This is a genomic window from Pantoea dispersa (assembly GCF_035783935.1).
Lineage (GTDB): Bacteria > Pseudomonadota > Gammaproteobacteria > Enterobacterales > Enterobacteriaceae > Pantoea > Pantoea dispersa_C.
In genome coordinates this window covers 57672-115342 of the sequence record NZ_JALKOV010000011.1, presented here as the reverse complement: position 1 = coordinate 115342, position 57671 = coordinate 57672, and the positions used below count along the sequence as shown (strand labels likewise).

Genomic DNA, 57671 nt, shown 5'->3' with positions numbered 1-57671 from the left:
CGGATCCGGCACGCGGCCGCTGATGGCGCAGGTCTGATCCGGGCTGATGCCCCAGGTGACCTTCGGTTCCAGATCGCTGCAGTCAATGGTCAGACGCCGGTCAAATTCTGCATCGTCGTCGCTGCGCAACGTGCGCCATTCGGCCAGCGCCTGCTGCCACAGTTCACCCACCGGCATTTGTGGTTTGCCGGCAATGTAAGCGTAGACCTTCTCATCCGGCGCGATAATCGCCCCGCGCGCGCCGGCTTCCACTGCCATGTTGCACAGCGTCATGCGCCCTTCCATACTCAGCGCATCGATGGCGCTGCCGACGAACTCGATGGCGTAACCGGTTGCGCCAGATGCGCCAATCTGTTCGATCAACGCCAGCACGATATCTTTGGCGGCGCAGCCAAACGGCAGCTCGCCGGTGACTTCAACGCGCAGGGTTTTCAGCGTGCGATAAATCAACGTCTGCGTCGCCAGCAGATGCTCGATTTCCGAGGTGCCGATGCCGAATCCCAGCGCGCCAAACGCACCGTAGGTCGTGGTATGGCTGTCGCCAGCCGCAATCACCATGCCCGGCATCACCAGCCCCTGCTCGTGCGCCACCACATGTTCGATGCCCTGTCGCGGGTCGAGCACGTCAAACAGCTCAATGCCAAAGTGCTCCGCATTTTTGCGGAAGTAATCCACCTGCAGCTGGCCGCCGGCATCGGTCATCGCCGCATCGCGCGCCGGCCGCGTCGGATTGACGTGATCGACATTGAGCAAAATGGTGGCGGGATGGCGCACGCGGCGCTGGCGGTCACGCAGACCGCTGAATGCCTGCGGACTGGTGTATTCGTTGAGGATTGACCGGTCGATGTAGAGCAGCACGTGCCCCTCATCGTCGAGGTGACGTACCACATGCTGTTCGATCAGCTTTTCATACAGGGTTTTGCCCGCCATGCTCATGTCCACGCGAAAGTTAAACAAGTCATCAGAGACCGTAGGGTAAACCAGTTCGCGGGCAGATCATCAACACGCTCCGTGCAGTGATAATGCATGATTTGGCATCACGGCAGCGGATTTAATTTGACCTAAGTCGTGCCCGTCGTTATAAATAATAACCGCGCTTCGCCAGCGGATATATTGTTGCTTTTTCCCGCACTGCTGCCCTTTTCCTGTCGTTTATTTCGCCACCTTTCTTTTATAAAAGTTAATTAATTACCCTCAATACTTATTTAACTAAAAACAAGTTAATCTTTTCGTAACAATCTTTTAATTTGCCATCCGAATTTTTAACGTTACCTGCACTGAAATAAAACAGGACTGGCATGACTCAGACCAAAAAACTTGTGACCGCGCTTTCGCTGACGGCACTGCTTGTCTCTTCAGCGGTTCACGCTGAAAACACACCAGAAAAAACCGACGTGCTGCTGATTGGCGGCGGTATCATGAGCGCCTCGCTCGGTACCTGGCTGCAGGAGCTGCAACCGGGCTGGAAACAGCTGATGGTTGAGCGTCTCGATGGCGTCGCGCTGGAATCCTCGAACGGCTGGAATAACGCCGGTACCGGTCACTCCGCTAACATGGAGCTGAACTATACGCCAGAGCGTAAAGACGGTTCTATCGACGTGAGCAAAGCGCTGGAAATCAATGAATCGTTCATGATTACCCGCCAGTTCCTCACCAGCCAGGTACAGCGCGGCGTGCTGCACGATCCGCGTTCGTTCATCAATTCCACCCCGCACATGAGCTTTGTCTGGGGCGACAAAAATGTCGAATACCTGACCAAACGTTACGCGGCACTGCAGAAAACCACCCTGTTCCAGGGCATGAAGTTCTCTACCGATCACAAGCAGATCGAGCAGTGGGCACCGCTGGTGATGGAAGGTCGCGATCCGAATCAGAAAGTGGCCGCCACCTGGACGCCAGTGGGCACCGACGTCAACTACGGTGAAATCACCCGTCAGCTGATCGGCAGCCTGCAGAAAGATCAGAACTTCAAGCTGGAAACCTCCTCTGAAGTCACTGATTTCAAACGCAACAGCGACAACTCATGGCACGTCACCATCAAAGACGTGAAGAGCGGCGCAAACCGTGAAGTGGATGCGAAATACGTATTCATCGGCGCGGGCGGTGCGGCAATTAAGCTGCTGCAAAAAACCGGCATTCCTGAAGCCGATAACTACGGCGGCTTCCCGGTGGGCGGTTCGTTCCTGATGACCGAAAACCCGGAAGTCACCAGCCGTCACCTGGAGAAAGTGTACGGTCAGGCATCGGTCGGTGCACCGCCGATGTCGGTACCGCACATCGATGCCCGTAACCTCGACGGTAAAAAAGTGGTGCTGTTTGGGCCGTTCGCCACGTTCTCGACTAAGTACCTGAAAAACGGTTCGCTGTTCGATCTGCTGAGCGCCACCACCACCAGCAACTTCATGCCGATGACGCACGTGGGCATCGATAACTTTGACCTGGTGAAATACCTGATTGGTCAGGTGATGCTGAATGATGACGATCGCTTTGCCGCGCTGAAAGAGTACTACCCGAACGCGCGTAAAGAGGACTGGAAACTGATTCAGGCCGGCCAGCGTGTGCAGATCATCAAGAAAGATGCTGAGAAAGGCGGCGTGCTGAAGCTGGGTACCGAAATCGTGACCGATCAGCAGAAAACCGTGGCGGCCCTGCTTGGTGCTTCACCGGGTGCATCTACCGCGGCACCGATCACCCTGAACGTGATGCAGAAGCTGTTCCCACAGCAGTTCGCGTCACCGGAGTGGCAGCAGAAGATCCGCGCTATCGTGCCAAGCTTCGGCCAGAAGCTGAACGGCAACACCGCGCTGACCCAGCAGGTATGGGATAACACCGCATCCGTGCTGCAGCTGACCAAACCGCCAGTGATTAACATGGACGATCAACAGTCGGCACCTGCGCAGGCCAAACCGCGCGAAGAGTCTGCGAAGCAGGATATGGCGCTGTAATACGCTCCCGCTGAGTAAACTGAACTGATGCCGGTGCGCGAGCAATCGCCCACCGGCATTTTTTGTCTGGAATCTGCTGATTGTTATGTCAGGTTGCGCAATAAATTGCGCCGCTACGGTTGGTGCGCGCTGTGATTACTGCACCTTCCAGCCGCACCTGGCGTAGCGGCACGATTTATCGTGCTAGTTGTCCGCCACGCTGATGCCCGATGCGCAATAAATTGCGCCGCTACGGTTGGTGCACGTTGCTATTACTGCACCTTCCAGCCGCATCTGGCGTAGCGGCACGATTTATCGTGCTATTTGTCCACCGCACTGCTGCCCGATGCGCAATAAATTGCGCCGCTACGGTTGGTGCGCGTTGTTATTACTGCACCTTCCAGCCGCACCTTGTGTAGCGGCACGATTTATCGTGCTATTTATCCTCCACGCTGCTGCCCGATGCGCAATAAATTGCGCCGCTAAGGTTGGTGCGGGCTGTTATTACTACACCTTCCAGCCGCACCTGGCGTAGCGGCACGATTTATCGTGCTATTTGTCCACCGCACTGCTGCCCAATGCGCAATAAATTGCGCCGCGACGGTTGGTGCGCGTTGTTATTACTGCACCTTCCAGCCGCACCTGGTGTAGCGGCACGATTTATCGTGCTAATTCAATCGTTGCAAGAAAGCGGTATGTGCGGTCATTGTCGATCTTCCGTAGGGTGCGCATTGATGCGCACCAGGAATAATAATTACGACTTCACGTAATCCGTATAGGCATTTTGCAGCGCGATGTGGTCGGCAATATATTTCGCATCGTGCCACACGCCGTAAATAAACGACGACGCCCGGTTGACCAGATTGGGCAGGCCAAGGAAATAAATACCGCGCTCGGCAGAAATACCGCGCTTGTGGAATGGCAGGCCCTGTTCATCGAAGGCATCCACCTGCAGCCAGCTGAAATCGAACTTAAACCCGGTGGCCCAGATGATAGTGCTGATGCCCGCCGCCTGCACATCCAGCTGCATCAGCGGATGTAGCAGGCAGTCGGGATCCGGCAACAGCTCCCATGCCTGCGGCTCGGCGGGTAAATCCAGCCCGTTGCGCTCAATGTACGCATCCGCATCGCGCAGCACCTCGAAATAAGCTCTGTCGCCTTCGGCGATATTCTCTGCCAGCCCCGGCGCAAAGCGCAGCACGCCGTTGTCCCAGCGCTCGGTGATACCGACCAGCGTAATCCCCATGTGAGCCAGCCGGCGGAAATCCACGGTTTTCCCCCCTTCATAACCGCTGACGGCAAAGGCCACGTGCTGTTTCTTCGGTTTGATTTTCACTTCGTCCCACAGCCCCAGCGCGCCCAGCCACCAGCAGTAATCGCGGTCACGATAGGCGCGCGGCGGGCGGTAGTGCTCGCCGACCGACAGAAAGACCTCGCGGCCGGCCTGACGCAGCTCCTCGGCGATCTGGGTACCGGACGCGCCGGCACCGACCACCAGCACCGCACCGGGCGCCAGCTGCTGCGGATTTTTATAGGCCGATGAGTGGATCTGCTGCGGCACCGCGCCTTCAGGCACGATGGCCGGGAACGCCGGCTTCTGGAACGGGCCGGTGGCAGCCACCACATTGTCCGCTTCAAACTCCCCCACCGAGGTCACTACCCGGAAGCCGCTGCGTCCGGGCAGCCGCGTCACCTGCTGGACCTCGACGCCGGTACGCACCGGCGCGTTCAGCATCTTCACGTAATCTTCAAAATACTGCGCCATGCGCTCTTTTGGCGGAAACGCCTCCTGCGAAATGTTATCAAACTTCAGCGAAGGAAAGCGGTCGTGCCACGCCGGGCCGTTAGCCACCAGCGAATCCCAGCGTTCAGAGCGCCAACGCTCGGCAATACGGCTGCGCTCCAGCACCACGTGCGGGATCTGCATCTGCGCCAGATGTTCGCTCATGGCGATACCCGCCTGACCCGCTCCGACAATCACGGTATTGATTTTTTCTACTGACATAGGTCATCCCCAAATAGTTTGCATGCCACCCGCGCGGCGAAATAGTGCGCCGCTGGCGATTAACACCCGGTTTTACTGTCTGACGGCGGCCTGAAGGCGCAGCGGAATTAATGCCCGCTATCGACGTTCAATATTTTCCCCAGCCCGAAAAATTTATTGGCGATAATTAACATCGTTGCGGTCACCGCAATATAAATAACCGACAGCGCTGCCAGCGTTGGATCGGCGAATTCGCGCACGTAGTTGTACATCGCCACCGGCAGCGTCTGTGTCGCCTGAGTGGTAATAAACAGCGAGGCGGTGAATTCATTGAACGAGAGAATCGCCGCGAACAGCCAGCCGCCAAACAGGCCCGGCAGAATCAGCGGCACGGTAATGGTCCACACTACGCGCAGCTGCGATGCGCCGAGGCTGGCCGCCGCCAGTTCTATCCGCTGCTCGAGATTTTTCAGCGACACATAGACACTGCGCAGCACGAACGGCAGCACCAGCACCACGTGGCAGAAAATCACCAGCGCGTAACCGCGTCCCAGATTGAGCTGCGACACCAGCATCAGCAGGCCGAGGCCAATGGTGAAATGCGGAATAAACAGCGGCGACAGCAGAATGCTTTCGAGCACTTGCTTGCAGGGAAAGCGATAGCGTTCGATGGCAATCGCCAGCGTGGCACCGATAATCACCGCCAGGGTTGACGCCCATGCCGTGACAATCAGTCCGGACCAGAAGCCGTGACGGAAATCGTCATAGCTCAGCGCCCGCTCAAACCAGCGCAGCGACCAGCCTTTCGGCGGGAAGAACAGCACAGAGGTGCTGCTGAACGACGAGATAAACACCACGACAGTGGGCAGCATGACAAACGCCAGAATAGCGATCACCAGCAGTTTGCCCAGCAGCGCGATCAGTTTGTCATTGTGCGAACGGGTCATATCAGTGCCCTCCCATGGCGTGCAGGAAGCGCGTCATGCGCTTCAGCGCCAGCAGCAGCAGAATGGTCAGTAGCAGGCCGGCAATGCTCAGCGCTGCGGCAAACGGGAAGTTCATCGAGGAGAAGCCCAGCTGATACACCAGCGTGGCTACGGTGCTGACGCGTCCGCCGCCAATCAGTTGCGGCGTTGCGAAGGCACTGAAAGTCCAGGCAAACGCGGTGGTCAGACTGGCGATGATGCCGGGAATCGACAGCGGAATGGTCACCGTCAGCAGCGCGCGTACCGGCCCGGCACCGAGGCTGGTAGCCGCTTTTTCGTAGTCCGGATTGATGTGTGACAGCGCCGTGGCCAGCATCAGCACCATGATTGGCATGGTGACGTGCACCAGCGCCACCACCACGCCGGTCTGGGTAAACATAAACTGGATCGGCTGGCTGATAATGCCCAGCGCCAGCAGCAGGCTATTGAGAAAACCGCTGTTACCCAGCACGATAATCCACGAATAGGTGCGCACCACTTCGCCAAGAAACAGCGGCGTAATCGCGATGATCAGAATGGTGGATTTGATCCACGCGGTGCGGGTGCGGACTAGCGCATAGGCCAGCGGGTAGCTCATCAGCAACCCAAATAGCGCGGTTTTGGCGCTGAGCAGCACGGTATTGAGAAACGCATCGCCGTAGATGCGTTTAAACAGGCCGCTAAAATTGGCCAGCGTAAAGCCGCCGACATCCAGCGAGCCGGGAATGTACGCGCGCACGCTGAACTGCATCACCGCGAACATCGCGACGACCAGCCCCATCGCGGTCAGCGTGGCGGGAAGAATGAACCAGGGTAAAAATGTCGGTTTTTTCGTCATGGACGTTACTGCCTGCATAGGTGTTACCGGCTACGGCGAGGCATCAGCCCCGCCGCAGCACCAGGACAATCAGTGAGACATGATGTTTTCAGAGAACCACTGACGCCACTCAGCGGTTTTCTCCGCGCGCAGTTGCGGATCGGTGTTGATAGTGGCATTCCACTGCGCCGGCGTGGTCAGCATGCCCGGCAGCTTCGCCAGCTCCGGATCAATATGCGCGTTGGTTACCGTCGGGCTACCGCGATAGATCTTCGCCACCTGCTGCTGAATTTCCGGTTTCAGCGCGATGTTGATGAACTTGTACGCCAGATCGGCATGTTTGCTGCCTTTATTGATGCCGACGGTATCCACGCCGAGGATCGCGCCCTCTTTCGGAATCGCCAGCTTAATGTTGACCCCTTCAGCAATCATGCTGTAGGCGTTCATCGACAGCATCACCTGCACCGGCGTTTCTCCGGTGGAGATCAGCTGCTGGCTATTGGCATCATCGGTGTAGAACGATTTGATGTTGGGGATCAGCGCTTTCAGCTTCGCCTGGCCCTGCTGCCAGTGCGCGGCATCGCTGCCGGAGAGTTTGGCGGCCACCGCGATGATGTGGCTCGGATCCCAGTCGGGCAGCGCCAGCGTGCCTTTCAGTTCCGGCTTCCACAGGTCGTTCCAGCTGCTGAAGGTTTCCCCTTTCGGCACCAGATCCGGACGGTAGCCGATGGTGTAGACGTAGCCCCACACGCCAAGGTGATACGGGCTGACTTTCGCCTGCTGCACCAGATTGACCGCGTTAGGGATTTTGCTCATGTCGAGCTTCTCAAACAGGCCGCTGTTGGCATACAGATAGCCGACGTGCGCGGTGGTGAAGGTCACGTCAGTTTCCGGCGAACCGCCCGCCAGTTTGGCTTTGTTGAGGCGATCGATGGTGCCGCCGGTGACGAACTGGACGTCGACGCCGGTCTCTTTGGTGAACTCTTTGGCGATGGTTTGATCGATCAGATCTTTAAAGCTGCCGCCCCAGGTGCTGACAATCAGCTTGTCGGCGGCCATGGCATTCCCTGCGCTCAGAATTCCCGTGGTTAACAACGTTAAGGCACACATCTTACGCAACATATTTTTGTCCCCAGTGAATGAAAAGGCTGTTATCGCTGCTCTGAACCACCGTTGATTCGCCACGGCGCGCTGCGCCAAAACAGTGCGAAAGTGAAAAGCAGGTGTCACAGCGATTCTGCCGCTGGTCGCTGCTGCGGTAAAACAGCCTTTTCCTCGCCGTTGCATCGGAATTTCTGACGCTAAAAAAGTCGCTGCTTTGCAACGGATTTTCTTAACCCTTGGTGAGGCAGAAGCGAATGGGCGTAACCAGCCCGGCAGGTGATTATGCTGTTATTCGCTGTCCGGCATGATAAATGCATGGAAACAGGGGTAATTAGAAAAGCTGGCGCGACAAGATCGCGCTGGCGACACCAGGAGAATCTGCATGCTCAGTCGCATCACCCAGCGCCAGCTGGAATACTTCGTCGCGTCCGGCGAAGCCGGCAGCATTATTGGCGCATCCGAACGCATTCACGTGTCGTCGCCGTCAATTTCTGCCGCCATCACCCACATCGAATCCGAACTGGGGGTGCAACTGTTTGTGCGCCACCACGCGCAGGGCGTGTCGCTCACCGCGATTGGTCACCAGGTATTAAAAGAGGCGAAGCTGATTCTGGAGCAGATGTCGAATCTGTATACCATTGCCTCGGAGTCGCTGAATAACGTGCGCGGCCCGCTGCGCGTCGGCTGTCTCGACACGCTGGCGCCGATGCTGACGCCAGAACTGGTGTTTGGCTTTGGCCGCGCCTTTCCCGGCGTGCGCATCACGCTGGTCGAGGGCAATCATGAACAGCTGCTGAAACAGTTGCGCGCCGCCGATATCGATATTGCGCTGACCTACGATCTGGTGCCGGCCAGCGACATTGCGTTTCAGTCGCTGGCGCAGCTGCCGCCGTATGTGATGGTCGGCGAGCATCACCCGTTTGCCAGCCAGTCTGCGGTGACGATTCAGGACCTCGCTACCGTGCCGATGGTGCTGCTGGATATGCCGTGGAGCCGCGAATATTTTCTCAGCCTGTTTAGCGAAGCGGGCGTGACGCCGAACATTGTGATGCGTTCCGGTAATATGGAAGTGGTACGCGCAATGGTGGCCAACGGCGTCGGTTTTGGCATCGCCAATGTGCGGCCCAAAGCGAATCTGTCGCAGGATGGTAAGCGGGTGATCCGCGTGCGCCTCGCCGGCGTGAACCGGCCGATGTTGCTGGGATATGCCACGGTGGCCCACGTACAGCAGTCGATGGTGGTCAACGCCTTCGCCGAGCGCTGCCGCATGTTCATCTCCGATCAATACATTCCCGGCATGGCGGCACCAAGCTACTTCGATCCGCAGGTGGTACGCGTCGCCTGACGCGCTCAGTAACCGCGCGCGGGGAACACCTGGTTGCGCACCGGTTCGCCGCGCATCACCCGCTGGATGTTATCGGCGACCTGACGCGCCGCGCTGGCCGGGATCGCCACCGACGCCAGATGCGGCGTGATCAGCACATTCTCCATGCCCCACAGCGCATCGTCGGGCGGCAGCGGTTCGCGATCGAACACGTCTAATGTGGCGTGCGCGATCTGCCCGTTCTGCAGCGCCGCGGTGAGCGCGGGCTGATCGACAATCGCGCCGCGCGACACGTTGATCAGCGCGCAGCCCGGCGGCAACCGTGCCAGACGCTGCGCATTCAGCAATCCGTGGGTTTCCGGCGTGAGCGGCAGCATCACCACCAGAATGTCGCTGCTGGCGAGAAAGGCATCCAGCGCCTGCATGCCGCTGACGCAGTGAATGCCGTCCAGCGTTTTAGCCGAGCGCGACCAGCCGCGCACGTCAAAGCCCTGGCGGGCCAGCTCGCGCGCCGCATATGCGCCCAGTTCGCCCAGCCCCAATACGCCCACGCGAATCGACGCCGGCTCGCGCGGATGCAGGTAGTGCCAGCGATGTTCGCGCTGCGCGCGCTCAAACGCCGGTATGTCACGCGCGTAACGCAGCACGGCAAACAGCACATAACCGGCCATCATGCGCGCCATATCCGGGTCCGATAGCCGCACGATCGGGATGTCCGGCAAGTCGTCGCGCCCCACCAGCGAGTCGACGCCCGCGCCCAGATTCACCAGTAATTTCAGCTGGCGATACGGGGTAAAAAAGCCGCGCGGCGGCTTCCACGCCAGCGCAAACTGCACGCTATCGGCATCCTCAACCTGATCGGCACGGCAGATAGTGACGTCCGGTAATTGCGGAGCCAGTAACGCCGACCACGCCTCGAAGCTGTCGAACTCACTGTAAAACACCAGCGTCGTCATGCGCCCGGCTCCTGTAGCAGCGTCGCCAGCGCATCAATAGCCAGTTCATAGCCCAGCGCGCCCAGCCCGGCGATCACGCCGGTGGCGGCTTTCGACACCAGCGACTGATGGCGAAACGGCTCGCGCTGCCAGATGTTGCTCATGTGTGCTTCGATGATCGGGCCATCAAACATCAGCAGCGCATCCAGAATCGGTACCGATCGGTACGATAACCCGGCGGCGTTGATGATCAGCCCGTCCGCCTGCTGACGCGCTTCCTGAATCCAGTCCACCAGCACGCCTTCATGGTTGCTCTGACGAAACTGCAGCGCGAGGCCGTGCGCCTCCGCGCGGCGCTGACAGAGCTCGCCGATGCTGGCAAAACTGTCGCTGCCGTAGGTACCGTGACGATCCATGCCGTACAAATTGGCATTGGGTCCGTTAAGAAAGAAAATCTGCGACATGGCGGCTCCGTTACAGGTGCGGGCGCGTCGCGGCCATCGCCGGATGCGCGTCAAAGAGGGCAAACCAGGCGGCGCTCTGCGGATGCGTGGCGCGCCAGTTGAGTTCAGCAAAACGGAAGTCGAGGTAGCCCAATCCGCAGCCGATGGCGATCAACCCGAGATCGTCGGGCGTGCGGCTGAACTGCGCCGCCTGCTGCTCAATGGCCGCCAGCGCTGCCGCCACTTTGGTCAGCTGCGCGTCGCGCCACGCTGACCACTGCTTTTCCGGCGGGCGGGCGCTGGTTTCGTAGCGCGCCAGCAGCGCGGCGTCCAGCAGCCCATCGCCCAGCGCCTGACGCGTGAGGGTAATCCAGCGCACTTCGCCCTCTGCCGGCAGCAGCTGACCCGCGCCGCGCTGGTTAAGGTATTCGCAGATCACCCGGCTGTCATATAAACATAGCCCCTGTTCGGTGCGCAGCGCCGGCACTTTGGCCAGCGGATTAAACGCGGCAATGCGCGCATCGCGCTCGACAGGGTGTGCCGCCGACGCCAGCAGGGTGATCTCCTCCGCCAGACCCAGCAGCTGGGCGCACACCATCACTTTTCGCACGTAAGCCGAGGTGGACGCGTAATAGAGTTCCATCATGGCGTGGCCTCCGCGTCCGGCTGCAGCAGCACTTTGCCGATATTGGCATTGGCTTCAAGGATGCGGTGTGCCTGCGCGGCCGCGGTCAGCGGCAACCGCTGGTGTACCCGCGGCGTGATGCGCCCGGCGGCCAGCAGCGGTAGCAGATGGGCGCGCACGCACTGCGCCAGACGCGCTTTTTCCGCCGCGCTTTTCGGCCGCAGCGTCGATGAGGTCAGGCTTAAGCCTTTGCGCATGATCAGCTGCAAATCGATCTCCACCGTGGCGCGCTGCATAAAGGCGAGGCTGACGTGCCGCCCGCCCGCTGCCAGCACGCTGAGGTTGCGCGCAATGTAGTCGCCGCCGACGTTATCCAGCACCACATCCACGCCGCGTTCCCGGGTCAGGGTGTGGATCACCGCCACAAAATCTTCGCTATGGCGATCGATGGCGCGCCACACGCCCAGCTGCTGCAGCGCGGCAATTTTTTCCGCACCGCCGGCGGTGGCAATCACCCGCGCGCCACAGGCCTGGGCGCACTGGATCGCCAGCGTGCCCACCCCGCTGGCCGCGCCGTGAATCAGTACGCTGTCGCCCGGCATCAGACGGCCCAGCTCAAACAGGTTGTGCCAGACGGTAAACGCGGCTTCGGGAAAGCCCGCGGCGTGGCTGAGCGGCAGCGTGTCCGGCACCGGCAGGCACAGGTCAGCGCGTGCCACGCAGTATTGCGCATAACCACCGCCGCTGAGCAGCGCCATCACCGCCATGCCCGGCTGCAGTTCACTGACGCCTGCGCCGAGCGCAATGATGACGCCCGCCGCTTCCAGCCCGAGAATATCGCTGCAGCCTGGCGGCGGTGGCATGCCGTTGCGCTGCAGAATATCAGGCCGGTTAACCCCCGCGCTGACCACGCGCAGCAGCACTTCGCCCGGTCCCGGCTGTGGCACCGGGCGCTGCACCACAGTCAGTACGTCTGCGTCACCCGGCTGCGCGGCGATGATCGCCGTCATGGTTTCCGTTGCCATGCGTTATCCTTGTGCGTCACTGGCGAAGGCGCAAACGCCCTCATCATCAAACGTCAGCCCCACCACGCTGCCGACCGGCCAGCGCGTCAGCGCCTCCAGTCCGGACTGGCGGGCAAACAGCGACGCACTGCCGAGCGCCGGGATATCGAGGTGCACGTCAACGTGATCGCCCTGAAACACGTGGGTCAGCACCGTGGCGCTAAGCAGCGCCTGCGGACCGAGCGGCGCCAGCTGCACATTTTCCGGACGCACATACACATCCAGCCGGTCGCCGACGCTGGCCTGCACCCGTTTGGCCGGCAGGCGCAGCGTGTTGCCGCCCAGCTCCAGCAGCGCGCTGGTGTCGCGGCCAGCGTAGCGGCCCGGCAGAATATTGACGTCACCGACGAAGCCGGCGACAAACGGATCCTGCGGGCGGCGATAGATCTCATCCGGTGGGCCAATCTGGCGCACGTGACCGGCCGACATCACCACCACGCGGTCGCTCATGCTCAGCGCTTCGCCCTGATCGTGGGTGACGAAGACCGTGGTCACGCCGAGTTTGCGCTGAATCGCCTTTAGCTCGACCTGCATGGATAAACGCAGATTTTTATCCAGCGCGGAGAACGGCTCATCCAGCAGCAACACTTTCGGGCGAATCACCAGCGCGCGTGCCAGCGCCACGCGCTGCTGCTGACCGCCGGACAGTTCACGCGGTTTGCGCTGGCCGTAACCCGCCAGCTTCACCAGCGCCAGCGCCTGTTCGACCCGCTCGGCGATTTCCGCTTTCGGCACGCCGCGCATGCGCAGGCCGTAGCCAACGTTTTTCTCCACCGTCATGTGCGGAAACAGCGCGTAGTTCTGGAACACGATGCCGATCTCGCGCTGATAGGGTGGGATTTCCGTCACCAGATCGCCATCGATAAAAATCTCACCGCCGTCGGCTTCGGCAAAGCCGGCCATCAGGTTCAGCAGCGTGGTTTTGCCGCAGCCGGACGGGCCGAGCAGCGTAATGAACTCACCTTCATGAATGGTGAGGGAAATCTTATGCAGCGCGATGGCATCACCAAAGCGCTTCAGGACGCCATCCAGCTGCACCGCCACGTTGGCCATGTGCGGCATTGACGACGGCGGCTGCGGAAACGGGGTTACTTCTGCACTGACCATACAATCTCCGGATTCGGACGGGGTGGCTCGTCGCGGGTTCATTCGCACATCCAGGCCGCCAGCCGGCGTAACAGGCTGTCACAGGCGTCCAGCTGTGCGAGGGTGATAAATTCGTCGGGCTTATGGCCCTGCTCCATACTGCCGGGACCGCACACCACGCAGGGGATGCCTGCGGCGGCAAACAGTCCGCCTTCGGTGCCGAACGCCACGGTGCTAAAGCTATCGCTGCCGCACAGGCGGGCAATCAGCTGTGCTGCAGCACTGTGCGCGGCGGTATCCAGCCCGGGATAGGCGCTGAGCGGGTAAAAGCGGATGGCGCTGGCGGGCTGCACCGCGCGCATCTGCGGCTCCAGCGTCTGCTGCGCATACGCCACCAGTTCATCCGCCACCTGCTGTGCATCCTCCTGCGGCAGGGTGCGCACTTCAAAATCAAAACTGCAGGCGTCAGGCACGATATTCAGCGCCCGCCCGCCGTGGATCACCCCGGTTTGCACGGTGGTAAACGGCGGATCGAAGCGCGCATCCTGCCGATCCGCCGCCGCCAGACGTTCACCGATCACGGTTAAGCGCTGGATCAGCTTCGCGGCGTATTCAATGGCGTTAACACCCTGCGGCGCGTACGCCGAGTGGCAGGCCGCGCCCTGCACGTCGCAACGCATCGCCAGCTTGCCTTTGTGACCCAGCACCGGACGCAGCTCTGTCGGTTCGCCAATCAGGCACATCGCCGGTCGATCGCTGCGCTGCGCCAGCGCCTGCAGCAGTGAACGCACGCCGAGGCAGCCCACCTCTTCGTCATAGGAGATGGCCAGATGCAGCGGCTGCCGCAGCGGCTGGGCGAGAAAATGCGGCACCGCGGCCAGCATGCAGGCGAGAAAGCCTTTCATGTCTGCCGTGCCGCGTCCGTACAGCTGGCCGTCGCGTTCGGTCAGCGCAAACGGCGGCACCGTCCACGCCTGCCCATCGACCGGCACCACATCGCTGTGGCCCGACAGCATCACCCCGCCGCTGCCGGCTGGCCCGAGCCGCGCATAGAGATTGGCTTTGCTGCGTTCTGCGTTGTGCATCAGTTCACAGGTCACGCCCAGCCCGCTGAGGTAGCGCCAGCAGAAATCGATCAGCGCCAGGTTGGATTCGCGGCTGGTGGTGTCAAAAGCCACCAAATGTTCGAGCAGGTTACGGCTGGTCAGCATCGCGTCTCCTCACGCTTATTCATCACCCGGCACGCCGTAACGGGGTGCCAGCGTGGGATTGAGCGCGCGCGTCAGGTAATCCTGCATTTGCGGCTGATAGGCCAGCCACAGCTGATCCAGTTCCGCGATAGGATCGCCTTCCGTCCAGTCAACGCGCAGATCAACCAGCGGCCACGGCTGTTCGCCGACCACCGCCAGCGCCGCCGAGTGAACCGGCCCGGCTTCACCTCCGGCGGCCATCCCGGCCTGCATGGCCGCGATTAATCGCCCGGCCAGTTCGCCCGGCTGCTGCGTAAATGCGCTGACCATGGCTGCAATCACCTCGGGATTCGCCAGCAAATTACCAGCCGCCACGCAGTCGCTGCCGCACAGCGCGTGATGCACGCCCAGCGTTTGCGTTCCGCTGAAGCAGGCACCGCTGCCGTCGGCCGCCAGCACCGTGAGCTGGCGATAAGCAAAAAAGTCATCGCTGGCAAGGCCGCTCTGTAGCGCCTGCTGCGCCGTCTCGCCCTGACTCAGACGATCGAGGATGCGCGGCCCCAGCGCCGGCAGCGTGATATTCTGCGTGGAGACCGCGCCGACGCCGGCGCGCAGCCACGGACAGCGTGCGCCGACCGCAATACTCGACGAGCTGACTGCAATGCCCAGCTGGCCGGTTTGCGCGCAGCGTCCAACAATCGATAACGTCATGGTTTGGCGCTCCTTATTGCGGCTGCCAGTCGTCGGGGATCACCGCAATCACGTCAATCTCCATCAGCCACTGCGGCTGGCCCAGACCGGAGATCACCAGCCCGGTGGAGATGGGAAACACGCCTTTCAGCCACTTGCCGACCACCTGATACACCGGCTCGCGATAGCGCGGGTCGATGATGTAAGTGGTGGTTTTCACGATGTGAGACAGGTCGCTGCCCGCTTCTTCGAGCAGTTGCTTCACGTTTTTCATCGCCTGCTCGGCCTGCGCTGCCGGATCGCCCAGACCTACCAGGTTGCCTTCGAAGTCGGTGCCAATCTGGCCGCGCACGTACACAGTGTTGCCGGCACGTACTGCCTGACACAGGTCGTTGTCCAGCGACTGATTGGGATAGGTATCTTTGGTGTTGAATTTGCGGATACGGGTATGGGTGCTCATGATGCCTGCCAGCGTTTAATTGGTTTCCGCAAGGTATACCGGGCTTAGCGCAGCAGGGAAAACAGCATTAACTGAGGTGTTGCTTTGAAAAATCCGAAGGAGTGCGGCAGGCCCGCTGGCCCGCCGATAAGTGATTAATCTGCTGCCTTATTTGGCCGCATAAACCGCATCACAAAAGGTCTTGCGCGCGCCGAGTTTAACTGACAGGCGCGCAGCGGCTTCACGCATCAATACGCCTAACTCTTCATCTTTGCGATCCAGCGTCAGCCGCGAAACCGGGCCGGTCAGCGCCAGCGCGGCGGTCAGCCGGTCATTTTCGGCAAATACCGGCACGGCGAAGGCCGCGATGTGCGGATCGCGCGCGCCCGAGCTGAACAGTGGCAGCGACGGCAGCGTATCAAACAGCGCCTCGTTCATGCCCCAGTAACGCAGCACTTGACTGATCGCCGAGTGATCGAGTGGAAAAATCGTGCCCGGCAGGCGCGTATGGCGCAGGCCATCGGACGATTCAGCACGAAACAGGCACAGACGCTGGCCGTTATCCAGTACGTACCAGCTGGCGCTCTCGTTGGTCGCCGTCGCCAGCGCCTGCAATTCCGGCTGCACCACGCTGGCCAGATGGAATGACTGCTCATAAAGCTTGCCGAGATAGAGCAGGCGCGGGCCGAGCGTATAAACACCGCTGTCACTGCGCACCACATAACCCATCCTTTCCAGCGAGTTCATCAGACGGTAGACAGTGGTTTTGTGATAGCCGGAAAGCTGCGACAGTGCGGTCAGCGACAGGCTCTCTTCGCCGGGCTTAAAACAATCCAGCAGGGACAACGCCTTCTCCACCGCATTAACGCCTTCATTTCCCATTTTTTCCTCCTGATTTGTGCCGTCCTGAGTGTACCTGAAAACTGTGAGTCACATCGTGTTTACATCACAAACACCTTCGTAACACTGGCATACGGCGTCAGATCGCCGATATAGTTGTTTTATATTGTACAACATTGTTGTACCAGGTAAAACAAACCACGAGGTGAATTATGTCTGTCTCTGCAAATAACCTGATCAACCGCAACATCGAGCGCGTCAGCGCCCTGTCCGTCAGCCAGGCCGCCGCATTCCAGGCTGCGATTCTGGCCGATGTCGCCGGTCGTCGCGGCACCCTGCATGGCCGCGTTAAGCCGCTGTCGCCGCAGATGAAAGTCGCCGGGCCGGCCATCACGGTGGAAGTCCGTCCGGGCGATAACCTGGCGATTCACGCGGCGCTGGCTATCGCCCAGCCGGGTGATGTGCTGGTGGTAGACGGCAAAGGCGACATCAGTTGCGCGCTGCTGGGTGAAATCATGGCAACCCAGGCCGAAGCGTCCGGCATCGCCGGCATCATCATTGATGGCGCGGTACGTGATGCTGACGCCCTCGCGCAGGGCAACTATCCGGTGTTTGCGGCCGGCCTCAACCCGAGCGGCCCAACCAAAAATATTCCCGGACGCGTTAACTATCCGGTGTCGGTGGCCGGTGCATCGATTGAGCCGGGCGACCTGGTGGTCGGCGACGCTGACGGCGTGGTAGTGATCGCCAGACAGGATGTGGAACGCATCATCGCCCTGGCGGCGAAGAAGCTCGACGCCGAAACGCGCCGCATCGCCGGTATCAAACAGGGCGATTTACGTCCGGGCTGGCTGGAAGGTGCACTGCGCGCGGCAGGTATGTTAGCGGAAGGAGAATCTCTGTAATGAGCAACGTAAAAACTATCCTCATCACCGGCAGCGATCTGGCTGCTGAAGCCGTCGAGCTGCTGCAGGACTATCAGCTGATCTATGCCGGACGCCAGCCACAGGAAGCCGATTTGATCGCGCTGTGCGAACGCCATAATCCTCAGGCGATCATCGTACGCTACGGCAAAATCAACGGGCGCATCATGGACGCCGCGCCGGCGCTGCGCGTGATTTCCAAACACGGCAGCGGTATTGACGTTATCGATCAGCAGGCAGCGGCGGAACGCCAGATTGCAGTCCGCGCGGCAGTGGGTGCCAATGCCGCCGCCGTGGCGGAGCATGCGTGGGCGCTGATCCTCGCCTGTGCTAAATCCGTGCCGCAGCTGGACCGCCGGATGCGCGACGGACACTGGGATAAAGCGCAGCATAAATCGCTGGAGCTGGAAGGACGCACGCTCGGCCTGGTCGGTCTGGGCGCCATCGGCAGCCGCGTGGCGCGCATTGGTCAGGCCTTTGGGATGCAGGTGCTGGCCTACGATCCGTTTGCGCAAACCTTGCCGGCTGGCTGTGAAGCGGTTGAATCACTGGATGCGCTGTACAGCCGTGCCGATGTGGTGTCGCTGCACTGTCCGCTGACGGACAGCAATCACCAGATGATCAACGCGGCCGCCCTCGCCCGTTTTAAGCCTGGCGCGATTCTGGTCAACACCGCGCGCGGCGGACTGATTGACGATCAGGCGGTGGCGACCGCGCTGCAAAACGGCACGCTGCGTGCCGCCGGGCTGGACAGCTTCACCAGCGAGCCGCTGACTGCACCGCATCTGTGGCAGTCGCTCAACAACGTGATTATTACCCCGCACATTGGCGGGGTGAGCGACAATGCTTACGTGCGCATGGGCACCGGCGCCGCGCGCAACGCGTTGCAGGTTCTGCAGGAGCAGGAGGCGGTATCATGACCGTGCTCACCGTACCGGAGGTGCGCGAGTTAACGCTGTTTTCGCGCCTGCCTGAAGCGTTTCGCCGGCCTGACGCCGGCAATGTCTGGGCTGCCGCCAATCGCGGCGGCCAGCTTACCGACTCCTTTCTTGAAGGCCCGGTGTGGCATCCCTCAGGCTGTCTGTATGTCACCGACATTCCCTATGGCCGCATCTTTCGCGTCGATATGAGCGGCAACTGGGAGCTGGTGGTGCAGTATGACGGTGAGCCCAACGGCATGAAGCTGACCGATCCGGACACGCTGATCATCACCGATTACCGTAACGGCCTGATGAAACTGTCAATCAGCAGCGCCACTATCATGCCGTGGCTGACGCGGCGTAACAGCGAAAGCTTTCGCGGCGTCAACGACTTAACCCCCGACAGCCGCGGCAATCTCTATTTCACCGATCAGGGCCAGACCGGGCTGCACGATGCCAGCGGACGCGTCTATCGGCTCAGCCCGGACGGCCGGCTGGATCTGCTGCTGGATAACTGCCCGAGCCCGAACGGCCTGGTTCTGTCGCCGGATGAGAAAATCCTCTACGTGGCGATGACGCGCGGCAACTGCGTGTGGCGCGTGCCGTTGCTGGCGGATGGTTCGGTGAGCAAAGTTGGACTGTTCTTTACCTCGCACGGACCCAGCGGGCCGGACGGGCTGACCATCAATCAGCGCGGCGAACTGCTGATCGCCAATCCCGGTCTGGGGCGCGTCTGGCGCCTGAACGATCTGGCTGAACCGGCAGAGATTCTGCTCAGTCCGCTGGGCCGCTCAACCACTAACCTGTGCTTCGGCGGGGCCGAGCTTAACCAGCTGTTCATCACCGAATCGGTGAGCGGCAGCATTCTGACCTGCAGCCAGCACACCCCAGGCCGCGCCTTACCGGCCGTCGATACCTCGTTTCTCTGACTACAACTCTGCGTCATCCGAACGCACCGGAGATTGCTATGACCCTGCACTCAACATCCAGCCCTGCGCCGGCTCAGCCGGCTGCGGTGCCACCCCGCCATGAAACGCTCAGTGAACAGGATTTTCAGGACAGTGAGCTGGCGGCCGCCAAAGCGTTTCGTCGCATTCTGCCGTTTATCTTTATCTGTTACGTGGTCAGCTACCTTGACCGCACCAATGTCAGCTTTGCCGCGCTGGGCATGAATGCCGATCTCGGCATCACTGCCGAACAGTTTGGCTTCGGCGCAGGCATGTTTTTTATCGGCTATTTCCTGTTTGAAATTCCCAGCAACCTGATCATGCAAAAAGTGGGTGCGCGTATCTGGATCGCGCGCATCATGATTTCGTGGGGATTGATTTCGATGGCGACCGCGTTTATCAGCGGTCCCGTGAGCTTTGCCATTGCGCGCTTCTGTCTAGGCGTGGCGGAGGCGGGCTTTACCCCCGGCATCTATTTGTTCTTTACCTACTGGTTCCCCGGCAGCTGGCGCGCCAAAATCACTGCTGCGTTCCTGGTCGGCATTCCGGTGGCCAATATCATCGGCTCGCCGATTTCCGGTGCGCTGATGCAGATCACCGGCCATGAGCATATCCGTAACTGGCAGTGGCTGTTGTTGATTGAAGGCTTGCCGGCGGTGATCCTTGGCGTGATGTGCCTGTTTGTGCTGAGCGATCGGCCGGAGAAAGCGCGCTGGCTGGCCGCGCGTGAACAGCAGTTACTGAGCCGCCGGCTGGCCGTCGAGCAGCAGCAAATCGCGGCAACGCACGGCTCCCAGATGCGCGATGCGCTGCGCAATCCGCTGCTGTATCTGCTGGCGTTTATTAACTTTTGCGGCATTGTGGGATCGATTGGCGTGGGACTGTGGATGCCGCAGATCATCAAACAGCTCGGCGTGAGCCACACGGCAACCGGCTTCCTTGCCGCGCTGCCGTATGTCTGCGGGGCGGTGACCATGCTGCTATGGGCGCGCCGCGCCAATGCGTCAGCGCACCGTATTCGCTGGATCAGCGGCGCGCTGGTGATCGCCGCCCTAGCCCTGATGTGCAGCGCGCTGAGCGATACGCCGGTGATCAAAATGCTGGCGCTGTGCTGCACCGTCAGCGGTATTCTGGCATTTCAGGCCTCGTTCTGGGCGCTGCCTTCCGGCTTTTTAACCGGCAATGCCGCGGCAGGTGGCTTAGCCATGATTGTCTCGATTGGGAATCTCGGCGGCTTCTTCGGCCCGTCGCTGATCGGTTACGTGCGTCAGTCTACCGGCGGCTTTATGTGGGCGCTGCTGGCGGTGGCGGCCGTATTGATGATTGGTGCACTGGCGGTCGCCATGGTGAAAGATCCGTGGCGCCAGCGCAGCGCTGAGCAGCGGTAATAACGTCGCGTTTCCCGGTGTGCCTGTGGCGCATCGGGAAACGGATGTGTTAAAGGATGAAAGCAGGAGAACGACAGACGTGATAAGCCCGATGCGTGCCGTCCCTGGCACAGGCTGATGAGATTATTTCCCGGTGCTGGCCACCGGCTGTTCCGCTTCAACGTGCAGCTTTTTGCTGCGTCCCATCAGCAGTACCGCAATCCCGCCCGCCGCGCACAGCAGTGCCAGAGGAATCATTGCCATCGCATGACTGCCGGTTTTCTCATTGATGATGCCGTAAACGTTCACCATCAGCCCGCCGCCAATCAGGTTGGCCATCGCGCCGATAGCAGCCAGACCGGCCGCTGCAGTGGTAGAGGACATCCAGCCCGAGGCCAGCGCCCAGAACGGCCCTTTCATCGAGTAGGCACCAATCAACACCAGCGACAGAATCACCACGCTGCCCGCCAGCGTATTGGTCAGGAACGCCGCCAGCAGCCCACCGGCAATCAGGAACAGCGTCAGCGCGGTGTGCCAGCGACGCTCACCGCTGCGGTCCGAACTGCGGCCCCAGACAATCATCAGAATCGATGCCAGACCGTACGGGATCGCGTTCATCAGGCCGGTGGTGAAGTTATCCAGGCCAAACGATTTCAGCAGCTGTGGTGACCAGACGCTGAGCGTCGAACCCGCCGCCGACGCGCCGGAATAGATCAGCGCCATCACCCAGATATGCTTGTGACGCAGCAGCTGCCACAGCGTGATATGACCGATGGCCTTACGCTGCGCATTCTCTTCGGCCAGTTTGCCGCTCAGCCAGTTGCGCTGTTCGCTGGTCAGCCAGCTGGCATTTTCCGGACGGTTGCTGAGCAGAAAGAAAGCCAGCACGCCCAGAATAATGGCCGGGAACCCTTCGATGATGAACAGCCAGTGCCAGCCACGCAGGCCAAACCAGCCGTCCATCGTCAGGATTGCGCCGGAAATCGGTGAGCCAATAAAGTTGGCTGCCGGAATCGCCACCATAAAGGTCGCAATCACGCGCGCGCGGTATTTCCCCGGAATCCAGTAGGTCAGGTAAAGAATCACGCCGGGAAAGAAACCGGCTTCGGCGGCACCCAGCAGGAAGCGCAGCACATACAGCATTTCCGCACTGCTGACGAACGCGGTGCACACCGAGACAATGCCCCAGGTGACCATGATGCGCGAAATCCAGATTTTGGCGCCAATCTTCTGCATCGCGAGGTTGCTCGGCACCTCAAACAGAAAATAACCGACAAAAAACAGGCTGCTTGCCAGGCCAAACACGGCTTTGCTCAGCCCGAGATCTTCATTCATTTGCAGGGACGCCATGCCGATGTTGCCGCGATCGATAATCGCGATCAGATAGCAGACGATCAGGAACGGCAGAATACGCCAGATGACGCGTTTTACGGTCTGCTGCTCAATATCGGGCACAGCGGCCGTGCGGGTTATCTTGTCAGACATAGGGTTCCTCACAGAGTCATGGCTTGGGGCAAATCGGCCAGTGTTGTTGTTTTACTCTGTACAACCTGTGTGTACATAGTAAAACCATTATGTTTGGCCGCGCGACTATGCGCAGAAAAATGTCTCCGGGCTGCGTGATTTGTCACAAAAAGGTAGCCAGTTGATTATGGATATGTGATGCGTCTGTCAGTTTCTGCTGCAGCACGGGAAATTACCAGCACTAATCCTGCCCGACTTCAGCGGAATTACCTTGCAACATCTTGCCGTTTACCCGCTGCGTAATCTGCGGTATATCCATTGCCTCTCTGCACAACGCGCTTATCAGGATGCAAAAATGTTCGCAAAGCACTATGACGTTGATGAAAGCCATATCGATTTCCAGGGTGTGGTCGACGGGCTGTACTATCCGTTTTATATGGAGTGGACGCGCCACGCCTACATGCGCGAGGCGCTGGGCATTGATATCGAAGAAGAGTTCAGTCAGGGCAAGATTTATATGGTGCTGGAGTACACGCTGCGTTTCCGCAAAAGCCTGGTGAAAGGCGACAAGGTGGAAGTCACCTGCGTGCTGGAGCAGAACGAAAAGCGCAATCGCGTGAATTTCGTGCAGCAGATCAGGGTCGACGGCGTGGTGTACGCTGAAGCCACGTTTGTTGCCACCTGCCTTGCCAATGGGCGTCCGTCGATGCCGGAAGCGGTAACGCGCGCGCTCGGCCTGTAACGCGCCTCAATAAATGGCAGCAGCCTGTTTACGCCTGCTGCCACTCTGCAACCAGCGTTTCCACCAGCTGTGCTGCCGGCATAGACCGCGCCAGCGCCACGCCCTGACCCGCCCACTGCGCACCGAAGCCGTGCTCGCCGTGTGCGGCCGCCGCTGCGGCCAGCGCTTTCCCCAGTGAATAGGTCAGCGGATAATCGGGAATCTCCTCCGGCTTTACGTCATGACACAATTCACAAAATGCGTTACGCACGCAGCGCGCCTGACGCCCGGAGATCGCCGCCGTCATTACCGTGCCACGCTCGCCACCCGCCAGCAGCGCGCGACGATAGGCCGCGCTGGCCGCCGACTCCGGACACAGCACAAACGCCGTGCCGAGCTGCACGCCGCTGGCACCCAGCTGCATCATCGCCGCGATGCCGGCACCGTCCATCACGCCGCCCGCCGCCACCACCGGCAAGGTGGTGTGCTGGCGGATAGCCTGCACCAGCGCGAAGGTGGAAAGCTGCGGGTCCGGCGCGCCCGGATCAAACTGGCCGCGATGACCACCGGCTTCATAGCCCTGCGCCACGATGATGTCGATACCGCTGCGCGCAATTTCCCGCGCTTCCTGCGGACTGGTGGCCGTGGCCAGCGTGACAATGTCACGCTGTTTCAGCCGTTCGATGGCGGCGGCATCGGGCAGGCCGAAGTGGAAACTGACCGCCGCTGGCCGCGCCTGCTCCAGCACCGTCAGCATCGCCTCATTGCCTGTGAAGCTTTGGTAGATTTCTGTCAGCGCCTGCGGCAGTGCGGTCTGGTACTGCGCAAATTGCGGACTGAACCGGCTGATCCACGCCGCCTCGCGCGTGGCATCACGTCGCACCGGCGCATGACAAAACACGTTGACGTTGATCGGGCCGCGCGTCAGTGCCTGGGTCTGAGCAATCATCTCTGCCGCCTGTGCTGGCGTTGCCGCGCCGACGCTGATCGAGCCCAGCGCCCCGGCACTGGATACCGCTGCGGCGAGCTGCGGCGTGGAGACGCCCGCCATCGGTGCCTGAATCAGCGGATAGTGCAGTTTTAACAGCTGGCACAGCGCGGTCGTCATGGTGATTCTCCTCAAATCCGGTCATCAGGTGTTAATTGCGACACCTGCCCAGGCATTAACATACATTTAACATGCATCTTTTAACAAGTCTGACCGGAACTTTTCTCCCCTGGCGGCGCTTAGTCGATCACTTTTTTCTCACATTTTTTACATCACGGTCGATAATCAAAGTTGCATAGCAAAAACAGCTTTCAGCTTGCGCTGTAACAACATCAGGCAGGTAACACCATTAAAACCCCACCTGTGCACCCGTGTGCGCAGCGAGACAGCAGCCGGTGCGCCTTGCGCAGCGCTGTAATGGCCAACAGGGGAATACATGCGGTGACGTCACTGGACGCACCGAATGCGTTAGCACGCGCACATCTGCGCCTGCATTTCGTTCAACAGCATACCAAGCGCCTGAGGTCTCTCATGTTCGGGGTGAAAAAATCGAGCCTTTCTCTGCCATTTGCCAAAAGTGGCGACCTTGCTAAGGATATTGAAGCGATAAAGCAGCACGTTGCGTGGATTGAGTTTTCACCGGGCGGTGAAATCCTCAGCGCCAATGCGCAATTTTTGCAGGTCACCGGCTATCAGCTGCATGAAATTCAGGGACAGCATCACCGGATATTTTGCAGCCCTGCTTACAGCCAGTCTTCCGACTATTACGCCTTCTGGCAAACGCTGGCCGCCGGTGAATCGGTGAACGGCATTTTTGAACGTTTCAACAAGCAGCATCAGCGCTTCTGGCTCAGCGCGACCTATTTTCCGGTGAGCGATGAGCGCGGCAAAGTGTACAAAGTGATCAAGGTGGCGAGCGACATCACCGCACGCCATCAGGAGCTGGAACATAAAGAGGCGGTGATAACGGCGCTGGATCGATCGATGGCGGTGATTGAATTCACGCCGGACGGTCACATCATTACCGCTAACGCCAACTTTCTCACCCACATGGGCTATACCCTGCCAGCCATCACCGGCCAGCATCATCGCCTGTTCTGCTTCGACAATTTTTACCGCGAGAATCCGGACTTCTGGCGCAAAATCGGCAACGGTCAGCATTTTGTCGGTCGCTTTGAGCGGAAGACCGCCAGCGGCGAGCGCATCTGGCTGGAGGCGAGCTACAACCCGGTGTTTGACGGCGACGGCAACGTCTACAAGGTGATTAAGATCGCCTCGGATATTACCGCGCGCGTTGAGGCGGCGAAGCGCGTGGCTGATATCGCGCTGACCACCTCTGAGCAGACCTCACAGATTACCGATAACGCCAACGAAGTGCTGGATGAGACGGTGCGCAACTCCGGGCTGGTGGCGCAGCAGGTGAACGCGGCCGCCGAAATTGGTGCACAGCTCACTGCCTCCGCGCGAAGCATCAGCGACGTGGTGGAAACCATTAACCTGATTGCTTCACAGACCAACATCCTGGCGCTGAATGCCGCGATTGAATCTGCGCGCGCCGGCGAGGCCGGACGCGGCTTCAGCGTGGTGGCTGGCGAAGTTCGGCGGCTGGCTGCCTCCACCGCCAGTGCCACCAAACAGATTTCCCATGTCGTGGAGCAAAATGCCGACCTGATCCAGCAGATGTATCAGCAGTTGGATGAGGTCAGGCAATTTGTGGTGACCGAACAGGAGAAGATCAGCGTGCTGTCGCGCAGCCTGCGGGAAATTAACAGCGGCGTGCACGAGTTTGTCAACGTGATTCACCGGCTGGATGTCTGACAGCAACCGCGGGAGCGCTGGCTCCCGCAGCGTTACAGCCCGCTGCCCGCCTGCGGCGCGGGCTGCCGTTTCCACTTCAGCGCGTTACGCAGCGCCGGTTCGGCATATTTGCTGATCAGCCAGGCAACGTAATACAGCACGCAGACAACCACCACCGGCAGCATCGTCATCAGCGCCTCATTTTTGATGTAGCCATTAAGCTTAATCAATATCGCGATCATTAAATTTTCATGAATCAGATACAGTGCGTAACTGACGAAACCAATGGCGGTGAAAAAGCGCAGGGAAAGCCAGCGCTCGATCTGTCTGGAATAAAAGCTGGCGATAAAGAACAGCATCACTACTAATAACGGCACCACGGCGACCACGCCGCTGTTTTTAACGTAGTAGCTAAAATTAATCAGCAGGGCCAGCACGGTCAGCGCGTAATGATAACGTTTATCGCGCCCGTGCAGACGCTCATAAACCAGACAGCCCACCATAAACCAGGCATAGTGAATAAAGCCGAATTTAGAAATGACATCAATCAATAATGGATAGCCGAGCGATTTCAATACCGATGAGGCAGTAAGTAATAACATCGGTACAATCAGCGCCGGCAGGCAATATTTACGCCCGAGGGTAAAATAGACCGCGCCAATAATCACATAAAACAGCGCTTCAACATAAAGAGACCAGAACGATCCGGCCATGGAGCGGAATTCAATGCCGGTCAGTTGCGTCAGCGTTTCAGGATTAACAAAGATCAGGCCGGGCAGCAGATTGCGGCTTTCCGGTGTCATCAGCGACCATTCCGGGAAAAAAACCCCGGCGATATACAGCAACAGACTGGCAATCAGCATCGCCGGAAACAGGCGCAGCCAGCGTTTTTTAAGGAAGCTGAGATAGCCGTGTGATTTATCCAGCGTCATGAATATGACAAAGCCGGAGATCATGAAAAACAGCTGCACACCGACCCAGCCAAAGGCGACCAGCGGAATATGCTGCGTGCTCGCGACGTAAGGTAACAGTTCAGGCCAGCGCGCATAGGCGTGATAAGCAATCACCAGCAGGATCGCTAATCCGCGCATGCCATCAAGATGCGTAATACGTGGTTGCATAAGTTCCCTCTGAAAAGAGGAGCAGATGAGTTTCAGCAAATTAGCACTGACAAAGATTTACACTCAACCAGAATAGTCCTGGATAGCGCAGCATTAATTTAAGATGAAACTCTGCCAGCCTGAACGTTAAATCATGCTCTGATAAATTATGGCTGTAATATATTCACAGTCATCATTCTTAAATAAACGCTAAGCTATTAGCGCAACGGGAAAAGTTTACCGGCATTTGCCGTATTGCCCTGCCGCAAACGCAGCGGCAGGGCCTTTTATTAACAGACCTGGTGCAGACCTGATTGCAGCAAGGCACAGTCGGACAGCAGCCGCAACGCCGATCTGTTTTTGCCGCTCCGCTCACGCTTTTTTCACATTTTCGCCCAGGTTCGGCGCAATCATGCCGATACTCTTAACGTACTTATGAAATGTCATTTTTCTGGTTTGTGATAAGTCTATGATGGCGAAACGTTCACTGATGGATTTCCCCACCAGCGGCAAAATGCGCGGGCTGATGCGCCAGCCCATGCTGCTGATGGTGCTGCTGATTTTTCTCTCCTTTATGGTTGCGCTGGTAACGCTGTGCTTTATCGCCAGCGATCTTAACCAGCAGGAGGCAAGGCAGAATCGCCTGCTGCTGGAAAAAGCGTTACAGACGCGCCAGGAAGTGATGCAGTTTCACCTTTCCGATAACGCGGAATGGGGCGAGGCGTATCAGAACCTGCATCGCACGCTGAATAAAGACTGGGCATGGACGCGGCAAAATCTCGGTGAATCGCTGTTTCAGACTTTCGCTTACGAAGGCGTCTTTGTTGTCTCGCCGCGTGGCGACACGGCCTATAGCGTGATTGACGGTCAGCTGCAGCAGCGCGACTTCGCCGGCTGGCTCGGTCGCAATGTGCTGCCCGGTTTACGTCAGCAGCTGCAGCGCAGTGAAGGTAAGGCGCTGTCGCGCTTTGTCGTGGTGAACCAGCAGCTGGTGCTGCTCAGCGCAGCGTGGATCACTACCGGTGGCGATAACAGCGTGCCGCTGCTGCCCGGTCCACCATCCCTGATGATCTTTGCCGATCGCCTGACGCCGGACAAGCTGCTGCAGCTGGGGCATGAATATGGCATTGATGCGCTGCGGGTGGAGTTCGGCGCAACCCATGCAGCGCCGCAGGCGGAGAGTTTGCGCGTCGCCGCCGACGGCCATGACGCCATGCTGCGCTGGACCAGCAGCAACCCCGGCGGCACGTTGCTGACCGCCCTGCTGCCGCTGCTGGTGGTCGCCATGCTGATCACCCTGTTTGGCGCCATCATGCTGATGCGCAACGCGCTGCGTAAAGCGCAGCTTAATGATGAAAGCACCCTGCTGCTGGCGCAAAGCCAGCGGGCGCTGAGCGCCAGCGAACGCCGCTTCCGCGATATCGCCGAAATCACCACCGACTGGATTTGGGAGATGGACGACCAGCTGCGCTTTAGCTGGGTCTCCGGCCGCTTTCCGGTGGTCACCGGCTTTACCAGCGACGAGTGGTTGCAGCGCACGCTGCTCGATTTCCTGCTGTGCGATGAACACCAGCGCGCCCGCCTGCTGCAGCTGGCGGACTCGGGCGGTCAGCTCACGCTGAGCGGCTGCCGCTATCTCTCGGCGCAGCATCAGCCGCGCTACTGCAATCTGACCCTCAAGCGCGTCACTCTGGCGCACGGCGTCAGCGGCTTTCGCGGCAGCGCCAGCGACGTGACGCTGGAAGTGGAAGCACAGGCGCGCGCGCATTATCTGTCGCACTTTGATGAACTGACCGGCCTTGCCAATCGCGTGCAGATGCGCGAATTCCTCACCGGTCAGTTGAGCCTGCCGCTGCCGACGCAGCCGCTACTGGCAATGATTATGATCGATCTGGATAAATTCAAACCGGTCAACGATCTCTACGGTCATGCGGCGGGCGATCAGGTGCTGCATGCGGTGTCGGAACGTATCCGCAGCGCCCTTAACGGCAACGGGCTGGTGGCGCGACTGGGTGGCGATGAGTTTGTGGTGATTCTGCCGGAGGCGGGCAGCCGCGAGCAGATCAGCGCGCTGTGTCAGCAGCTCATCACCCAGCTCAATCTGCCGTTCCCGGTGTATGACAACGATATCCATATCGGCGGCAGCCTCGGCATCGCGCTGGCCCCGCAGGATGCCGACAACGCCAGCGATTTACTGCGCTTCGCCGATATCGCGCTCTACAAAGCGAAAAACAGCGGCCGCAACCAGTGGGTATTTTTCGAGCGCGACATGGAAGAGAAAATCGTGCAGCGGCGCGAAATGGAGCATGAGCTGCGCGCAGCGCTGCAGGATAACCAGCTGCGGCTGGTTTATCAGACGCGCTATGACCTGATCGCGCAGCGCATCAGCGCAGTCGAGGCGCTGGTGCGCTGGCAGCATCCGCGGCTGGGCTTACTGATGCCCGATCAGTTTATTCCGCTGGCCGAAGAGACCGGCCTGATCAGCGCGCTGAGCGACTGGGTGCTGCTTAATGCCTGCGAGGATATTGCCCATTACCGGCCGGAAATGGCGGTCTCGGTAAATATTTCCGCCAGCGAATTGCAGGACAGCGCCTTAGCCGAACGCATCATGCGGGTGCTGCAGCTGAGCGGGCTGCCAAGCCAGCGGCTGGAGATTGAAGTGACGGAAAACGCGCTGCTGAGCGATCCGGACAAAACCCTGGCGGTGATGCAGGCGGTGAAAGCGCTGGGGGTGAGATTTCTGATTGATGATTTTGGCACCGGATACGCATCACTGTGCTATCTGCGCGCCTTCCCGTTTGACGGCATCAAAATTGATAAATCCTTTATCTTTCCGCTGGCCGACTCGCCGCAGGCGCGTCAGGTAGTGGAAAACATGATTGGGCTGGGGAAAGCCTATGCGTTGTCGGTGACCGCGGAAGGGGTGGAAACGCCGGTGCAGATGTCGCAGCTGCAGGAATTAGCGTGTGATGCCATTCAGGGTTATTACATCGGGCGACCGCTGCCGCTGCCGCAAATCTCCACCGAGCCGCCGCAGAGCGAACCGGCGCTGCAGATGAACATTTGAGAAAAGATGGCGATCCCTCGCCAGAGGTGATTACAGCGACTGATGCGCGGTTTCTTTGGCTTTCCATAAAGCAAACAGCGTGATGGCCAGCGCCAGCGTCACGTACAGCGACACCCACAGCGTGCTGCCCAGCTCTTTGTACAGCGAGGTAATGATCAGCGGCGCAAAACCGCCACCGATGATGCCGGCCAGCGTGTAAGCCAGCGACGAACCGGCATAGCGCACGTGGCTGGGGAACTGCTCGGTGACAAACGCCGCCTGCGGACCGTACATCATCGCGTGGATCAGCAGGCCGATCACTACCGCCAGCACAATCAGCCACGGCTGGGTGCTGTCCAGCAGCACAAAGAACACAAACGACCAGACGATGGCCAGCAGCGCGCCAGCAATGTACACCGGGCGGCGGCCAAGCCGGTCAGACAGCGCGCCAAACAGCGGCACCGTTAGCGCGTTGCCTATCGCGCCGACCATGGTTGCCATCAACGCCAGCGGACGCGGCAGCTGAAGCACAGTGGTGACGTACGTCAGGGTGAACACCACCACCAGCGCGTACAGCACGTCGGAACCGATGCGCGAGCCGCCGGCGATCAGCAGTTCACGCGGATAGCGCAGGAACACCTCTTTCAGCGGCGTGTGGCTGGTTTTCTCCGCCTGCTGCATGGCGACAAAGGTCGGGGTTTCTTCCACACCGCGCCGCAGCCACAGGCCGAACATCACCAGTAACAGGCTAAGCAGGAACGGAATGCGCCAGCCCCACTCCTGGAACTGCTCACCGCTGAGTGACAACGTCACTAACGTGATGAAGCCGGTGCCAATTAACGTGCCGCAGGATGGCCCGACCTGGGCGAACGAGGCGTTACGCCCGCGCTTGCTGGCTTCGCCATGCTCCATGGAGAGCAACACCGCGCCGGCCCATTCGCCACCCAATGCGATGCCCTGCACGAAGCGCAGTGCCACCAGCAGCACCGGACTCCAGATGCCCCACACCGCATATCCCGGCAGCATGCCCATCAGCGCCGTGGTTACGCCCATGATCACCAGCGTGGTGATCAACACAGCCTTGCGCCCGGCGACATCCCCGAGATGGCCAAAGACAAAACCGCCCACCGGACGCGACACATAACCCACCGCGTAGGTTGAAAACGCCAGAATGGTGCCGACCAGCGGATCGAAGCTGGGGAAGAACACATGGTTGAACACCAGCGCCGCCATGATGTTGTAAACGGTAAAGTCATACCACTCCAGCGCGGTGCCGATAGAACTGGCCGCAGCAAGACGGCCGGTGGTGGTTTTCCCTGCTGCGGCACGCGTGGCGTGCGGTAAGGTAGAATCGGTATTAGCCATGAGCCATCTCCTGTTGAGTGAGCTGCCAGCTGAGCGAATAACATTCAGCCTGGGCATTGAGCGCCTGTGCCGCGGCGGCCGCCAGCGTCTGGCAGGCATCGGCGCTCGAACAGCTGAGCAGCAGCATCGGCTGCATGGCGCGCTGCGTCCGATCTTCCTGCGGCAGCGGCGTGCTCAGCGTGATGTCCGGCGTCAGTAAGCGCGAGGCGATATAGCCCGGTACCGTGGCAACCTGCTGTTGCCAGGCGTTGAGGGTTGCAGTTTCAATGCCAGCCTTCAGCGTCAGCACCGCAAGGTGGCTGCCAACGCCCTGACCGTGCTGCTGGGTGATGGCGCATACGCGGCGCATCGGTTTGATCATCCGCTCAAGGTTCTTTACCGACCACGGCGTCTGGCGCGTGAAGGCAGCGTAGTAATCGGCGCTGGTGAAGGTATCCAGCGAGCGGGTTTCATACAGGCCGAGATATTTGCGCTCAGCATCCAGCGCCTGATAGCGCGTGCCGCTGAGAAAGCCGTTAATGGCGACGCGCTCGGCGACATGTTCATGGTCATACCATTGATTAAAATCGGCTTCGTCTTCAGCGGCGACGTTGGTGGCGACAAACAGCATGCCGTGGGGATGTGTCATTTTCAGAGACTCCATTGCAGGATGGATTCAAGCGCCAGCGCCCAGCTGAGCAGCGCGGCATCGTGGCCATGGGTGGCGGCCAGCATCAGACCTACCGGCGCACTGCCGGGCTGATGACAAGGCAGGGAGATGGCGCAGCCATCCAGCATGTTGATCACGCTGGTGTTGCGCAGCATCAGCAGGTTGACCTGGCGATAGCGCTCCGGGTCGTCGAGTTCAGCAATGGTCGGCGCAATCAGCGGCACGGTGGGCAGCAGCAGACCGTCAAACGGTGCCACCGCCTGCTCCACCCGCTGCCGCCAGTCGGCGCGCTGCTGATACAGCAGCTGCGCGTCGGCCTCATTCAGCAGCGCACCGCGCTCAATGCGCATCCGCACCTGCGGGTCATAACCGTCCGCGTGTTTCTGCAGCAGCGACTGATGCCACTGCCAGGCTTCCCAGGCGGTGATACCGCCACGGGCGTTGAAGGTTTCCAGTTCCGCCAGTTCCTGCAGCGGCAGTTCGGTGAGCGTGGCACCCTGCGCGCGCAGCTGTGCCAGCGCGTGGTGCCAGGCCTGGCTGACTTCGCGGTCCAGCCCGTCCAGCACCCGGGTCTGCGGAATCGCAAAGTGCGCCTGGGTGATATCTCGCTCTGTCAGCTGCAACGGCCGATCGGCGATGACGTTGTCGAGCAGCCAGCAGCTGCGCACGTCGTGGGCAATCACGCCGATGCTGTCAAGAGCCGCGGATAACGGCAGCGTGCCGGCCTGATTGATGCGGCTGGCGCTGGGTTTGAAGCCGGTCAGCCCGCACAGCGCCGCCGGGATGCGCACTGAGCCGCCGGTATCCGTGCCGACCGCTGCGAGGCACATGCCATCAGCCACCGCCACCGCCGCGCCGGATGAAGAGCCGCCGGGAATGCGTTTTTCGCCGCGCCGCCACGGATTAGCCGGCGTGCCGTAGTGCGGATTGATACCGAGCCCGGAAAAAGCGAATTCGGTCATGTTGGTTTTGCCGACGATCGCGGCCCCGGCCTGTTTCAGCTGCTGGACGATATGCGCGTCACGCGCGGCGGGCGGCGCTTCCGCCAGCACGCGCGAGCCGGCGGCGGTGGTTTCGTCCGCCACATCAAACAGGTCTTTGATGCTGATCGGCAGCCCGTCAATCGGGCTGCGCGGCTGCTGCTGTTGCCAGCGCGTATCGGCCTGCAGCGCCTGCTGCACGGCGCTGGCGGCATAGGTTCGCGTAAACACGCGTGCGCCTTCGCCCGACGGCTGCTCCGTGGCGCGTATTGCCTGCTGCGTCGCGGCGCTGGCGCTGAGCTCTCCGGTGCGCAGTTGCTGGCTCGCCTGCCATAAAGTGATCATGCGCGTCTCCTCAGGCAATCACCGGCAGCGTGCCGGTGACATAGTGATGTTCCAGCGTGCGATTCAGCAGCGGATCGTGCAGCGCCATACGAAACTCACTGGCCGGACGGATGCCGCCAATCGCGCTTAACGTGCCGCATGACATCGCAAAACCTTCGCTGACCGGGCGATCGCCGAAATAGCGCGCCAGCAGATCCATCGGCGTGAGCAGAGACGCCAGCGTGCCCTGCTGATAAGTCACCCAGTCGCCGTTGACTTTGATCCACGCGCGCAGCTCCAGCCGATCCCAGTGCGCCTCAACCTCCGCCATGCGCCACGCATGACCGGCGACCGGCTTTATACAGGCCTGCTTCGACAGCGCCACGCTGAAGGTTTCCAGATGGCGGTCGGTGTGATCGGAAATCAGCGACACCCAGTATTCACCGCGATGGAAGAAGACAAACGGCTCGGCCTCGCCGGAGGTGTGTTCGCCCACCACTTCCAGCGGACTGTGCTGCGCCAGCTGCTGAGTGGCCACACGATAAAACAGCGGTACTGCACCAGGTGCGGGCACGCCCAGCGCCTCCAGCTCCCTGATATGGTGCAGCACCGCCGCCTGGTCGCGTCCCACCCAACCGGCAATCACCAGTTGGTTGATGTCGACATCCAGCACGGAGGCGCCTGTTGCGTCGGTTGTAAACCGTAAATGCATGAGATGATCTCCTGATGAAAAATGCGTGTGAAATTTCACTGCAATTTCAAGATAGCCATTTTCATGCCAGGTTTTTGTGTAAGATGTCTCAGTACCCCAATAAGGATCTGCGTGATGAGTGATTCAGTTGCTGAAAATGTGAAGTCACAGGCCGGACAAAAAAGCGTTTCATTGAATGAACAGGCCTATCTGGCGTTCAGGCATCGCCTGATTACGCTGCGCTATAAGCCAGGTGAATATCTCAATACCGCGCAGGTGATGGAGGATCTGGCAATGGGCCGCACGCCGGTTAATCAGGCGGTACACCGGCTGGCGACCGAAGGGTTACTGCAAATTATTCCGCGTAAGGGCGTGATGGTGGCACCGCTGTCAATTGACGATGCGCTGGAGCTGATTGAAGTACGGCTGGTGAATGAAGCGCTGTGCCTGCGACTGGCGACGCAGCGCGTCAATCCGGCGCAGATCGCCCACTTGCAGGCGCTGAATCAGCGCATCGCCGCCGCCAGCGTGGCGCGTGACCGCGAGCAGATGATGCTGCTGGACCGCGAGTTTCATCAGGTGCTGGCTGACATCGCCGGCAACGGTCGTCTGTCAGATATTCTCAGCATCATTCACGCCCAGGCGCAGCGCTTCTGGGCAACCACCCTGTCGAGCGCGCAGCACATGCAGGAGGTGATTGCCGAGCACGACGCGATCATTGCGGCGCTGGCGCAGGGTGACGTGGCACGGGCAGAAGAGGCCGCGCGCGTGCACATCTATTCGTTCAAGCAGGCGCTGCTCAACGCCTGATTTCAGCCAGAATAAAACGGGCCGGGACCGACGGATTCGCGCAGAATCAGTTCGCCGGCAAAGGTTTTGCGGTTGCGCATTTCGCCGCCGTCCAGCATCGACACCAGCCGTTCAATGGTTTCCTCGATCATGCCGGTCACCGGCATGCGCACGCTGGTCAGCGCCGGGATGGTATAGGGCGCCAGCGGAATATCATCGAAACCCAGCACCGCAACCTGCTGCGGCACGCGAATGTTATGCGCCGCCAGCGCTTTCAGCGCGCCCACCGCCATCTCATCATTACTGGCGACCAGCGCGCTAAACGATTTACCGCGCGCCAGCAGCGTTTCCACTGCCGCCGCCCCGTGCTGCGCCTGCCATTTGCCCTCCACTACCAGCGCGTCATCCGCCACCAGCTGATGTTGCGCCAGTGCCGCGTGATAACCGGCCAGCCGCTCGCGCCCGGTCGGCGAGTCGAGCGATCCGGTGATAAAAGCAATATCGCGATGGCCGAGCGCAATCAGCTGCGCCACCGCCTCGGCGCTGGTGCGCTGCTGATCGGAGTAGATGCAGTAACTGTCGTGCTGACGCAGCCGGCGGTTGATCACCAGAATCGGGTGGCGGTGCTGGGCAATAATACTGTCCATCTCATCGATAGTGAGAAAACGCGGATAGATGATCACGCCGTCGCAGCGCAGATCGAGCAGAAACTGAATCGCCGCGCGCTCCTCTTCGGCGCTGTGTTTGCCGTCCACCAGCAGCAGCTGACGACCCTGCTGTTCAAGAATGCGCGCTGAATGCTGCATCATTTCGCTGAAGTAGCTGCCGGTATACAGCGTGTTGGTGATCACCAGGCCGATGGTCTGGCTGGATTTGGTTGCCAGATTGCGCGCCAGCAAATTCGGCCGGAAGCCAGTCTCGGCGATTGCCTTATACACCCGTTCGCGCTTCTCCTGGCTGACGTAGCCGTTGCCGGACAACACGCGCGACACCGTCGCTTTTGACACGCCGGCCTGTTTTGCCACCTCAAGTATGGTTGCCATGCTTCACTCTGCTTCGCTGCTCATCGCCACAGTGTACCTAAGCGATGAATAAGACGGGGAATTTTCTTGCCGTCCTGCGCCTGCGGGTGAAGATCCCGCCGCACGCCAGCCGATCAACATCACAAAATCAAAACGAGAATGGCGATTTTTCTTGTCTGAATGAATACGTCTGTTCATGATTTTGTGAAACCGGTTTCTCATGAACACAAAACAGCCAGACGAAACCGACGTTTCCTCTACCCTACAATCAGAGACAAACATTCATGGCGACCAACTACGCTGACGCCGCGCGAGCCATTGTGGCTTCGCTCGGCGGATTAGAGAATATTAAAGCCGTTACCCACTGCATGACGCGCCTGCGCTTCGTGGTGAAAGACAGCGCGCGCGTCGACAACGCCACCCTGAAAGCCATTCCCGGCGTGATGGGCTTGGTGCACACCGACAGCCAGTGTCAGGTGATCATTGGCAACAACGTCAATCTCGCCTTTCAGGAAGTGATGAAACTTGGCACGCCAGACAACAGCGGCAGCGCGCCGGTGAAACGGAAGATCACGCTGCGCAGCATCGGCGCGGGCATTCTCGATGCGCTGGTCGGCACCATGTCACCGCTGATCCCGGCGATCATTGGCGGATCGATGGTGAAACTACTGGCGATGATGCTGGAGATGGGCGGCGTGCTGACCAAAGGCTCGTCGACGCTGATCATCCTGAATGTGATCGGTGATGGCGCCTTCTTCTTCCTGCCGGTGATGGTGGCGGCCTCGGCGGCGCTGAAATTCAAAACCAACATGTCGCTGGCGATTGCCATCGCCGGCGTGCTGGTGCATCCCAATTTTATCGATCTGATGGCCAAAGCGGCGCAGGGCCAGGTGGTGGAGTTTGCTTCGGTGCCGGTCACCGCGGTGAAATACACCTACACGGTGATCCCTGCGCTGGTGATGACGTGGATTCTGTCGCACATCGAATACTGGGTTGATCGCTTTACCCCGGCGGTGACCAAAAACTTCCTTAAACCGATGCTGATTGTGCTGATTGCCGCGCCTATCGCCATCGTCCTGATCGGCCCGCTAGGTATCTGGATCGGTAGCGGTATCTCCGCGCTGGTGTACACCATACATGGTTATCTCGGCTGGCTTTCGGTGGCGATCATGGGCGGGCTGTGGCCGCTGCTGGTGATGACCGGCATGCATCGCGTGTTTACCCCGACCATCATTCAGACCATCGCTGAAACCGGCAAAGAAGGCATGGTAATGCCGTCAGAAATTGGTGCCAACCTGTCGCTGGGCGGCTCATCGCTGGCGGTGGCGTTCAAAACCAAAAATCCGGAACTGCGGCAGACGGCTTTCGCGGCGGCGGCTTCCGCTATTGTCGCGGGCATTTCCGAACCCGCGCTGTACGGCGTGGCGGTGCGCCTGAAGCGTCCGCTGATTGCCAGCCTGATCAGCGGCTTTATCTGTGGCGCGGTGGCCGGCATTGGCGGCCTCGCCAGCCACTCAATGGCCTCGCCGGGCCTGTTTACCAGCGTGCAGTTTTTCGATCCCACTAACCCGATGAGTATCGTCTGGGTGGCTGGCGTGATGGTGCTGTCAGTGGTGCTGTCGTTTGTTCTGACGCTGATGCTTGGCTTTGAAGATATTCCGGTGACGGACAGCGCGCCGCGCAGCAGTAAGTCAGAAGCGGCAAAGCCGGTTAGCGCAAATTAATAATGGACTGTGATTGAGGTGAGTGATGTCTGAAGTGACATTTCCTGCGGGATTTTTATGGGGCGGCGCGTTAGCCGCCAACCAGTCAGAGGGGAGTTATCGCGCTGGCGGTAAAGGCTTAACCACGGTGGACATGATTCCACACGGCGAACACCGTATGGCGGTCAAGCTGGGGCTGGAACCGCGCCTGACGCTGCGCGACGATGAGTTCTATCCGAGCCACGACGCCATCGATTTTTATCACCGTTATAAAGAAGATATCGCCCTGATGGCCGAGATGGGCTTCACGGTATTTCGCACTTCCATCGCCTGGAGCCGTATTTATCCCAACGGCGATGAGCTGACGCCGAACGCGGAAGGTATCGCCTTCTATCGCAGCGTATTTGAGGAGTGCCGTAAATACGGCATCGAACCGCTGGTGACGCTGTGCCACTTCGATGTGCCGATGCATCTGGTCACCGAATACGGCTCGTGGCGCAACCGCAAAATGATCGATTTCTTCGCGCGCTACGCCCGCACCTGCTTCGAAGCGTTTGATGGTCTGGTGAAATACTGGCTGACCTTTAACGAGATCAACATTCTGCTGCACAGCCCGTTCTCCGGTGCCGGTCTGGTGTTCGCGCCGGATGAGCATCACGAGCAAGTGAAGTATCAGGCAGCGCATCATGAACTGGTCGCCAGTGCGCTGGTGACCAAAATCGCCCATGAGATCAATCCACAGAACCAGATCGGCTGCATGCTGGCCGGCGGCAACTTCTATCCGTGGTCGTGCAAGCCGGAAGATGTCTGGGCCGCGTTGCAGAAAGATCGCGAGAACTTATTCTTTATCGATGTCCAGGCACGCGGCGCTTACCCGGCGTATGCCGCACGGGTATTTCGCGAGAAAGGCGTGGAGATTGTCATGGCGGAAGGCGATGACGAACTGCTGCGCCACACCGTCGATTTCATCTCCTTCAGCTATTACGCCTCACGCTGCGCCTCGGCAGAGATGAATGAACAGAACAGCAGCGCCGCCAACGTGGTGAAGTCGCTGACCAATCCGCATCTGACGCGCAGCGCCTGGGGCTGGGGCATTGATCCCCTCGGCCTGCGCATCACCATGAACATGATGTACGACCGCTATCAGAAGCCGCTGTTTCTGGTGGAAAACGGTCTCGGTGCGCACGATGAAATCACCGCCAGCGGGGAAATTGAAGACGATTACCGCATCAGCTATCTGCAGCAGCACATTCGCGCCATGGGTGAAGCGATTGGAGACGGCGTGCCGGTGATGGGCTATACCACCTGGGGCTGCATCGATCTGGTCGCAGCGTCGACCGGGGAAATGAGTAAACGCTACGGGTTTGTCTATGTCGATCGCGACGACCACGGCAATGGCACGCTCAACCGGCTGCGCAAAAAATCCTTCTGGTGGTATCAGCGAGTGATTGCCAGCAACGGTCAGGATTTAGATTTTTAATTAAAAAAATGCGGCGAGTGGCGCTGAAAGTTCGTTCAGTTCAGGGCCATTCAGCCATCAAGCGGAAATTCGCCAGCACCGGCCATTATATTTCGCGAAAAAAACCGCTGCGGCACAAATTACGCTAACCGAATATTCGGTGCTGGCCGTTGTTATTACGCCAATCCTGCTGAGTTTTTATTCATTCTTCTTTTAATACTCTATTTAAATCCGGCCCTGACGAATTTATTCTTCCCTGCCCGCTCGCGGTGCCAGCGTCCGTACGGCGATACTCTTTTGTACAGGGCGATGGTACTATTTCCCGGTTGCTGTTCAGAGATAGCGCTATGTTACAACTACAATTAAAAATGAAGGGAGCCAGCCTGTTGCTGTGTTTATTGCAGCGTGCTCGCGTCTTACTTTCCCTGAGTTCTCTTATTTATCTCCTCTGTTTCCCTGCTGCCCAGGCGGCCGGCAGTGCGGTTCAGCGTGACGATCAGGCTAACCGTATCGTCAGCGGCATTATCAGTTTTAGCCACTGGCCGCAGTTAACTCAGCCACCACAGCTGTGCGTATTCACTTCAGCTCAACACCTTGCGCTACCGCAGGGCCCGACGCCGTTCAGCGTGGTGTGGATCGATCAAGCCAGCGACCTCAGCCGCCAGCGCTGCGATGCCGTCTATTTCGGCGATCAGACGCCGCAGCAGCAAACTGCGCTACTGGCGACGCTGCAGGGTAAAGCCATTTTGTCGATCGCGGAAAATAACCCGGACTGCACGGTGGGCGCGGCATTCTGTCTGATCTTTAATCGCGATCACACCGCGTTCTCGGTCAACCTTGACTCACTGGCGCGCAGCGGTGTCAGAGTGAGTCCGGACGTGTTGTTGCTGTCCCGCAAAGGAAGCAAATAAGATGAAGTTTGATAGCATAAAAAAAGATAAATCATCGATTCGCAATAAGTTGCGTCGAATCAGCACCGTCAATGCCGCCGTGATATTACTGCTGTGCTGGCTGCTGCTGACGTCGACGTCTTTGCTGTTTATTAAACGCTATGAGAAAAGAAACCTCGAGCTTATTGCCGCCACACTCAGCACCAGCCTGACCGCCGCAACGGTATTTGAAGACAGTTACGATGCGCGTAACAAAATTGCTCTGCTCGGCAATGAAGGCATGTTTGCCTCCGCCAAACTGGTCACGGCGGGCAATACCATTCTGGTGGACTGGCACGATCGCCGGGAAGAGAGCGGCTGGTATGAAACGCTGTTGCGGCGCTGGATCTATCAGCAGCCGCTGGCGATCGATATTAATCACGCCGAAGCCAAAGTCGGCCACTTAATGCTGGCCGGTACCGTCAGCGGCGCCGCCGATTTTATTCGTTATTCGGTGATGATTTTATCGATTGGCATGCTGTGCGTGCTGGTGATTTCCTGCCTGCTGAGTGAATTTCTGCATCGCGGCATTCTGCGATCGCTGCGCAACATCACCAGCGCCATCCATTACGTGATTCGCTCCGGCGATTTCTCAACGCGCGTGCCGCAAAATCCGACCAAAGAGTTCCAGCTGTTTTCGGAAGATCTGAACTCGCTGCTGAGCGAAATGCAGACGCTGAAAGCCTCGCTGCTGCGCGATAACCGTTCGCTGGCGGCCAAAGCGCTGGAGGATCCCTTAACCGGACTGGCCAATCGCTCGGCGTTTGTTGGCCGCCTGTCGCAGCTGCTGGATCAGCAGCTGGCGCATGAGAATTTTGTGCTGCTGTTTCTCGACGGCGACCGCTTCAAGAGCATTAACGACAACTGGGGCCATGCCGCCGGTGATGAAGTATTGAAGGCCATCGCGGCGCGCCTGAGCGCGCTGGCGTATCAGGATGATCTGGTGGCGCGGCTGGGCGGTGACGAGTTTGCCATGCTGATCACCAGCCGCACCTCCGAAGCCGATCTGCAGCAGCTGACGGAAGATATTCGCACCGCAATCGCGCAATCAATCGTCATTTCGGAAGGCACACAGATCACGACATCGGTGACCATCGGCTACGCCTGGTCACAGCACGGGGATTCGGTGGCGTCGATTCTGGAGCGCGCCGATATGCACATGTATAAAAACAAAGGAATGAGTAAGGTACGCGTATGAAACTGAAATCATGTTTGCTGGTCATGGTGCTGGCGTGTGTCGGCTGTCAGTCTACCGGGCGCTTCAGTGAGGCGCAGATTCAGGCGATGCGCAACGCCGGCTTTAGCGAAAATGCCGAAGGCTGGGGGCTGGGCCTGTCCGATAAGATTCTGTTTGGCATCAATGAATCTGATCTGACGCCGGCCAGCAAAACCAGCATTGCGCAAATGGCGAAAAACCTGGCCGCCACCGGCATCGAACATCTGCGCGTCGACGGCCACTCTGACAACTACGGCAAAGCGGATTACAACCAGCAGCTGTCGCTGAAGCGCGCCAACGCGGTGGCCGATCAGTGGGCTGCGGGCGCGGCGATCCCACGGGACAATATTGTGACGCGCGGTCTGGGCATGAGCGCGCCGGTCGCCAGCAATAACAGCGCACAGGGCCGGGCGCAAAATCGCCGCGTCGCGATTGTGATTACCGCGCCGTAAGCAGTTAATCAGCGCGTCTGCGCATAGTGATACAGGCGGTCGCGCGCGAGGTTCTTCATTTTCACTTCGCACATGATGTCGAAGCGATCAAACGACAGCGCCCAGTCATTCAGCGTCTGATTGAAATAGTAGTCAGAATGGGCGCGCAGCTTCGGCTTTGAGGCGGCGAGTTGATCCTGATCGGGGAAGCCACTCTCCGGGATCAGCCCTTCCTGGGCGATCGAATAGTGCAGCACCGGTCGCACGCCGCGCCACGATTCCAGAATCAGCGCCACGCGTTCATCGCTGGCCTGAATAAACTGGTTCTCTTTCACCCAGTGATGGTGAATATCCAGCACCACCGGGCAGAGCGCGCGCGCCTGCAATACGTCATCCAGCGAGCAGGAAATTTCGTCATTTTCCACCGTCAGCATGTTGCGGGCTTCCGGGCTCAGACGCATAAACGCCGCGCGAAAGCCTTCAATACCGCGCTTGCCGTTCATGTGGATGTTGATTTTGAAATCCTGAAACTGCCTGCCATAGCCCATCCGCACCGCGCACAGCGTGTGATACTCGACATCTTCCAGCGCCCGATCCACCACGTCATCATTATCCGAAGCCAGCACCGTATACTGACCGGGATGGAATGACAGGCGAATGTTATGCGCGCGGGCGAATTCGCCGCAGCGGCTAAACAGCGGCTGCAGCTGCGGCAGAATATCGCCATACAGTTCAGTGGCCAGCGGCACGGTGTAGAGCGGCAGCAGATCGCTGCCAATGCGCATCATACGTAACGCATCGGGCTGCTGCGCCAGGTGTTCCAGCGTCAGATAAAGGTTCTGCAGATTATTTTGTGCCAGCGCCAGCAGCAGCGTGGCCGCCGCGTCACGATCCATAGCGAGAAAACGTGTGCGGGTCGTGGTTTTAAATGGAAACGGCTGTTTAGCCTGAGAATCAAAGTACTTACACGCAAAACCTAATTTCATTTTGTTCCCCTTCAGGTCAGCTAGTGAGTCTAGCTGCCGCTGGCAATTATGCGAGGAACGTAACGCGATTTAACGGGCAGCCGCCTTGCACGGCTGCCCGCAATATTACACGCTCGGGTAAGTGATATTGCTGCCCGGCGCTTCACGGTGCAGATGGATAAAGTTCAGGTGACGCTCGTACTGATCGAGAATGTCGATGATCACCTGCTCCTTGTTGTAATCCATCAAATCGTTGCCCTGACTGCCCTCCAGCAGGAAGGTTTCGAGACGGTAATAGTGCGACTTACCGCTGCGGGCACGATAGGTAAAGCCCGGCACCGAATACTGCTGCGGCCACACCTGATAGACGAAATCCTGCTCCTCGCCGAGGTGCACGCGCAGATCAAGATAGCCCAGTGGCTGGCCCTCTTCCGGCGCGACGCTCTCCAGCGAAACGCGGCCACCGCGCAGCTCCAGCTCTTTGGCGACATCCTGCATCGCCGGATAGATCACCGTTTCCATCATCTGCTGGGTATAGCGCGTGCCCGGGTAGTTCATCAGGCGCGACAGCCGCTTTTTCCAGCTCAGGCGATCGTTGCTCGCCGGAATATAGGGCGCGGTCTCACGGCTGGCGCTGGCGCGGCGGTGATCCTCCACTTTAAGCGATTTATACAGCCCGGCCATCACAAAGAAGATCACGAAGCTGAACGGCAGGCCCATGATGACTGTCGTGTTCTGCAGCGCAGAAATGCCGTTGGTCATCAGCATGCCCATGGTCAGCACGCCAATGGTCACCGACCAGAAGATACGCAGCCAGTTTGGCGCATCGCTGTTGATGTCCTTCAGTTTTGAGGTGAAGTTACCCAGCACCAGCGAGCCGGAATCCGCCGAAGTGACATAAAACAGCATGCCGGTAATGGTGGCGACCGAGGCGCTGAACTTAAACGCCGGATACTGCGCCAGCAGGCTGTAGAACCCGCGCTCGGCATGCGCCATCACTTCCTGGGCAAAACCGGCATCGCCGTGGATGATCTCGTACAGCGCCGCGTTACCGAACACCGACAGCCACAGCAGCGTGAAGGTGAACGGGATAATCAGCGTGCCGAGCACAAACTCACGGATGGTGCGGCCACGGGAAATACGGGCGAGGAACAGGCCGACAAACGGCGACCACGCCACCCACCACGCCCAGAAAAACAGCGTCCAGCTGTTCATCCACTGCGTCGGACGATCAAACGCAAAGGTGTTGAGCGTCATGCCCATAAAGCGGTTGATGTAATCACCGACGTTCAGCACCAGCGCGTTGAGCAGGAAATCCGTCTTGCCCATAAACAGCACAAACAGAATCAGACCGAGCGCCAGCGCGACATTCAGCTCCGACAGAATGCGGATACCTTTATCCACGCCCGAGGTCACCGAAATGGTGGCAATCACCACCGACAGTACAATCAGCGCCATCTGCGCCGTCAGCCCTTCCGGCACATCAAATAACACTTTCAGCCCGTAGTTGAGCTGTACCACGCCGATACCCAGCGTGGTGGCGATACCAAAAATGGTACCGATCACCGCCGCGATATCCACCGTGTGGCCAATCGGGCCGTTAATACGTTTGCCAAAAATCGGATAGAGCGCCGAGCGAATGGTGAGCGGCAGATTATAGCGGTAGCTGAAGTAGCCGAGCGCGATGCCCATCAGCGCGTACATTGACCAGCCGGTCAGACCGTAGTGGAACAGCGTCCACACCATCGCCTGACGCGCCGCTTCCAGGGTCTGCCCGGACCCTTCCGGCGGCTGCATGTACTGCGTGACCGGTTCCGCCACCGAGAAGAACATCAGATCGATACCGATACCGGCGGCAAACAGCATCGCCGACCAGCTCAGCAGGCTGAACTCCGGTTTGGACTGCTCCGGGCCCAGCTTGATGGCGCCGTAGCGTGAACAGGCCATATAGATGACGAACACGATATACAGCGTGGCGGCCAGCATGTAGTACCAGCCAAAGGTGGACGACACCCAGTTGACGGCGCTCTGAATCCAGCCGGCAGCGAGGTCGCTGTAAAAAATAGTGACAAGTGAAAATGTCAGAATCAGTCCGGCAGAGGTGTAAAACACCACGGGATTGATTCTGTCTTTTTCACTGGCAGGTGGATTAATCATCGGTTACCTCTGGTTAATTTCCTGTAATTATTCAATGAAGTAGCAGGGTCGTCGCGATCGACCTTATCGGTGTTGTTCTCCTGTTTTCCCTCCTGAATGCGCGGCACGGTGCAATGTTCACCTTCCCGTTGCGCTTTTATAACAACCGAAGCACAGTATCCTAACAAGATTCTTTTTTATATTGAACGTGCAATCAAAAAAAGTTTTAATAGGGGTCTTACATTGCGGTGGAGCTGGAGTCATGCCAAAGGTGGGAATGCAGCGGATACGTCGTCGGCAACTGATTGATGCGACCCTGAGTACCATTAACGACGTCGGGATCAATGACGCGACCATTGCGCAGATTGCGCGGCGCGCCGGGGTCTCGACCGGCATCATCAGCCACTACTTCAAAGACAAAAACGGTTTGCTGGAAGCCACCATGCGCGACGTGACGCGTCAGCTGCGGGATGCGGTGGCCGCACGACTGAAACCGCTGGCGGCAGCCGACACCGAAGCGCGTCTGCTGGCGATTGTCGAAGGTAACTTCGATGACACCCAGGTGCACAGCGCGGCAATGAAAGCGTGGCTGGACTTCTGGGCCAGCAGCATGCATCAGCCGCAGCTGGGTCGCCTGGAACGCGTCAGCAGCCGTCGCCTGTTTTCCACGCTCGCCGCCGAGTTTCGCCGCGAGCTACCGCGTGAGCAGGCGCGGCAGGCAGCGCACGGTCTGGCCGCGCTGATTGATGGCCTGTGGCTGCGCGCCGCGCTGAGCGGCAAACCGTTTGATCTGGCGATTGCCAGAACGCTCACCACCCAATTCATTCGCCAGCAGCTGGCTGGCGCCGCGAATCACTGAGGAAGGAGCAACCATGTCCCGATTCACCGAGCAGCATTTATACATTGATGGTCAATACGTTGCAGCCGCAGCGGGCGACACATTCCAGACCATCAACCCGGCCAATGGCGAAGTGCTGGCCGAGGTCCATGAAGCCGCGCAGGCCGATGTCGATCGCGCGGTCGCCGCCGCGAAAAAAGGCCAGAAAATCTGGGCGGCCATGACGGCGATGGAGCGGTCGCGCATTCTGCGCCGCGCGGTCGATATTCTGCGCGAGCGTAACGATGAGCTGGCGGCACTGGAAACCCTCGATACCGGTAAACCGCTGAGTGAAACCCAGGCGGTGGATATTGTGACCGGCGCCGACGTGCTGGAGTATTACGCCGGCCTGATTCCGGCGCTGGAAGGCCAGCAGATCCCGCTGCGTGATACCTCGTTCGTCTATACGCGCCGCGAACCGCTTGGCGTGGTCGCCGGTATTGGCGCATGGAACTATCCGATTCAGATCGCGCTGTGGAAATCTGCACCGGCGCTGGCGGCCGGTAACGCAATGATCTTTAAACCCAGCGAAGTGACGCCGCTGAGCGCGCTGAAGCTGGCAGAAATCTACAGCGAAGCCGGCGTACCGGACGGCGTGTTCAACGTGCTGAACGGACGCGGCGCGGTAACCGGTCAGCTGCTGACCGACCATCCGGGCATCGACAAAATCTCCTTCACCGGTGGCGTGGCCAGCGGCAAAAAAGTGATGGCCAACGCGGCCGGCTCCACGCTGAAAGAGGTGACCATGGAGCTGGGCGGCAAATCGCCGCTGATCGTGTTTGACGACGCCGACCTCGATCTCGCCGCCGACATCGCCATGATGGCGAACTTCTACAGCTCCGGCCAGGTGTGCACCAACGGCACACGCGTATTTGTGCCGACGGCGTTGCAGCAGGCGTTTGAGGCAAAAATCGCTGAACGCGTAGCGCGCATCAAAGCCGGCGATGTCAACGATCCGGCCACCAACTTTGGCCCGCTGGTCAGCTTCCCGCACCGTGACAATGTGCTGCGCTATATCGAATCCGGCATCAGCGAAGGCGCGCGCCTGCTGTGCGGCGGTAAACGTCTGAGCGGCGCAGCGTTTGATAACGGTGCCTGGGTAGAACCGACCGTGTTCACCGATTGCCGTGATGAGATGACCATTGTGCGCGAAGAGATTTTCGGGCCGGTGATGTCGATCCTGACCTACAACAGCGAGGAAGAAGTGGTGCGCCGCGCCAACGCCACCGAATACGGTCTGGCGGCTGGCCTGGTCACCCGGGATCTCAACCGCGCGCACCGCGTGATTCACCAGATTGAAGCGGGCATTTGCTGGATCAACACCTGGGGCGAATCAGCCGCTGAAATGCCGGTGGGCGGTTATAAGCACTCCGGTATCGGCCGCGAGAATGGCCTGATGACGCTGCAGAGCTACACCCAGGTGAAGTCTGTGCAGGTCGAACTCACCCGTTTTCAGTCGGTATTTTAATTAAGCTATAACCTGAGGAGCGACTAATGGAATTTGATTACATCATTATCGGAGCCGGATCCGCAGGGAACGTTTTGGCAACAAGACTGACCGAAGACAGCAGCGTGAACGTCCTGCTGCTGGAGGCCGGCGGTCCCGATTACCGCTTTGATTTCCGTACACAAATGCCGGCGGCGCTGGCCTGGCCGTTACAGGGCAAACGCTATAACTGGGCGTATGAAACCGAGCCTGAGCCGCACATGAATAACCGCCGCATGGAGTGCGGACGCGGTAAAGGGCTGGGCGGCTCGTCACTGATCAACGGCATGTGCTATATCCGTGGAAACGCCATGGATCTCGACAACTGGGCGCAGCAGCCGGGGCTGGAAAACTGGACCTACCGCGACTGCCTGCCCTACTACCGTAAGTCAGAAACGCGCGATATCGGCGCGAATGACTATCATGGCGGTGAAGGCCCGGTGAGCATCACCACCTGCAAGCCGGACAACAATCCGCTGTTCGCGGCGATGATTGAAGCTGGTGTGCAGGCGGGCTATCCGCGCACCGACGATCTCAACGGCTATCAGCAGGAAGGATTTGGTCCAATGGACCGATTCGTGACGCCGCAGGGCCGCCGCTCCAGTACCGCGCGCGGTTATCTCGATACGGCGAAACAGCGCCCGAACCTGAAAATTATCACTCACGCCACCACCGATCGCATTCTGTTCGACGGAAAACGCGCGGTCGGCGTGCAGTATCTGCACGGCGCCAGCGATACGTCGCACACCGTGCATGCGCGGCGTGAAGTGCTGCTGTGCGCCGGTGCTATCGCCTCGCCGCAGATTCTGCAGCGCTCCGGCGTTGGCGCGGCGGCATTGCTGCAGCAGCATGACATCCCGCTGGTGCACGACCTGCCGGGCGTCGGTGAAAACCTGCAGGATCATCTGGAGATGTACCTGCAGTACGAGTGCAAAGAGCCGGTCTCGCTTTATCCGGCGCTGAAGTGGTGGAACCAGCCCAAAATCGGTGCCGAGTGGCTATTCAAAGGCACCGGGATTGGTGCCAGCAACCAGTTTGAAGGCGGTGGCTTTATCCGCAGCCGGGAAGAGTTTGCCTGGCCAAACATTCAGTACCACTTCCTGCCGGTGGCAATTAACTACAACGGCTCGAATGCGGTAGAAGCGCACGGTTTCCAGTGTCACGTCGGTTCGATGCGTTCGCCGAGCCGCGGTCACGTGCGCATTAAGTCGCGCGATCCGCGCCGTCATCCGGCGATTCTGTTTAACTACATGGCGCACGAGCAGGACTGGCATGAGTTCCGCGATGCCATCCGCATTACACGGCAAATCATCAACCAGCCGGCGCTGGATAAGTATCGCGGCAAAGAGATCAGTCCGGGGCTGGAGTGCCAGAGCGACGAGCAGCTGGATGAGTTTGTGCGCAACCATGCGGAAACCGCTTACCATCCGTGCGGCACCTGTAAAATGGGCAACGATGAAATGGCGGTCGTGGATGGCGAAGGTCGCGTACACGGTCTGCAGGGGCTGCGCGTGGTCGACGCCTCAATTATGCCGCTGATCATCACCGGTAACCTGAACGCCACCACCATCATGATTGGCGAGAAGATCGCCGACAACATTCGTGGCCGTCAGCCGCTGCCGCGCAGCGAAGCGGATTACTTCGTGGCGGGCGATCGTCCGGTACGCGGCGAACCGCAGCGCGCATAAAGCCATTATGCATCAGGGGAGAACATTGGGTTCTCCCCTTTTTTTCGCCCACTTTTCCTCACCGCTGCGCCAGCCCTCCGTTTCGCTGTCAGACTTTACCCGCACGGTGTTCAGGCTGGCGTGATACAACAAGTTAAAAGTATGTTGTAACTAGAATGCGTTAAGCAAGGCGCTAACTGCCCTGCTGCTCCAGCGCCAGCGCCTGCAAAAAGCGTTGCAGGATGGCGTTGTGGCGCGGACCCTGGCGCGTGACGAGGGCGATTTTGCTGAGGTAATGGAATTGCGTTGGCGCGAGGGCGCGCATCTGATTTTTCTCCACCCACTGTGCGGCATAGTGTTCCGGCAAAAACCCGATGTAGCGTCCGGTGAGAATGAGAAACGCGATCCCTTCGCGGTCCGAAGCGGTAGCGCTGCAGTTTAGCTGCTGATGTAGCGCAATCGCCTCCGCTGGCATGCGAAACAGCGGCGCTATCGCATCGCAGGCCGTCAGGGCGTGCTGCTCCGGCTGCTCCGCGTGGCGAAACAGCGGATGCGTATTGCTGCAATAAAGCCGCGCAGGTTCATCGTACAGCTGGGCGTACGCCAGCCCGGAAACCGGTGCCGTCATCGGCAGCGCGCCCACGTGCAGCCGTCCTTCCAGCAGGCCGCGCTCAATCTCTGCCGCGGTTAGCATACTGATATTGATGCGCACCCCTGCCCCGCTTTCGCGCAGTGCCGTCAGCGCATGGGTGATGCGCATGCGCGGCTGCGTCACCAGATTGTTGATGATGCCGATGTTGAACTCCCCGCGCAGCTGCTGGTGCAGCTGATTGACCTGCTGGCGAAAATCTTCCACCGCCGCCATCATGGTCTCGCTGTGGCGCAGAATCTCACGTCCTTCATCAGTGAGCGCAAAGCCGGCGCGACCGCGCTGACACAGGCGCATGCCCAACCGCTTCTCCAGATCGCTCATGTGCAGGCTGATGGCCGAACGCGTAATGCCGAGCAGGCTTTCGGCAGCGGAATAGCTGCCGCACTCGCTGACGGTTTTAAACACGCGCAGCAGTTTGAGGTCAAAGTCGGTGACCTGGGCCAGCGTTTTCTTTTTCATTCAGGTGAGTAAATCCATAACTGAAGACAAGTTAATTAGCATTTAACTTAACCGTGTGCGGATTGCAAACTCTGCTTATTACCCGCCGGAGGAAACCCGATGCCACAGCCAATCAATACCGCCGACCTGAATTTGCAGGCGCACTGGATGCCATTCACCGCCAACCGTTATTTTCATCAGGATCCCCGTTTTATCGTCGCCGCGCACGGCCGCTGGCTGACCGACGCCGACGGTCGCCAGATTTACGATAGCCTGTCCGGACTGTGGACCTGCGGCGCGGGCCATACGCGCCGTGAAATCCAGCAGGCGGTGGCGCAGCAGCTGGGTACACTGGATTATTCGCCCGGCTTTCAGTACGGCCATCCGCTGTCGTTTCAGCTGGCCGAGCGCATCGCCAGCCTGATGCCCGGCGATCTTAACCACGTGTTTTTCACCGGTTCGGGATCGGAGTCAGCGGATACCGCCCTGAAGATGGCGCGCGCCTGGTGCCGGGCCAAAGGGCAGCCCAATAAGACCCGGCTGATTGGTCGCGCGCGCGGCTATCACGGCGTGAATATTGGCGGCACCAGCCTTGGCGGAATTGGCGGCAACCGTAAAGCGTTTGGACAGCTGCTGGACGTTGATCACCTGCCGCATACGCTGCAGCCTGAACTGGCGTTCACCCCCGGCCAGCCCGCCAGCGGCGGCGAAGCGCTGGCGGATGAGATGCTGAAACTGATCGAGCTGCACGACGCATCGACTATTGCCGCGCTGATTGTCGAGCCGCTGTCCGGCTCCGCCGGCGCGATTATTCCACCGCGCGGCTACCTGCAGCGCCTGCGTGAGATCTGTACGCAGCACGATATTTTGCTAATTTTTGACGAGGTGATCACCGGCTTTGGCCGCATGGGACGCTGGAGCGGCGCGGAATATTTTGGCGTCACGCCGGATCTGCTCAACTTCGCCAAGCAGATCACCAACGGTGCCATTCCGCTGGGCGGCGTGGTAGCCAGCAGCGAAATCTATCACACCTTTATGTCACAGCCGCTGCCGCAGCACGCAGTTGAGTTTGCCCACGGCTACACCTATTCGGCGCATCCGGTGGCCTGCGCGGCCGCGCTGGCGACGCTGGACGTGCTGGAAAACGAGGCGCTGATTAGCCAGTCAGCCGACCTGGCCCCGCATTTTGAACGTGCGCTGCACGGGCTGCGCGAGTGTCCGCAGGTGGTGGACATCCGTAACTGCGGGCTGGTTGGCGCCATTCAGCTGGCACCCCGTGACGGCGACGCGACCGTGCGGCCATTTGAAGCGGGCATGGCGCTGTGGAAAGCCGGCTTTTACGTCCGCTTTGGCGGTGATACGCTGCAGTTCGGCCCGATGTTTGATACTCAGCCGGCCGAACTGGACCGGCTGTTTGATGCGGTAGGTGAAGCGCTCTACGGCCTCAGATAATCTCGCGACTGTAGCTGACCGGCTGCGGTGGGATGAATGCCTGCACCGGCGTCAGTTCGCCGCGGTATTTGCGTAGCTGCACCACGGTGATTTGTCCGCTACAGCCCTGCGCCAGCGATGACGTGCCGATATCCAGCGTCAGCACATTCGGATTGCCGTGGCGACACAGCGGTCGCAGCGCGGTGGGATCAACCGGATCGTACCAGGCGCCGGTCGGTAACTGCACCACCCCCGGCATAATGCTTTCGGTAACGCGCGCGCTGGCCAGCACGTGACCGCGCTGATTGTACAACTCGATAATGTCGCCGTCGGTAATGCCGCGCGCGGCGGCATCGTGCGGATGCAGGCTGCACACCTCACGTCCTTCGCGTTTGCCGCTCAGACTGTAGTCACCAAAATCCAGTTGGCTGTGCAGTCGCGTCGCCGGCTGGTTGGCGATCAGCCACAGCGGATGTTCCGCATCCGGCTGCTGCTGCGGCGCGCGCCACACCGGATGACCGGGGCAATTTTCATAGCCAAAGCTGGCGATAGTGGCGGAAAAGATTTCGATTTTGCCGCTCGGCGTCGGTAGCGGTGCCGCCGCCGGATCGGCCCGAAACGCATTGATCATCCGCCCGCCATCTTTCAGCTGTGGCAGTTCAATCACGCCCTGCAGCCAGAACTGGTCGAAGTCAGGAATCGTCACCTGATGCGCGGCCAGTTTTTCCTGCAGCTGCGCATAATGATGGCGCAGCCAGCCGCGTGCGTCGCGTCCTTCGGTGAAGGCGGCTTCACGCCCTAAACGACGCGCCAGCTCAGCAAAAATGGTGTAGTCATCCTGCGCCTGCGCGTAAGGTTGCGCCACCGGCTGCATGGCAAACAGATGACGATCGGTCGGCGCACCACCGATGTCTTCACGCTCCAGCGTCATGGTGGCCGGCAGCACGATATCCGCATGGCGCGCGCTGGCGGTCCACGCGGTTTCATGCACAATCAGCGTATCCAGCTGGCAAAACGCCTGCCGCAGCCGCGCCAGATCCTGATGATGATGGAACGGATTACCACCCGCCCAGTAGGCCAGACGGATGTGCGGATAGGTTAAGCACCGACCGTTGTAATCAAACTGCGTGCCGGGATGCAGCAGCATATCGGCAATGCGCGCCACCGGAATCAGCCGGTCGATACCGTTTTTTCCCTGCGGCAGCGCCGGGAAACTCACCAGATTGTGATGCTTACCGTAGTGGCCGAGTGCGCCGAGCGCATAGGTGTAACCACCGCCCGGCAGTCCCGGCTGGCCAAGCGCGGCCGCCAGCACCAATCCCAGCCATACCGGTTGCTCACCGTGTTCCGCGCGTTGCAACGCGTGCGCCACGGTCACCAGCACGCGCTTGCCGTGCAGCTGGCGGGCAAAATCGGTAATCGTTGCCGCGCTGACGCCACAAATCTCAGCCGCCCACTGCGCGTCGCGCCGCGTACCGTCCTCTTCGCCACGAATATAGGCCACCATTTGCGGCCAGCCGACGGTGTGGCGCGCAAGGAAATCTTCATCGGTGCGCCGCTCGTCAATCAGTACCGACAGCAGACCGAGCATGAAAGCCGTATCCGTGCCGGGACGCAGCGCCAGCCACTCTCCCTGCGCTTCATCGGGCAGATCGCTCTGCAACGGGCTCACCGAAATAAAGCGTGCGCCGCGTGCAGCCGCCTGCTGCATAAAGCCGCGTTCAGTGTGTTCGCTCAGGCCACCGCTCGCCACCTGCGAGTTTTTCAGTGCCAGGCCGCCAAACGCCAGCACGATCTCGCTATGCCGGGCAATCTCTTCCCAGCTGACGCCACGGCGGGCGATCTCAGTCATATCGCCAACGATATGCGGCAACAGCACCGAAGCCGAGCCGGAGCTGTAGCTGTTGACCGAGCGCACGTAGCCGCCCATCACCGTGTTGAGAAAACGGTGCACCTGGCTCTGCGCGTGGTGAAAGCGGCCGGCGCTCGACCAGCCATACGAGCCACCAAAAATGCCTTCCGGCCCATACGCTGCACCCACGCGCTGCAGCTCGCGCGCCACCAGCGTGTAAGCCTGCTCCCAGCTAACCGCCACATAGTCATCATCGCCCCGACGCAGATCCGCGCCGGGCCCGTTTTCCAGCCAGCCGCGCCGCACCATTGGTTGCGCCACGCGCGCCGGATGATGCAGGACGTTGTGAAAGTTTTGCAGCAGCGGGCTGGGATCGGGATCGCCGTGGAACGGTTCGATGGTCAGCCGATCGCCCTGCTGTCGGGCAGTAAAAGCACCCCAGTGGGCGCTGTGCATCACCGGTTTTTGCGTCATCATGCTTCCTGGCGTCAAAAATGAAAAACGGTGCTTACAGCACCGTTGCAATAAAGTTTCTTACCCGGCCGTTTTCCGGATCGTCGAGCACCTGCTGCGTCGGCCCTGCCGCCACAATCCGCCCGCCTTCCATAAACACGATGTTGTCGGCCACCTCGCGCGCAAAACCAATCTCATGCGTCACGATCACCATGGTGATGCCGGAGTGCGCCAGCTGTTTAATCACCTGCAGCACTTCGCCCACCAGTTCCGGATCGAGCGCAGACGTGGGCTCATCAAACAGCATCACGCCGGGATCCATCGCCAGCGCACGGGCAATCGCCACGCGCTGCTGCTGACCACCGGAGAGATTCTGCGGCCACTCTTCTTCGCGCCCGGCCAGTCCCACCTGCTTTAGCAGCGACAGCGCTTTGCTGGTCGCCTGCTGGCGGCTCTGCTTTTTCACCCGCATCGGTGCATCCACAATGTTTTGCAGCACGGTGCGGTGCGGGAACAGGTTGAATTGCTGAAACACCATGCCGATTTCGGCGCGCTGCCGGGCAATCTCGCTGCTGCTTAGCTCGTGCAGCGCCTGGCCTTTCTGTTTGTAACCGATGATCTCGCCGCCGATGCGAATGGTACCGCCATCCAGTTTTTCCAGATGGTTGATGCAGCGCAGCAGCGTTGATTTGCCCGAGCCGGACGGCCCGAGAATCACCGTCACCGAACCGGCGGGAATATCGAGATTGACCTCATCGAGGATAGTGACGCCGGAAAAACGCTTGGTCACCTTGCGTAAGGCGATCGCTTCAGCCATTGCTTACGCTCCTTTCAGCTTTCGGCGCGGAGAAACCAGGCAGCGACTTGAGTAAACTGCGCTTTTCACGGCGCGTCACGCCACGACCAAAGTAGCGCTCAACGTAGAACTGACCAATTGACAGCACCGAGGTCATCAGTAAATACCACAGCGTCGCCACCAGCAGTAGCGGAATCACTTCATAAGTGCGCTGATAGATGATCTGCGCCGAAAACAGCACATCCTGCAGCGAAATCACCGAAACTACCGCGGTAGTTTTCAGCTGACCGATGATTTCATTACCGGCTGGCGGCATGATGGCACGCATCGCCTGCGGTAAGACGGTGTGACGGAAAATCTGCGCCGGACGATAGCCCAGCGCACGGGCCGCTTCCAGCTGGCCGTTGCCAACGCTCTGGATCCCGGCGCGCACAATCTCAGCCGCATAGGCGGACTGATGCATCACCAGCGCGATCACCGCCGCGCTGAACGGGCTGACCAGCGCATTCGACTGGGTACTCCAGATTTCGCCGAGCCCCGGCAACGACAGCGAAATGGTCGGATACAGCGCCGCGATGTTGTACCACAGGAACAGCTGGACCAGCATCGGCACGCCACGGAAAAACCAGGTATAGAACCAGCTGACGCCGACCAGCACCGGGTTGGATGACAGGCGCATCAGCGCCAGCACCGTACCGAAAGCGAAGCCCAGCACCACCGAAATCGCCGTCAGCTGCAGCGTCATCAGCACGCCCTGCAGGATTGACTCGCCGGTGAAGTTTTCCGCAATCACGCCCCATTCGAAGCGTGGATTGTTAATCATCGAGTGCGCCATCGCCACCACGCACAACAGCACCACCAGCGCACTGAGCCAGCGTCCGTAATAGCGTTTACCGACGATCTTCAAATCGTCGGTGTGGTCGTGAAAATCACTCATTGAAAGATATCCTGATTACGTTTTGACTCTTTAACCGCACCAAAGCCGATGCCCCAGTTATCGAGGATCTTCTGATAGCTGCCATCTTTGATCAGCGAGTTGAGCGCTGCCTGCACCGCGGGCTCAAGCGCGGAATCTTTCGGGAAGGCCACCGAAACCGGCGCGTCATGCACGGTGATTTCGCCGCTCATGGTCAGCGGTTTGATCACTTTCACCTGCCACAGCAGGCCTTCGTACGGACCGAGGAACATCGGCACGCGACCGCTCACCACCGCCTGCACGCCCGCCGGGCGATCCGGGAACACCGACACTTTGATCGGTTTGTTGCCGGCGGCTTCACAGGCTTTGCTGGCCTCTTCCAGACGGGTTACCTGAGTGGTACCGGAACCGGCGCCGACTTCTTTACCGCACACCGCATCAAGGGTTTTGAACGGCGCCACGTTGGCGTCTTTCCGCGAAATAATGCCCAGACGGCTGGCGTCGTAATAGCTGACGAAGTCGATGATTTTGGCGCGCGCCGGCGTGGCGTTGATGTTGGACAGCGCCACATCGTAGCGACCGGTTTTCAGGCCAGGAATAATGTTGTCGAAGCCGCCGGTATCGCGCCACTGCACCTGAATGCCGAGACGCTCACCGACCGCGTTCATGATGTCAATTTCACGACCGGCCAGCGTTTTGTTGTCTTCTTTATAGAAGGTAGTAGGCGGCGTGTTGGGGTTGGTTCCTGCCACAATATAGCCGCGCTTCGCCACGTCGGCAGGCACCAGGCTTTTCAGCGCGGCATCAACCTGAACATGCAGTGAGCTGTCGGTGGGGACGGATTGTTCGGCGGCAAACGCGGTGTGCGCACTGAGAGCGAGTGCGAAAAGGGTGATACCTTTTGCGAATTTCACTGGAACCTTTCTCCTGATATGTAAAATGTTTCCCGGCAGGGAAAAGGCGTCGAGGTAGCGATGTATTTTTCCCTTTGCTCATGTCACGTAAAGCCGCGCAGCGCAAAGGATTGTCATCCTCAGAACGTCCCGCAGCCATTCTCAGGAAGATAGGCAGCGATCACAAATGCGAAAAACAGATATCTATTGCCGGAATCTGGCAATAGGGTACGTTGCAGGCCGGAACGCGGCCCTGCCGCCGGGATAAATTCAGATAGTTACCGCAAATCAGGCACCTGCTTATCTTGTAAGACCGCATCATTTACCTTTTAACCATCACTTTCCCGTTTAAGCGGCGATCCGCCTTGCTGACAAAAGCTGACAAAACGGCAATGAAATCCGCTGTTTTACGCCGTTATGTAAAGAAGCCGCACATCAATATACAATGCGAACCATTCTCATTATCATGCGCATTTGCTTACAAATGTTAACGCATCAGGGAGATGATATAAGTGAATGTAACCATGTGTGGCAAAAAGCGTCCCGTCGCGCTGTGCCTGGCAGGCCTGTTAACCTCACCGGTTTTTGCCGCTGAACCCACGGAGAAGCTGGCCGACGATGAGTCGATGATTGTGACGGCAGAACAGGAGCTGAAGCAGCAGCCGGGCGTTTCCACCATCACGGCGGAAGACATCAAAAAAAGCCCGCCGGTGAATGACCTCGCGGACATCATCCGCAAAATGCCCGGCGTCAACCTCACCGGTAACGGCGCCAGCGGCAGCCGCGGTAACAACCGGCAGATCGATATTCGCGGCATGGGCCCGGAAAACACCTTAGTGCTGATCGATGGCGTGCCGGTAACGTCGCGCAACTCGGTGCGCTACAGCTGGCGCGGCGAGCGTGACTCGCGCGGAGATACCAACTGGGTGCCACCGGAAATGGTGGAGCGCATTGAGGTGATACGCGGTCCGGCCGCCGCACGCTACGGCTCCGGCGCGGCCGGCGGTGTGGTCAACATCATTACCAAACGCCCGACCAATGACTGGCACGGCTCGCTGTCGCTGTTCACTAACCAGCCAGAAGATGACAAAGAAGGCGCCACCCGCCGTGCAAACTTTAATCTCAGCGGCCCGCTGGCCGGAGATGCACTCACCATGCGGCTATACGGCAACCTGAATAAAACCGATGCCGACGCCTTCGACATCAATACCGCGCAAAATGGATCTTACGCCGCCGGACGCGAAGGCGTGCGTAACAAAGACATCAACGGCGTGCTGTCGTGGAAAATCACCCCGACGCAGATTGTTGATTTCAGCTACGGCTACAGTCGCCAGGGCAATATTTACGCCGGCGACACGCAGAACAGCAACAGCAATGCCAGCGCCAACGGGCTGGTGGAAGCGCTGTACGGCAGCGAAACCAACCGCCTGTATCGCCAGAATTACGGTGTGGTGCATAACGGCATCTGGGACTGGGGTACTTCAAAGCTCAACTTTAGCTATGAGAAAACCAACAACACTCGCCTGAAAGAAGGTTCCGGCGGCAGCACCGAAGGGATGATCAACAGCGATACGTACGCCACCAGCCGGCTGGAGAGCTATCGTGCCGGCGGCGAGATCAACTTCCCGCTGCAGCTGCTGGTCGATCAAACCGTCACGCTGGGTGCTGAGTGGAATCGCGATACGCTCAACGATCCGGCCTCGGTCCAGGCCACCAGCGCACCTGGCGTCGATTTCGGCGGCGTCTCCAGCGACGGCACGCAGCGTGACAGTAAAAACAGCGCCACCATCAGCTCGCTCTATTTCGAAGACAACATCGCCGCCACTGACTCCACTGAAGTGATTCCCG

At 59.4% G+C, this 57671-nt stretch carries 49 protein-coding genes (2 of these 49 cut by a window edge); 20 read left to right on the top strand and 29 right to left on the bottom strand.

The window, feature by feature from the left end:
• Positions 1-930: the 5' portion of a 3-isopropylmalate dehydratase large subunit gene (leuC, locus tag MXF20_RS19480; protein ID WP_325970888.1), read on the bottom strand. Its footprint begins 492 nt before the window's first position; only the first 930 of its 1422 coding nucleotides appear in the window; the start codon lies at positions 928-930; the stop codon falls past the left edge of the window.
• A gap of 368 nt (positions 931-1298) precedes the next feature.
• Here leuC and mqo point away from each other — a divergent pair, with 368 nt between their 5' ends.
• Positions 1299-2945, top strand: a complete 1647-nt coding sequence (gene mqo, locus MXF20_RS19475; RefSeq protein ID WP_325970887.1) for a malate dehydrogenase (quinone) — start codon at positions 1299-1301, stop codon at positions 2943-2945.
• 733 nt (positions 2946-3678) lie between these two features.
• Here mqo and MXF20_RS19470 read toward each other — a convergent pair.
• From MXF20_RS19470 to MXF20_RS19455, 4 genes are all read right to left on the bottom strand, one after another.
• The gene (locus MXF20_RS19470) at positions 3679-4929 is read right to left on the bottom strand and encodes an NAD(P)/FAD-dependent oxidoreductase (protein ID WP_325970886.1); all 1251 of its coding nucleotides are present in this window, start codon (positions 4927-4929) and stop codon (positions 3679-3681) included.
• Positions 4930-5036: 107 nt separating this feature from the next.
• Positions 5037-5855, bottom strand: a complete 819-nt coding sequence (locus tag MXF20_RS19465) for an ABC transporter permease (RefSeq protein ID WP_325970885.1) — start codon at positions 5853-5855, stop codon at positions 5037-5039.
• Between the two features lies 1 nt (position 5856).
• Entirely contained in the window at positions 5857-6711 is an 855-nt protein-coding gene (locus tag MXF20_RS19460) for an ABC transporter permease (protein WP_021509491.1), read from the bottom strand.
• A 69-nt stretch (positions 6712-6780) separates the two neighbouring features.
• A complete protein-coding gene (locus tag MXF20_RS19455; protein ID WP_325970884.1) occupies positions 6781-7812 on the bottom strand; it encodes a polyamine ABC transporter substrate-binding protein in 1032 nt (343 codons plus the stop codon).
• A gap of 364 nt (positions 7813-8176) precedes the next feature.
• Here MXF20_RS19455 and MXF20_RS19450 point away from each other — a divergent pair, with 364 nt between their 5' ends.
• Positions 8177-9139, top strand: coding sequence for a LysR family transcriptional regulator (locus MXF20_RS19450; RefSeq protein WP_021509493.1), 963 nt, complete (start codon positions 8177-8179; stop codon positions 9137-9139).
• A gap of 5 nt (positions 9140-9144) precedes the next feature.
• Here MXF20_RS19450 and MXF20_RS19445 read toward each other — a convergent pair whose 3' ends face one another.
• The 9 genes from MXF20_RS19445 to MXF20_RS19405 all read right to left on the bottom strand — a co-directional run bounded on the left by MXF20_RS19445 (position 9145) and on the right by MXF20_RS19405 (position 16472).
• Positions 9145-10074: a glyoxylate/hydroxypyruvate reductase A gene (locus MXF20_RS19445; protein WP_325970883.1), complete on the bottom strand. Its 930-nt coding sequence runs from the start codon at positions 10072-10074 to the stop codon at positions 9145-9147.
• Positions 10071-10517, bottom strand: a complete 447-nt coding sequence (locus MXF20_RS19440; protein WP_325970882.1) for a type II 3-dehydroquinate dehydratase — start codon at positions 10515-10517, stop codon at positions 10071-10073. The genes MXF20_RS19445 and MXF20_RS19440 overlap by 4 nt, the downstream gene beginning before the upstream one ends.
• Before the next feature lie 10 nt (positions 10518-10527).
• Positions 10528-11142, bottom strand: a complete 615-nt coding sequence (locus MXF20_RS19435) for a glutathione S-transferase N-terminal domain-containing protein (protein ID WP_325970881.1) — start codon at positions 11140-11142, stop codon at positions 10528-10530.
• A complete protein-coding gene (locus MXF20_RS19430) occupies positions 11139-12146 on the bottom strand; it encodes an NAD(P)H-quinone oxidoreductase (protein WP_325970880.1) in 1008 nt (335 codons plus the stop codon). The genes MXF20_RS19435 and MXF20_RS19430 overlap by 4 nt, the downstream gene beginning before the upstream one ends.
• A 3-nt stretch (positions 12147-12149) precedes the next feature.
• Positions 12150-13292: an ABC transporter ATP-binding protein gene (locus MXF20_RS19425; protein WP_325970878.1), complete on the bottom strand. Its 1143-nt coding sequence runs from the start codon at positions 13290-13292 to the stop codon at positions 12150-12152.
• 38 nt (positions 13293-13330) lie between these two features.
• Complete coding sequence (gene argE / locus MXF20_RS19420; RefSeq protein ID WP_325970877.1) at positions 13331-14482, bottom strand: acetylornithine deacetylase; 1152 nt, start codon at positions 14480-14482, stop codon at positions 13331-13333.
• 15 nt (positions 14483-14497) lie between these two features.
• The gene (locus MXF20_RS19415; protein WP_325970875.1) at positions 14498-15172 is read right to left on the bottom strand and encodes a DUF1028 domain-containing protein; all 675 of its coding nucleotides are present in this window, start codon (positions 15170-15172) and stop codon (positions 14498-14500) included.
• Positions 15173-15185: 13 nt separating this feature from the next.
• Entirely contained in the window at positions 15186-15611 is a 426-nt protein-coding gene (locus MXF20_RS19410) for a RidA family protein (protein ID WP_021509501.1), read from the bottom strand.
• Positions 15612-15758: 147 nt separating this feature from the next.
• The gene (locus MXF20_RS19405; protein WP_325970874.1) at positions 15759-16472 is read right to left on the bottom strand and encodes an IclR family transcriptional regulator; all 714 of its coding nucleotides are present in this window, start codon (positions 16470-16472) and stop codon (positions 15759-15761) included.
• 170 nt (positions 16473-16642) lie between these two features.
• On the opposite strand from MXF20_RS19405, the gene MXF20_RS19400 reads away from it, so the two are divergent.
• From MXF20_RS19400 to MXF20_RS19385, 4 genes are read left to right on the top strand one after another with little or no spacing between them, the layout of a single operon-like run.
• The gene (locus tag MXF20_RS19400; protein WP_325970873.1) at positions 16643-17335 is read left to right on the top strand and encodes an RraA family protein; all 693 of its coding nucleotides are present in this window, start codon (positions 16643-16645) and stop codon (positions 17333-17335) included.
• Positions 17335-18273 (top strand): hydroxyacid dehydrogenase, encoded by a 939-nt coding sequence (locus MXF20_RS19395; protein WP_325970872.1) that lies wholly within the window; start codon positions 17335-17337, stop codon positions 18271-18273. Before MXF20_RS19400 ends, MXF20_RS19395 begins: the two co-directional genes overlap by 1 nt.
• A complete protein-coding gene (locus MXF20_RS19390; RefSeq protein ID WP_325970871.1) occupies positions 18270-19202 on the top strand; it encodes an SMP-30/gluconolactonase/LRE family protein in 933 nt (310 codons plus the stop codon). The genes MXF20_RS19395 and MXF20_RS19390 overlap by 4 nt, the downstream gene beginning before the upstream one ends.
• Before the next feature lie 38 nt (positions 19203-19240).
• Positions 19241-20608 (top strand): MFS transporter, encoded by a 1368-nt coding sequence (locus MXF20_RS19385; RefSeq protein ID WP_325970870.1) that lies wholly within the window; start codon positions 19241-19243, stop codon positions 20606-20608.
• Between the two features lie 123 nt (positions 20609-20731).
• Here the strand turns inward: MXF20_RS19385 and MXF20_RS19380 are convergent, their stop codons facing one another.
• Complete coding sequence (locus MXF20_RS19380) at positions 20732-22072, bottom strand: MFS transporter (RefSeq protein WP_325970869.1); 1341 nt, start codon at positions 22070-22072, stop codon at positions 20732-20734.
• Positions 22073-22406: 334 nt separating this feature from the next.
• Between MXF20_RS19380 and MXF20_RS19375 the strand changes: the two genes are divergently transcribed.
• Positions 22407-22793, top strand: a complete 387-nt coding sequence (locus tag MXF20_RS19375) for an acyl-CoA thioesterase (protein WP_325970867.1) — start codon at positions 22407-22409, stop codon at positions 22791-22793.
• A gap of 28 nt (positions 22794-22821) precedes the next feature.
• Here MXF20_RS19375 and MXF20_RS19370 read toward each other — a convergent pair whose 3' ends face one another.
• Complete coding sequence (locus MXF20_RS19370) at positions 22822-23880, bottom strand: nitronate monooxygenase (RefSeq protein ID WP_325970866.1); 1059 nt, start codon at positions 23878-23880, stop codon at positions 22822-22824.
• A gap of 411 nt (positions 23881-24291) precedes the next feature.
• On the opposite strand from MXF20_RS19370, the gene MXF20_RS19365 reads away from it, so the two are divergent.
• Positions 24292-25578 (top strand): PAS domain-containing methyl-accepting chemotaxis protein, encoded by a 1287-nt coding sequence (locus MXF20_RS19365; RefSeq protein WP_325970865.1) that lies wholly within the window; start codon positions 24292-24294, stop codon positions 25576-25578.
• Between the two features lie 32 nt (positions 25579-25610).
• Here MXF20_RS19365 and MXF20_RS19360 read toward each other — a convergent pair whose 3' ends face one another.
• Positions 25611-26678: an acyltransferase gene (locus MXF20_RS19360; protein WP_325970863.1), complete on the bottom strand. Its 1068-nt coding sequence runs from the start codon at positions 26676-26678 to the stop codon at positions 25611-25613.
• Positions 26679-27126: 448 nt separating this feature from the next.
• On the opposite strand from MXF20_RS19360, the gene MXF20_RS19355 reads away from it, so the two are divergent.
• A complete protein-coding gene (locus tag MXF20_RS19355; RefSeq protein WP_325970862.1) occupies positions 27127-29724 on the top strand; it encodes an EAL domain-containing protein in 2598 nt (865 codons plus the stop codon).
• A 30-nt stretch (positions 29725-29754) separates the two neighbouring features.
• On the opposite strand, the gene MXF20_RS19350 is transcribed toward MXF20_RS19355, so the two are convergent.
• From MXF20_RS19350 to MXF20_RS19335, 4 genes are read right to left on the bottom strand one after another with little or no spacing between them, the layout of a single operon-like run.
• Positions 29755-31068, bottom strand: a complete 1314-nt coding sequence (locus MXF20_RS19350; RefSeq protein WP_275029896.1) for an MFS transporter — start codon at positions 31066-31068, stop codon at positions 29755-29757.
• Complete coding sequence (locus MXF20_RS19345) at positions 31061-31696, bottom strand: hypothetical protein (protein WP_325970861.1); 636 nt, start codon at positions 31694-31696, stop codon at positions 31061-31063. Before MXF20_RS19345 ends, MXF20_RS19350 begins: the two co-directional genes overlap by 8 nt.
• Positions 31697-31698: 2 nt before the next feature.
• Positions 31699-33042: an amidase gene (locus tag MXF20_RS19340; RefSeq protein WP_325970859.1), complete on the bottom strand. Its 1344-nt coding sequence runs from the start codon at positions 33040-33042 to the stop codon at positions 31699-31701.
• 10 nt (positions 33043-33052) lie between these two features.
• Positions 33053-33733: a DUF2848 domain-containing protein gene (locus MXF20_RS19335; protein WP_325970857.1), complete on the bottom strand. Its 681-nt coding sequence runs from the start codon at positions 33731-33733 to the stop codon at positions 33053-33055.
• Positions 33734-33847: 114 nt separating this feature from the next.
• Here MXF20_RS19335 and MXF20_RS19330 point away from each other — a divergent pair, with 114 nt between their 5' ends.
• The gene (locus MXF20_RS19330; RefSeq protein ID WP_325970856.1) at positions 33848-34522 is read left to right on the top strand and encodes a GntR family transcriptional regulator; all 675 of its coding nucleotides are present in this window, start codon (positions 33848-33850) and stop codon (positions 34520-34522) included.
• A gap of 2 nt (positions 34523-34524) precedes the next feature.
• Here MXF20_RS19330 and MXF20_RS19325 read toward each other — a convergent pair whose 3' ends face one another.
• Entirely contained in the window at positions 34525-35544 is a 1020-nt protein-coding gene (locus MXF20_RS19325) for a LacI family DNA-binding transcriptional regulator (RefSeq protein WP_325970855.1), read from the bottom strand.
• A gap of 263 nt (positions 35545-35807) precedes the next feature.
• On the opposite strand from MXF20_RS19325, the gene ascF reads away from it, so the two are divergent.
• The 5 genes from ascF to MXF20_RS19300 all read left to right on the top strand — a co-directional run bounded on the left by ascF (position 35808) and on the right by MXF20_RS19300 (position 41282).
• Positions 35808-37247, top strand: coding sequence for a PTS cellobiose/arbutin/salicin transporter subunit IIBC (gene ascF / locus MXF20_RS19320; protein ID WP_325970854.1), 1440 nt, complete (start codon positions 35808-35810; stop codon positions 37245-37247).
• A gap of 25 nt (positions 37248-37272) precedes the next feature.
• Positions 37273-38706, top strand: a complete 1434-nt coding sequence (locus tag MXF20_RS19315) for a 6-phospho-beta-glucosidase (RefSeq protein WP_325970853.1) — start codon at positions 37273-37275, stop codon at positions 38704-38706.
• A gap of 326 nt (positions 38707-39032) precedes the next feature.
• Positions 39033-39596, top strand: a complete 564-nt coding sequence (locus tag MXF20_RS19310) for a YfiR family protein (protein WP_325970852.1) — start codon at positions 39033-39035, stop codon at positions 39594-39596.
• A gap of 1 nt (position 39597) precedes the next feature.
• Positions 39598-40812 (top strand): diguanylate cyclase domain-containing protein, encoded by a 1215-nt coding sequence (locus MXF20_RS19305; RefSeq protein WP_325970851.1) that lies wholly within the window; start codon positions 39598-39600, stop codon positions 40810-40812.
• Entirely contained in the window at positions 40809-41282 is a 474-nt protein-coding gene (locus tag MXF20_RS19300) for an OmpA family protein (protein ID WP_325970850.1), read from the top strand. The genes MXF20_RS19305 and MXF20_RS19300 overlap by 4 nt, the downstream gene beginning before the upstream one ends.
• 8 nt (positions 41283-41290) lie before the next feature.
• Here the strand turns inward: MXF20_RS19300 and MXF20_RS19295 are convergent, their stop codons facing one another.
• Both MXF20_RS19295 and MXF20_RS19290 read right to left on the bottom strand, forming a co-directional pair.
• The gene (locus tag MXF20_RS19295) at positions 41291-42247 is read right to left on the bottom strand and encodes a UV damage endonuclease UvsE (protein WP_325970849.1); all 957 of its coding nucleotides are present in this window, start codon (positions 42245-42247) and stop codon (positions 41291-41293) included.
• Positions 42248-42352: 105 nt separating this feature from the next.
• Positions 42353-44383: a choline transporter gene (locus MXF20_RS19290; RefSeq protein WP_325970848.1), complete on the bottom strand. Its 2031-nt coding sequence runs from the start codon at positions 44381-44383 to the stop codon at positions 42353-42355.
• Between the two features lie 241 nt (positions 44384-44624).
• On the opposite strand from MXF20_RS19290, the gene betI reads away from it, so the two are divergent.
• Genes betI through betA form a run of 3 tightly spaced genes read left to right on the top strand, consistent with a single transcriptional unit; the run spans position 44625 to position 48413 of the window.
• Positions 44625-45221 carry a transcriptional regulator BetI gene (betI, locus tag MXF20_RS19285; protein ID WP_325970846.1) on the top strand — a complete coding sequence of 199 codons (597 nt, stop codon included), beginning with the start codon at positions 44625-44627 and terminating at the stop codon, positions 45219-45221.
• A 13-nt stretch (positions 45222-45234) separates the two neighbouring features.
• A complete protein-coding gene (gene betB / locus MXF20_RS19280; RefSeq protein WP_325970844.1) occupies positions 45235-46707 on the top strand; it encodes a betaine-aldehyde dehydrogenase in 1473 nt (490 codons plus the stop codon).
• Between the two features lie 26 nt (positions 46708-46733).
• Positions 46734-48413, top strand: coding sequence for a choline dehydrogenase (betA, locus tag MXF20_RS19275; protein ID WP_325970842.1), 1680 nt, complete (start codon positions 46734-46736; stop codon positions 48411-48413).
• A gap of 172 nt (positions 48414-48585) precedes the next feature.
• Here betA and MXF20_RS19270 read toward each other — a convergent pair whose 3' ends face one another.
• Entirely contained in the window at positions 48586-49503 is a 918-nt protein-coding gene (locus MXF20_RS19270; RefSeq protein WP_325970839.1) for a LysR family transcriptional regulator, read from the bottom strand.
• A gap of 99 nt (positions 49504-49602) precedes the next feature.
• Between MXF20_RS19270 and MXF20_RS19265 the strand changes: the two genes are divergently transcribed.
• The gene (locus tag MXF20_RS19265; protein WP_325970837.1) at positions 49603-50934 is read left to right on the top strand and encodes an aspartate aminotransferase family protein; all 1332 of its coding nucleotides are present in this window, start codon (positions 49603-49605) and stop codon (positions 50932-50934) included.
• Here the strand turns inward: MXF20_RS19265 and MXF20_RS19260 are convergent.
• The 4 genes from MXF20_RS19260 to MXF20_RS19245 are packed head-to-tail and all read right to left on the bottom strand — an operon-like array spanning position 50927 to position 55844.
• The gene (locus tag MXF20_RS19260; RefSeq protein ID WP_325970979.1) at positions 50927-53239 is read right to left on the bottom strand and encodes a molybdopterin-dependent oxidoreductase; all 2313 of its coding nucleotides are present in this window, start codon (positions 53237-53239) and stop codon (positions 50927-50929) included. The genes MXF20_RS19265 and MXF20_RS19260 overlap by 8 nt on opposite strands.
• Before the next feature lie 34 nt (positions 53240-53273).
• Positions 53274-54035 (bottom strand): amino acid ABC transporter ATP-binding protein, encoded by a 762-nt coding sequence (locus MXF20_RS19255; RefSeq protein WP_058758829.1) that lies wholly within the window; start codon positions 54033-54035, stop codon positions 53274-53276.
• Positions 54028-54951, bottom strand: a complete 924-nt coding sequence (locus MXF20_RS19250) for an amino acid ABC transporter permease (RefSeq protein ID WP_325970835.1) — start codon at positions 54949-54951, stop codon at positions 54028-54030. The genes MXF20_RS19255 and MXF20_RS19250 overlap by 8 nt, the downstream gene beginning before the upstream one ends.
• Positions 54948-55844 carry an ABC transporter substrate-binding protein gene (locus MXF20_RS19245; RefSeq protein WP_325970833.1) on the bottom strand — a complete coding sequence of 299 codons (897 nt, stop codon included), beginning with the start codon at positions 55842-55844 and terminating at the stop codon, positions 54948-54950. Before MXF20_RS19245 ends, MXF20_RS19250 begins: the two co-directional genes overlap by 4 nt.
• A 503-nt stretch (positions 55845-56347) precedes the next feature.
• On the opposite strand from MXF20_RS19245, the gene MXF20_RS19240 reads away from it, so the two are divergent.
• Positions 56348-57671, top strand: partial view of a TonB-dependent siderophore receptor gene (locus tag MXF20_RS19240; RefSeq protein WP_325970977.1) — the 5' portion only. The gene runs 845 nt beyond the window's last position; 1324 of the gene's 2169 nt are visible here — the first part of the coding sequence; it begins with the start codon at positions 56348-56350; the stop codon falls past the right edge of the window.

Coding starts and splice junctions, on each gene's coding strand:
- mqo (WP_325970887.1), top strand. CDS start 1,299: ATGACTCAGACCAAAAAACTTGTGACCGCGCTTTCGCTGACGGCACTG.
- MXF20_RS19470 (WP_325970886.1), bottom strand. CDS start 4,929: ATGTCAGTAGAAAAAATCAATACCGTGATTGTCGGAGCGGGTCAGGCG.
- MXF20_RS19465 (WP_325970885.1), bottom strand. CDS start 5,855: ATGACCCGTTCGCACAATGACAAACTGATCGCGCTGCTGGGCAAACTG.
- MXF20_RS19460 (WP_021509491.1), bottom strand. CDS start 6,711: ATGACGAAAAAACCGACATTTTTACCCTGGTTCATTCTTCCCGCCACG.
- MXF20_RS19455 (WP_325970884.1), bottom strand. CDS start 7,812: ATGTTGCGTAAGATGTGTGCCTTAACGTTGTTAACCACGGGAATTCTG.
- MXF20_RS19450 (WP_021509493.1), top strand. CDS start 8,177: ATGCTCAGTCGCATCACCCAGCGCCAGCTGGAATACTTCGTCGCGTCC.
- MXF20_RS19445 (WP_325970883.1), bottom strand. CDS start 10,074: ATGACGACGCTGGTGTTTTACAGTGAGTTCGACAGCTTCGAGGCGTGG.
- MXF20_RS19440 (WP_325970882.1), bottom strand. CDS start 10,517: ATGTCGCAGATTTTCTTTCTTAACGGACCCAATGCCAATTTGTACGGC.
- MXF20_RS19435 (WP_325970881.1), bottom strand. CDS start 11,142: ATGATGGAACTCTATTACGCGTCCACCTCGGCTTACGTGCGAAAAGTG.
- MXF20_RS19430 (WP_325970880.1), bottom strand. CDS start 12,146: ATGGCAACGGAAACCATGACGGCGATCATCGCCGCGCAGCCGGGTGAC.
- MXF20_RS19425 (WP_325970878.1), bottom strand. CDS start 13,292: ATGGTCAGTGCAGAAGTAACCCCGTTTCCGCAGCCGCCGTCGTCAATG.
- argE (WP_325970877.1), bottom strand. CDS start 14,482: ATGCTGACCAGCCGTAACCTGCTCGAACATTTGGTGGCTTTTGACACC.
- MXF20_RS19415 (WP_325970875.1), bottom strand. CDS start 15,172: ATGACGTTATCGATTGTTGGACGCTGCGCGCAAACCGGCCAGCTGGGC.
- MXF20_RS19410 (WP_021509501.1), bottom strand. CDS start 15,611: ATGAGCACCCATACCCGTATCCGCAAATTCAACACCAAAGATACCTAT.
- MXF20_RS19405 (WP_325970874.1), bottom strand. CDS start 16,472: ATGGGAAATGAAGGCGTTAATGCGGTGGAGAAGGCGTTGTCCCTGCTG.
- MXF20_RS19400 (WP_325970873.1), top strand. CDS start 16,643: ATGTCTGTCTCTGCAAATAACCTGATCAACCGCAACATCGAGCGCGTC.
- MXF20_RS19395 (WP_325970872.1), top strand. CDS start 17,335: ATGAGCAACGTAAAAACTATCCTCATCACCGGCAGCGATCTGGCTGCT.
- MXF20_RS19390 (WP_325970871.1), top strand. CDS start 18,270: ATGACCGTGCTCACCGTACCGGAGGTGCGCGAGTTAACGCTGTTTTCG.
- MXF20_RS19385 (WP_325970870.1), top strand. CDS start 19,241: ATGACCCTGCACTCAACATCCAGCCCTGCGCCGGCTCAGCCGGCTGCG.
- MXF20_RS19380 (WP_325970869.1), bottom strand. CDS start 22,072: ATGTCTGACAAGATAACCCGCACGGCCGCTGTGCCCGATATTGAGCAG.
- MXF20_RS19375 (WP_325970867.1), top strand. CDS start 22,407: ATGTTCGCAAAGCACTATGACGTTGATGAAAGCCATATCGATTTCCAG.
- MXF20_RS19370 (WP_325970866.1), bottom strand. CDS start 23,880: ATGACGACCGCGCTGTGCCAGCTGTTAAAACTGCACTATCCGCTGATT.
- MXF20_RS19365 (WP_325970865.1), top strand. CDS start 24,292: ATGTTCGGGGTGAAAAAATCGAGCCTTTCTCTGCCATTTGCCAAAAGT.
- MXF20_RS19360 (WP_325970863.1), bottom strand. CDS start 26,678: ATGCAACCACGTATTACGCATCTTGATGGCATGCGCGGATTAGCGATC.
- MXF20_RS19355 (WP_325970862.1), top strand. CDS start 27,127: ATGATGGCGAAACGTTCACTGATGGATTTCCCCACCAGCGGCAAAATG.
- MXF20_RS19350 (WP_275029896.1), bottom strand. CDS start 31,068: ATGGCTAATACCGATTCTACCTTACCGCACGCCACGCGTGCCGCAGCA.
- MXF20_RS19345 (WP_325970861.1), bottom strand. CDS start 31,696: ATGACACATCCCCACGGCATGCTGTTTGTCGCCACCAACGTCGCCGCT.
- MXF20_RS19340 (WP_325970859.1), bottom strand. CDS start 33,042: ATGATCACTTTATGGCAGGCGAGCCAGCAACTGCGCACCGGAGAGCTC.
- MXF20_RS19335 (WP_325970857.1), bottom strand. CDS start 33,733: ATGCATTTACGGTTTACAACCGACGCAACAGGCGCCTCCGTGCTGGAT.
- MXF20_RS19330 (WP_325970856.1), top strand. CDS start 33,848: ATGAGTGATTCAGTTGCTGAAAATGTGAAGTCACAGGCCGGACAAAAA.
- MXF20_RS19325 (WP_325970855.1), bottom strand. CDS start 35,544: ATGGCAACCATACTTGAGGTGGCAAAACAGGCCGGCGTGTCAAAAGCG.
- ascF (WP_325970854.1), top strand. CDS start 35,808: ATGGCGACCAACTACGCTGACGCCGCGCGAGCCATTGTGGCTTCGCTC.
- MXF20_RS19315 (WP_325970853.1), top strand. CDS start 37,273: ATGTCTGAAGTGACATTTCCTGCGGGATTTTTATGGGGCGGCGCGTTA.
- MXF20_RS19310 (WP_325970852.1), top strand. CDS start 39,033: ATGTTACAACTACAATTAAAAATGAAGGGAGCCAGCCTGTTGCTGTGT.
- MXF20_RS19305 (WP_325970851.1), top strand. CDS start 39,598: ATGAAGTTTGATAGCATAAAAAAAGATAAATCATCGATTCGCAATAAG.
- MXF20_RS19300 (WP_325970850.1), top strand. CDS start 40,809: ATGAAACTGAAATCATGTTTGCTGGTCATGGTGCTGGCGTGTGTCGGC.
- MXF20_RS19295 (WP_325970849.1), bottom strand. CDS start 42,247: ATGAAATTAGGTTTTGCGTGTAAGTACTTTGATTCTCAGGCTAAACAG.
- MXF20_RS19290 (WP_325970848.1), bottom strand. CDS start 44,383: ATGATTAATCCACCTGCCAGTGAAAAAGACAGAATCAATCCCGTGGTG.
- betI (WP_325970846.1), top strand. CDS start 44,625: ATGCCAAAGGTGGGAATGCAGCGGATACGTCGTCGGCAACTGATTGAT.
- betB (WP_325970844.1), top strand. CDS start 45,235: ATGTCCCGATTCACCGAGCAGCATTTATACATTGATGGTCAATACGTT.
- betA (WP_325970842.1), top strand. CDS start 46,734: ATGGAATTTGATTACATCATTATCGGAGCCGGATCCGCAGGGAACGTT.
- MXF20_RS19270 (WP_325970839.1), bottom strand. CDS start 49,503: ATGAAAAAGAAAACGCTGGCCCAGGTCACCGACTTTGACCTCAAACTG.
- MXF20_RS19265 (WP_325970837.1), top strand. CDS start 49,603: ATGCCACAGCCAATCAATACCGCCGACCTGAATTTGCAGGCGCACTGG.
- MXF20_RS19260 (WP_325970979.1), bottom strand. CDS start 53,239: ATGACGCAAAAACCGGTGATGCACAGCGCCCACTGGGGTGCTTTTACT.
- MXF20_RS19255 (WP_058758829.1), bottom strand. CDS start 54,035: ATGGCTGAAGCGATCGCCTTACGCAAGGTGACCAAGCGTTTTTCCGGC.
- MXF20_RS19250 (WP_325970835.1), bottom strand. CDS start 54,951: ATGAGTGATTTTCACGACCACACCGACGATTTGAAGATCGTCGGTAAA.